This is a genomic window from Pseudomonas sp. BAY1663 (assembly GCF_000582595.1).
Taxonomy (GTDB): Bacteria; Pseudomonadota; Gammaproteobacteria; order Pseudomonadales; family Pseudomonadaceae; genus Stutzerimonas; species Stutzerimonas stutzeri_AF.
The window spans coordinates 1-51,302 of the sequence record NZ_AZSV01000025.1; the positions used below are offsets into that span (position 1 = coordinate 1).

Annotated in this window: 42 protein-coding genes and 10 pseudogenes; 30 read left to right on the top strand and 22 right to left on the bottom strand. The window is 66.0% G+C overall.

Going from position 1 to position 51,302, the window contains the following annotated elements; genetic code table 11:
• Nucleotides 1–24 precede the first annotated feature (24 nt).
• Nucleotides 25–786: a phytanoyl-CoA dioxygenase family protein gene (locus tag BAY1663_RS09435; protein WP_037039887.1), complete on the bottom strand. Its 762-nt coding sequence runs from the start codon at nt 784–786 to the stop codon at nt 25–27.
• A gap of 171 nt (nt 787–957) precedes the next feature.
• Here BAY1663_RS09435 and BAY1663_RS09440 point away from each other — a divergent pair, with 171 nt between their 5' ends.
• Nucleotides 958–1,482 (top strand): cytochrome b, encoded by a 525-nt coding sequence (locus BAY1663_RS09440; RefSeq protein WP_037039889.1) that lies wholly within the window; start codon nt 958–960, stop codon nt 1,480–1,482.
• 9 nt (nt 1,483–1,491) lie between these two features.
• Here BAY1663_RS09440 and BAY1663_RS09445 read toward each other — a convergent pair whose 3' ends face one another.
• From BAY1663_RS09445 to phhA, 3 genes are all read right to left on the bottom strand, one after another.
• Complete coding sequence (locus BAY1663_RS09445) at nt 1,492–2,688, bottom strand: amino acid aminotransferase (RefSeq protein ID WP_037039892.1); 1,197 nt, start codon at nt 2,686–2,688, stop codon at nt 1,492–1,494.
• Nucleotides 2,688–3,044 (bottom strand): 4a-hydroxytetrahydrobiopterin dehydratase, encoded by a 357-nt coding sequence (locus BAY1663_RS09450; protein WP_037039976.1) that lies wholly within the window; start codon nt 3,042–3,044, stop codon nt 2,688–2,690. Before BAY1663_RS09450 ends, BAY1663_RS09445 begins: the two co-directional genes overlap by 1 nt.
• A gap of 151 nt (nt 3,045–3,195) precedes the next feature.
• Nucleotides 3,196–3,981 carry a phenylalanine 4-monooxygenase gene (gene phhA / locus BAY1663_RS09455; RefSeq protein ID WP_037039894.1) on the bottom strand — a complete coding sequence of 262 codons (786 nt, stop codon included), beginning with the start codon at nt 3,979–3,981 and terminating at the stop codon, nt 3,196–3,198.
• Nucleotides 3,982–4,237: 256 nt separating this feature from the next.
• On the opposite strand from phhA, the pseudogene BAY1663_RS09460 reads away from it, so the two are divergent.
• Nucleotides 4,238–5,793, top strand: a pseudogene (locus BAY1663_RS09460) (sigma-54-dependent transcriptional regulator).
• A 207-nt stretch (nt 5,794–6,000) separates the two neighbouring features.
• Here BAY1663_RS09460 and BAY1663_RS09465 read toward each other — a convergent pair.
• The 3 genes and pseudogenes from BAY1663_RS09465 to BAY1663_RS22970 form a co-directional block, all read right to left on the bottom strand.
• Nucleotides 6,001–7,375, bottom strand: a pseudogene (locus BAY1663_RS09465) (L-serine ammonia-lyase).
• 286 nt (nt 7,376–7,661) lie between these two features.
• Nucleotides 7,662–8,723: an HD-GYP domain-containing protein gene (locus BAY1663_RS09470; protein WP_037039896.1), complete on the bottom strand. Its 1,062-nt coding sequence runs from the start codon at nt 8,721–8,723 to the stop codon at nt 7,662–7,664.
• A 3-nt stretch (nt 8,724–8,726) separates the two neighbouring features.
• Nucleotides 8,727–12,572, bottom strand: coding sequence for a response regulator (locus BAY1663_RS22970; protein WP_051497104.1), 3,846 nt, complete (start codon nt 12,570–12,572; stop codon nt 8,727–8,729).
• A 474-nt stretch (nt 12,573–13,046) separates the two neighbouring features.
• Here BAY1663_RS22970 and BAY1663_RS09480 point away from each other — a divergent pair, with 474 nt between their 5' ends.
• Entirely contained in the window at nt 13,047–14,045 is a 999-nt protein-coding gene (locus BAY1663_RS09480; protein ID WP_051497105.1) for a TRAP transporter substrate-binding protein, read from the top strand.
• A 102-nt stretch (nt 14,046–14,147) separates the two neighbouring features.
• Here BAY1663_RS09480 and BAY1663_RS09485 read toward each other — a convergent pair whose 3' ends face one another.
• Nucleotides 14,148–14,546: a DUF488 domain-containing protein gene (locus tag BAY1663_RS09485; RefSeq protein ID WP_037039902.1), complete on the bottom strand. Its 399-nt coding sequence runs from the start codon at nt 14,544–14,546 to the stop codon at nt 14,148–14,150.
• Nucleotides 14,547–14,761: 215 nt separating this feature from the next.
• On the opposite strand from BAY1663_RS09485, the pseudogene BAY1663_RS09490 reads away from it, so the two are divergent.
• From BAY1663_RS09490 to BAY1663_RS09500, 3 genes and pseudogenes are all read left to right on the top strand, one after another.
• A pseudogene (locus BAY1663_RS09490) lies at nt 14,762–15,114 on the top strand (hypothetical protein).
• Between the two features lie 66 nt (nt 15,115–15,180).
• Nucleotides 15,181–15,619, top strand: a pseudogene (locus BAY1663_RS09495) (CopD family copper resistance protein).
• A 182-nt stretch (nt 15,620–15,801) separates the two neighbouring features.
• Complete coding sequence (locus BAY1663_RS09500) at nt 15,802–17,052, top strand: acyl-CoA dehydrogenase family protein (RefSeq protein WP_037039903.1); 1,251 nt, start codon at nt 15,802–15,804, stop codon at nt 17,050–17,052.
• Here BAY1663_RS09500 and BAY1663_RS24440 read toward each other — a convergent pair.
• From BAY1663_RS24440 to BAY1663_RS25145, 5 genes are all read right to left on the bottom strand, one after another.
• The gene (locus BAY1663_RS24440; protein WP_164838445.1) at nt 17,030–17,185 is read right to left on the bottom strand and encodes a hypothetical protein; all 156 of its coding nucleotides are present in this window, start codon (nt 17,183–17,185) and stop codon (nt 17,030–17,032) included. The genes BAY1663_RS09500 and BAY1663_RS24440 overlap by 23 nt on opposite strands.
• Nucleotides 17,186–17,237: 52 nt before the next feature.
• Nucleotides 17,238–17,627, bottom strand: coding sequence for a hypothetical protein (locus BAY1663_RS09505; protein ID WP_037039905.1), 390 nt, complete (start codon nt 17,625–17,627; stop codon nt 17,238–17,240).
• 99 nt (nt 17,628–17,726) lie between these two features.
• Nucleotides 17,727–18,134, bottom strand: a complete 408-nt coding sequence (locus tag BAY1663_RS09510; RefSeq protein WP_037039907.1) for a hypothetical protein — start codon at nt 18,132–18,134, stop codon at nt 17,727–17,729.
• Nucleotides 18,131–18,865 (bottom strand): hypothetical protein, encoded by a 735-nt coding sequence (locus tag BAY1663_RS25140; protein WP_256206643.1) that lies wholly within the window; start codon nt 18,863–18,865, stop codon nt 18,131–18,133. Before BAY1663_RS25140 ends, BAY1663_RS09510 begins: the two co-directional genes overlap by 4 nt.
• A 4-nt stretch (nt 18,866–18,869) precedes the next feature.
• The gene (locus BAY1663_RS25145; RefSeq protein ID WP_256206644.1) at nt 18,870–19,340 is read right to left on the bottom strand and encodes a hypothetical protein; all 471 of its coding nucleotides are present in this window, start codon (nt 19,338–19,340) and stop codon (nt 18,870–18,872) included.
• A 596-nt stretch (nt 19,341–19,936) separates the two neighbouring features.
• Here BAY1663_RS25145 and nosR point away from each other — a divergent pair.
• The 13 genes and pseudogenes from nosR (at nt 19,937) to BAY1663_RS09575 (ending at nt 33,172) form a co-directional block, all read left to right on the top strand.
• A pseudogene (gene nosR / locus BAY1663_RS09525) lies at nt 19,937–22,110 on the top strand (transcriptional regulator NosR).
• Between the two features lie 67 nt (nt 22,111–22,177).
• Nucleotides 22,178–24,103, top strand: a complete 1,926-nt coding sequence (gene nosZ / locus BAY1663_RS09530; RefSeq protein ID WP_037039909.1) for a TAT-dependent nitrous-oxide reductase — start codon at nt 22,178–22,180, stop codon at nt 24,101–24,103.
• A gap of 302 nt (nt 24,104–24,405) precedes the next feature.
• A pseudogene (locus BAY1663_RS09535) lies at nt 24,406–25,239 on the top strand (NosD domain-containing protein); the annotation flags it as partial.
• Nucleotides 25,240–25,322: 83 nt separating this feature from the next.
• On the top strand, nt 25,323–25,532 hold the full coding sequence (locus BAY1663_RS25150; protein ID WP_256206645.1) for a hypothetical protein: 210 nt from the start codon (nt 25,323–25,325) through the stop codon (nt 25,530–25,532).
• A complete protein-coding gene (locus BAY1663_RS09540) occupies nt 25,529–26,455 on the top strand; it encodes an ABC transporter ATP-binding protein (protein ID WP_037039911.1) in 927 nt (308 codons plus the stop codon). Before BAY1663_RS25150 ends, BAY1663_RS09540 begins: the two co-directional genes overlap by 4 nt.
• Nucleotides 26,452–27,282 carry an ABC transporter permease gene (locus BAY1663_RS09545; RefSeq protein ID WP_037039914.1) on the top strand — a complete coding sequence of 277 codons (831 nt, stop codon included), beginning with the start codon at nt 26,452–26,454 and terminating at the stop codon, nt 27,280–27,282. Before BAY1663_RS09540 ends, BAY1663_RS09545 begins: the two co-directional genes overlap by 4 nt.
• A 23-nt stretch (nt 27,283–27,305) precedes the next feature.
• Nucleotides 27,306–27,881 carry a nitrous oxide reductase accessory protein NosL gene (locus BAY1663_RS09550; RefSeq protein WP_037039917.1) on the top strand — a complete coding sequence of 192 codons (576 nt, stop codon included), beginning with the start codon at nt 27,306–27,308 and terminating at the stop codon, nt 27,879–27,881.
• Nucleotides 27,882–27,912: 31 nt separating this feature from the next.
• The gene (gene tatA / locus BAY1663_RS09555; protein ID WP_102894803.1) at nt 27,913–28,095 is read left to right on the top strand and encodes a twin-arginine translocase TatA/TatE family subunit; all 183 of its coding nucleotides are present in this window, start codon (nt 27,913–27,915) and stop codon (nt 28,093–28,095) included.
• A 361-nt stretch (nt 28,096–28,456) separates the two neighbouring features.
• Nucleotides 28,457–29,647: an NnrS family protein gene (locus BAY1663_RS09560; RefSeq protein ID WP_037039923.1), complete on the top strand. Its 1,191-nt coding sequence runs from the start codon at nt 28,457–28,459 to the stop codon at nt 29,645–29,647.
• Nucleotides 29,648–29,765: 118 nt separating this feature from the next.
• Nucleotides 29,766–30,508, top strand: a pseudogene (locus tag BAY1663_RS09565) (SDR family NAD(P)-dependent oxidoreductase).
• A 14-nt stretch (nt 30,509–30,522) separates the two neighbouring features.
• A pseudogene (locus BAY1663_RS25895) lies at nt 30,523–31,170 on the top strand (methyl-accepting chemotaxis protein); the annotation flags it as partial.
• A 66-nt stretch (nt 31,171–31,236) separates the two neighbouring features.
• On the top strand, nt 31,237–31,632 hold the full coding sequence (locus BAY1663_RS25900; RefSeq protein ID WP_371257602.1) for a CZB domain-containing protein: 396 nt from the start codon (nt 31,237–31,239) through the stop codon (nt 31,630–31,632).
• A gap of 403 nt (nt 31,633–32,035) precedes the next feature.
• A complete protein-coding gene (locus BAY1663_RS09575) occupies nt 32,036–33,172 on the top strand; it encodes an HPP family protein (protein ID WP_037039928.1) in 1,137 nt (378 codons plus the stop codon).
• Nucleotides 33,173–33,184: 12 nt separating this feature from the next.
• Here BAY1663_RS09575 and BAY1663_RS09580 read toward each other — a convergent pair whose 3' ends face one another.
• From BAY1663_RS09580 to BAY1663_RS09610, 7 genes and pseudogenes are all read right to left on the bottom strand, one after another.
• Nucleotides 33,185–34,045 carry a LysR family transcriptional regulator gene (locus BAY1663_RS09580; protein WP_037039935.1) on the bottom strand — a complete coding sequence of 287 codons (861 nt, stop codon included), beginning with the start codon at nt 34,043–34,045 and terminating at the stop codon, nt 33,185–33,187.
• Between the two features lie 111 nt (nt 34,046–34,156).
• Nucleotides 34,157–35,679: pseudogene (locus BAY1663_RS09585) on the bottom strand (cytochrome D1 domain-containing protein).
• On the bottom strand, nt 35,670–36,506 hold the full coding sequence (gene cobA / locus BAY1663_RS09590) for a uroporphyrinogen-III C-methyltransferase (protein ID WP_037039936.1): 837 nt from the start codon (nt 36,504–36,506) through the stop codon (nt 35,670–35,672). The pseudogene BAY1663_RS09585 and the gene cobA overlap by 10 nt, the downstream one beginning before the upstream one ends.
• A 69-nt stretch (nt 36,507–36,575) precedes the next feature.
• Nucleotides 36,576–37,757: a heme d1 biosynthesis radical SAM protein NirJ gene (gene nirJ, locus BAY1663_RS09595; protein WP_037039937.1), complete on the bottom strand. Its 1,182-nt coding sequence runs from the start codon at nt 37,755–37,757 to the stop codon at nt 36,576–36,578.
• 251 nt (nt 37,758–38,008) lie between these two features.
• Nucleotides 38,009–38,257: a cytochrome C oxidase subunit IV family protein gene (locus BAY1663_RS09600; protein WP_037039940.1), complete on the bottom strand. Its 249-nt coding sequence runs from the start codon at nt 38,255–38,257 to the stop codon at nt 38,009–38,011.
• 27 nt (nt 38,258–38,284) lie between these two features.
• The gene (locus tag BAY1663_RS09605) at nt 38,285–38,872 is read right to left on the bottom strand and encodes a cytochrome c oxidase subunit 3 (protein ID WP_037039942.1); all 588 of its coding nucleotides are present in this window, start codon (nt 38,870–38,872) and stop codon (nt 38,285–38,287) included.
• Entirely contained in the window at nt 38,856–39,635 is a 780-nt protein-coding gene (locus tag BAY1663_RS09610; RefSeq protein ID WP_102894810.1) for a CbbQ/NirQ/NorQ/GpvN family protein, read from the bottom strand. Before BAY1663_RS09610 ends, BAY1663_RS09605 begins: the two co-directional genes overlap by 17 nt.
• Nucleotides 39,636–40,010: 375 nt before the next feature.
• On the opposite strand from BAY1663_RS09610, the gene nirS reads away from it, so the two are divergent.
• The 11 genes and pseudogenes from nirS to BAY1663_RS09665 all read left to right on the top strand — a co-directional run bounded on the left by nirS (nt 40,011) and on the right by BAY1663_RS09665 (nt 49,697).
• Nucleotides 40,011–41,723, top strand: a complete 1,713-nt coding sequence (gene nirS / locus BAY1663_RS09615; RefSeq protein ID WP_037039946.1) for a nitrite reductase — start codon at nt 40,011–40,013, stop codon at nt 41,721–41,723.
• A 57-nt stretch (nt 41,724–41,780) separates the two neighbouring features.
• Nucleotides 41,781–42,095 carry a c-type cytochrome gene (locus BAY1663_RS09620; protein WP_037039948.1) on the top strand — a complete coding sequence of 105 codons (315 nt, stop codon included), beginning with the start codon at nt 41,781–41,783 and terminating at the stop codon, nt 42,093–42,095.
• Nucleotides 42,096–42,111: 16 nt separating this feature from the next.
• Nucleotides 42,112–42,453, top strand: a complete 342-nt coding sequence (locus tag BAY1663_RS09625) for a cytochrome c (RefSeq protein ID WP_037039951.1) — start codon at nt 42,112–42,114, stop codon at nt 42,451–42,453.
• Nucleotides 42,450–43,625, top strand: a complete 1,176-nt coding sequence (locus tag BAY1663_RS09630; protein ID WP_037039954.1) for a cytochrome D1 domain-containing protein — start codon at nt 42,450–42,452, stop codon at nt 43,623–43,625. The genes BAY1663_RS09625 and BAY1663_RS09630 overlap by 4 nt, the downstream gene beginning before the upstream one ends.
• A gap of 1 nt (nt 43,626) precedes the next feature.
• A complete protein-coding gene (locus tag BAY1663_RS09635) occupies nt 43,627–44,085 on the top strand; it encodes an Lrp/AsnC family transcriptional regulator (RefSeq protein ID WP_037039957.1) in 459 nt (152 codons plus the stop codon).
• Nucleotides 44,082–44,597 (top strand): Lrp/AsnC family transcriptional regulator, encoded by a 516-nt coding sequence (locus BAY1663_RS09640; protein ID WP_037039960.1) that lies wholly within the window; start codon nt 44,082–44,084, stop codon nt 44,595–44,597. The genes BAY1663_RS09635 and BAY1663_RS09640 overlap by 4 nt, the downstream gene beginning before the upstream one ends.
• Nucleotides 44,590–45,033, top strand: coding sequence for an Lrp/AsnC family transcriptional regulator (locus tag BAY1663_RS09645; RefSeq protein ID WP_037039962.1), 444 nt, complete (start codon nt 44,590–44,592; stop codon nt 45,031–45,033). Before BAY1663_RS09640 ends, BAY1663_RS09645 begins: the two co-directional genes overlap by 8 nt.
• The gene (locus tag BAY1663_RS09650; RefSeq protein WP_037039964.1) at nt 45,008–45,517 is read left to right on the top strand and encodes an Lrp/AsnC family transcriptional regulator; all 510 of its coding nucleotides are present in this window, start codon (nt 45,008–45,010) and stop codon (nt 45,515–45,517) included. Before BAY1663_RS09645 ends, BAY1663_RS09650 begins: the two co-directional genes overlap by 26 nt.
• 346 nt (nt 45,518–45,863) lie before the next feature.
• A complete protein-coding gene (locus BAY1663_RS09655) occupies nt 45,864–46,304 on the top strand; it encodes a cytochrome c (RefSeq protein WP_037039967.1) in 441 nt (146 codons plus the stop codon).
• A 45-nt stretch (nt 46,305–46,349) separates the two neighbouring features.
• Complete coding sequence (locus BAY1663_RS09660) at nt 46,350–47,774, top strand: cbb3-type cytochrome c oxidase subunit I (RefSeq protein ID WP_037039969.1); 1,425 nt, start codon at nt 46,350–46,352, stop codon at nt 47,772–47,774.
• Between the two features lie 83 nt (nt 47,775–47,857).
• A pseudogene (locus tag BAY1663_RS09665) lies at nt 47,858–49,697 on the top strand (nitric oxide reductase activation protein NorD).
• Nucleotides 49,698–50,076: 379 nt separating this feature from the next.
• Here the strand turns inward: BAY1663_RS09665 and BAY1663_RS09670 are convergent.
• Together BAY1663_RS09670 and BAY1663_RS09675 are read right to left on the bottom strand one after the other, a co-directional pair.
• The gene (locus BAY1663_RS09670; RefSeq protein ID WP_037039972.1) at nt 50,077–50,268 is read right to left on the bottom strand and encodes a hypothetical protein; all 192 of its coding nucleotides are present in this window, start codon (nt 50,266–50,268) and stop codon (nt 50,077–50,079) included.
• A gap of 70 nt (nt 50,269–50,338) precedes the next feature.
• Complete coding sequence (locus BAY1663_RS09675) at nt 50,339–51,022, bottom strand: Crp/Fnr family transcriptional regulator (RefSeq protein WP_037039974.1); 684 nt, start codon at nt 51,020–51,022, stop codon at nt 50,339–50,341.
• Nucleotides 51,023–51,302 lie beyond the last annotated feature (280 nt).

Here is a 51,302-nt window from a genome sequence, read left to right on the forward strand (position 1 = left end):
GGCGCCGCTGTGCACGGTGGCGGCTCAGTCGTACTCGGCCGGCTCGTGCTCGCCGAGCAGGCGGCGCTGGCGCGGCGTAGCGGCGGCCAGCACCTCGGGCGCGAAGACGAAGTGCAGGTACGGCGAGAACTTCTGGGCGATCATCCGCCGCCCATAATGCACCTGCAGCAGGTAGCGGCTGCGGTCCTGCGTGCGGTTGCGGCTGCCGGCGTGCCAGAGGTCGCTGCGAAAGAGCAGCACGTCGCCGGCCTGGCACAGCACCGGCTCGGCCTTGTGGCCCTGCCACTGCGTTTCGCCTGGGCGCGGCTTGCGTCCGGCGCGATGGCTGCCGGGAATCACCAGGGTCGGGCAGAGCTGCGCGTCGATGCGGTCGAGGTACAGGTGCGCGGTGCAGACCTGCATCGGCAGCTCGAAAGCCGGATCGGCGAGCAGGCTTTCCGGCAGCTGCATGGCCAGGTAGTCGGCGTGCAGTTCGCCGCCGACGAAGCCCGGATGGCTGCGCCAGGCGGTCTGGCCGATCACGTGGCAGTCCTCGCCCAGGGCCGCTTCGGCCAGCTCGATCACGCCGGGCAGGTCCAGGTACGGCAACCAGAACGGCGAGCGATTGAAGACGCACTTGTAGTGATCGTCCACCAGCCCCTGGTAGTCCCAGTGGATCGGCTCCAGGTCGTCGATCGCCGCGCGCAGTTCGGCGACCCGCGTGGGCGTGATCACGCCCGGCAACAGCACGAAACCCTGCTCGTGCAGGGCTCGCAGGCGGCTCGCAGTGAGGCTGTCGGGCGACATGGCAGGCGACGTTTCCGGTTGCTCGGGTCGCTACAAGGATAGCCGTGCCGGCCATGGCCTGCGGCTCAGGCGCTGTTTTCGGTCAGCTTTGGGTAAAGGGATTTCAATCCTGCGGGCGCATTGGGGGACAATCCCCGCCCGTTCATGTTTCGCTGAAAACCGGATGTACCGATGACCCGCCCTCGTTTCACCAGGTTGCAGATCGCCTGCCACTGGCTCACCGCCGCACTGATCCTGCTGATCGTCGCGTTGCCCTACGGCAGCGAGGCATTCTTCGAAGCCCTGCTCGGCGGCAAGGGCAATGTGTTCACCCTGCACAAGTCGCTGGGCGTGCTGGTGCTGCTGCTCACCGTGCTGCGTCTGTTCGCGCGGCGCCGTGCCGTCGAGCCGTTGCCGGCCAAGCCACAGCTGGAGCGCTTCATGGTCGCGGCCGGCCACGGGGTGCTCTACCTGTTGCTGCTGGCGCTGCCGCTGTCCGGCCTGCTGTTCGGCAGCCGGCCGTTCAGCCTGTTCTGGCTGGTGGAGGTCGGCCCGCTGCCGCTGTCGTCCGATGTGCGCGGGCTGGCCAAGGATGTGCACATCCTCGGCCAGTACCTGTTGTTCACCATGCTCATCGGCCACGCCGGCGCCGCGCTGTGGCACCACTACGTGCGGCGCGACGATACCCTCAAGGGCATGCTGCCGCTGCTGCGCTGAGGCCTGCGCTCAGCCCTGCACCACGCGCGCAATGGCTTGCGCCAGCTGGTCCAGGCGCTCGGCATCCAGCCCGGCGACGTTGGCGCGGCCGGTCTCGAGCAGGTACACCGCATCCTCGGCACGCAGGCGGCGCACCTGCTCGGCGCTCAGCCCGGTGTAGGAGAACATCCCGCGCTGCCGGGCGATGTGGGCGAAGCGCTGGTCCAGGCCGTAAGGCGTCAGGGCCTCCACCAGCCCGCGGCGCAGGCTGGCGATGCGCTGGCGCATGCGCTCGACCTCGTCCTGCCAGATCTGCCGCAGCGGGTCGTCGGCGAGGATCGCCGCCACCACCGCGGCGCCATGGGCCGGCGGCGTCGACCAGAGGTTGCGCGCCAGCGAGGCGAGCTGGCTGCGCACATCCAGCAGGCGTTCGGCATTGGCGGTGATGGCCAGCAACGCGCCGGTGCGTTCGCGATACAGGCCGAAGTTCTTCGAGCAGGAGCTGGTGATCAGCATTTCCGGCAGCGTTTCGGCGAACAGCCGCACCGCCCAGGCGTCCTCTTCCAGGCCGTCGCCGAAGCCCTGGTAGGCGAAGTCGAACAGCGGCAGCAGTTCGCGCGTGCGCACCACGTCCAGCACCCGCAACCAGTCGTCCTGGCTGAGATCGAAGCCGGTGGGGTTGTGGCAGCAGGCATGCAGCAGCACGACGTCGCCCCGCGGAATCTGCTGCAGGACGGCGAGCATGCCGTCGACATCGAGGCGGTTGTCGGCACCAACATAGGGGTAGTGGTTGACCGGCAGGCGGGCGGCGGCGAAGAGGGTTTCGTGGATCGGCCAGGTCGGCTCGCTCAGCCAGATGCCGCGTCCGGGCAGGCACTTGGCGATGAACTCGCCGGCCAGACGCAGCGCCCCGGTGCCGCCGGGCGTCTGCGTGCAGCCGGCGCGGTGCTCGCTGAGGGCGATCGAGCGGCCGCCGAGCACCAGACGCAGCAACTGGGCGCCGAACTGCGGGTCGCCGTGGCCGCCGATGTAGCTCTTGGTCTGCTCGCTGTCCACCAGCCGCTGCTCGGCCAGCTTCACCGCCCGCGGGATCGGTGTCAGGCCCTGGGAATCCTTGTAGACGCCGACGCCGAGGTCGATCTTGGCCGGGTTCGGATCGCTGTTGTACAGCTCCATGAGCCCGAGGATCGGATCGCCGGGTACGCGGGAAATCTGACCGAAGTGCATTACTTGCGTCCTTCTGCCGTGCTCGCGAGCTGATCGGTGCGCGCGGCCATGATGAAGTCGTTGCGGTGCAGGCCCTTGATCGAGTGGCTCCACCAGGTGACGGTAACCTTGCCCCATTCGGTGAGCAGCCCGGGATGGTGGCCCTCGGCTTCGGCGATCTCGCCGACCGCGTTGGTGAAGGCCAGGGCGTGCCTGAAGTTCTTGAACAGGAAGACCTTCTCCAGCTCCATGTGGCCGTCGCGGGTTTCGATGTTCCAATCGGGAATCTCGCGGATCAGCGTGGCCAGTTCCTCGTCGGAGACCTTCGGCGCGTCGGCACGGCAGGCTTCGCAGTGGGCTTGGGTGAGGGCGGTCATGGTTCGGTCCTTTTGTTTGATCATTTAAACAATGTAGGGTGGAAAACCGCGCAGCGTTTTCCACGCGTCGGTTTCGGCCTGCACGTTTGGCCTGCACAGGCCGAGCGGCGGCCTCGAGCGACGCGTGGATAAGCCTTCGGCGTTATCCACCCTACGCTGCCTTGGGCGGGAATTTCGGTGCGCGCAGGCCGAGGTGCATGGCCTCGTGGACCAGCGCCATGATGTCCTGGCGAGCCAGGTCGAACAGCGCGTGCAGGTCCGGCAGGATGAAATACAGCGGCTGCAGGATGTCGATGCGGTAAGGCGTGCGCATGGCTTCCAGGGCATCGAAGGGCTGCTGCTCGGGCACCTCGGACAGGCTGTAGAGCGTCTCCTTCGGCGAGGAGAGGATGCCGCCACCATAGATGCGCCGGCCGGCCGGGGTGTCGACCAGGCCGAATTCGATGGTCATCCAGTACAGCCGCGCCAGGTAGACGCGCTCCTCCTTGCTCGCGCGCAGGCCGAGCTGGCCGTAGGTATGGGTGAACTCGGCGAACCAGGGGTTGGTCAGCAGCGGGCAGTGGCCGAAGATCTCGTGGAAGATGTCCGGCTCCTGCAGGTAGTCCAGCTCCTGCGGCGTGCGGATGAAGGTGGCCACCGGAAAGCGTTTGCTCGCCAGCAGTTCGAAGAAGGTCTGGAACGGGATCAGCGCCGGCACCCGCGCCACCTGCCAGCCGGTGCTGGCCTGCAGCACGCGGTTGATTTCGCCGAGCTGAGGGATGCGCTCATGGGGCAGGGCGAGTTGCGCGAGGCCATCGAGGTATTCCGGGCAGGCGCGACCGTCGAGCAGCTTCAGCTGCCGCTCGATCAGCGTCTGCCAGACGGCGTGTTCGGCGTCCGGATAGTGGATGTGCCCCTGCGCGTCCGGTTCGCGGGCAACGTAGTGGGTGGTTTTCATCGGTACTCCTGCGCCGCTCGGGCATCTTGTTGTTCTCGATGCCCCATTCGAACGCGAGCGCATGCCCGGGGCGAGGCCTTGCTGCGGCGTGTTGTCGCAGGCGCTCGGGCGTTTTTGTAACGAAAGCATGACGATCGCCGCAGTCATCGGATGGGCGGCCTTGTCGATCGCTGTGCATGGCAAATAATCTTGACGGAAATTTGCGGGCATCGCTGAAAAGCCCGCCGCCCCCGACAACAACAACAGGGCAGCTCCCATGCGTATCAAGATCCATTGCCAGAACCGCGTCGGCATCCTGCGCGACATGCTCAACCTGCTGGTCGACTACGGCATCAACGTCGCCCGTGGCGAGGTGGGCGGCGAGCAGGGCAACGCCGTCTACCTGCACTGCCCCAACCTGATGAACCTGCAGCTGCAGGCGCTGCGGCCGAAGATCGAGCGCTGCCGGGCGTGTTCGAACTGCGCAAGGTCAGCCTGATGCCCAGTGAACGGCATTCGCTGGAACTCAATGCCCTGCTCGGCGCGCTGGACTTCCCGGTGCTGTCGATCGACATGAGTGGCGCCATCGTCGCCGCCAACCGCGCGGCGGCGCAGCTGCTCGGCGTGCGCGTCGACGAGGTGCCGGGCATGAGCCTGTCGCGCTACGCCGAGGATTTCGACCTGCCCGAGCTGGTGCGTGCCAACAAGGCGCGGATCAACGGCCTGCGGGTGAAGATCAAGGGCGACGTGTTCCTCGCCGACATCGCCCCGCTGCAGTCCGAGCACGACGACAGCGAGGCGCTGGCCGGCGCGGTGCTCACCCTGCATCGGGCGGATCGGGTAGGGGAGCGCATCTACCAGGTGCGCAAGCAGGAGCTGCGTGGCTTCGACAGCATCTTCCAGAGCTCCAAGGTGATGGCCGCGGTGGTGCGCGAGGCGCGGCGCATGGCGCCGCTGGATGCGCCACTGCTGATCGAGGGCGAGACCGGCACCGGCAAGGAGCTGCTGGCGCGCGCCTGCCACCTGTCCAGCCCGCGCGGGCAGTCGCCGTTCATGGCGCTCAACTGCGCCGGGCTGCCGGAATCGATGGCCGAGACCGAGCTGTTCGGCTACGGCCCCGGCGCCTTCGAGGGCGCGCGGCCGGAGGGTAAGCTCGGCCTGCTGGAACTCACCGCCGGCGGCACGCTGTTTCTCGATGGCGTCGGCGAGATGAGCCCGCGGCTGCAGGCCAAGCTGCTGCGCTTCCTGCAGGATGGCGGCTTCCGCCGGGTCGGCAGCGACGAGGAGGTCTATCTCGACGTGCGGGTGATCTGCGCGACCCAGGTGGACCTCTCCGAGCTCTGCGCCGCTGGCCAGTTCCGCCAGGACCTCTATCACCGCCTCAACGTACTGTCGCTGCACATTCCGCCGCTGCGCGACTGCCTGGACGGCTTGCAGCCGCTGGCGCTGCATTTCATCGACCAGGCCAGCCGACAGATCGGCTGCGCCCTGCCGACGCTCTCGCCGCAGGCGCTGGAGCGGCTGGCCGGCTACCACTGGCCGGGCAACGTGCGCCAGCTGGAAAACACCCTGTTCCAGGCGGTTTCGCTCTGCGAGGGCGGCACCATCAAACCCGAGCACATCCGCCTGCCGGGCTACGGTGCGGCGCAGCCGCTGGGCGATTTCTCCCTGGACGGCGACCTGAGCGCCATCGTCGGGCGCTTCGAGAAGGCGGTGCTGGAAGGCCTCTACGCGCAGTACCCCAGCAGCCGCCTGCTGGGCAAGCGCCTCGGCGTGTCGCATACCACCATCGCCAACAAGTTGCGCGAGCACGGCATCGGCAGGGAGGGGTAAGTGGCGCGCGCTGGAGGTCCGCTCGGGCCTCGGTGCGGTGTTGGGCTTCGCCGCTGCGCGGCTCAGGCTGCGCGCCCTGTCCCAACCTACGATCGGCATCGGCCGTAGGTTGGGTTGAGCGCAGCGAAGCCCAACGAGTGCGGGGCGTCTGACGAACCGGGTTCCCACGAACCAGGCGTTCCGGTCCGGTTCGTGGGATGAATCACTTCAGCATTCGATGATGTTCACCGCCAGCCCGCCGCGGGCAGTCTCCTTGTATTTACTCTTCATGTCGGCGCCGGTCTGGCGCATGGTGCGGATCACCTTGTCCAGCGAGATGAAATGCCGGCCGTCGCCGCGCAGGGCCATGCGCGCGGCGTTGATCGCCTTCACCGCACCCATGGCGTTGCGCTCGATGCAGGGCACCTGGACCAGCCCGCCGACCGGGTCGCAGGTCAGCCCGAGGTTGTGTTCCATGCCGATCTCGGCGGCGTTCTCCACCTGTTGCGGGGTGCCGCCGAGCACCTCGCAGAGCGCGCCGGCGGCCATCGAGCAGCTACGCCGACCTCGCCCTGGCAGCCGACCTCGCGCCGGAGATCGAGGCGTTCTCCTTGTAGAGAATGCCGATCGCCGCGGCGGTGAGCAGGAAGCGCACCACACCGTCCTCGCTGGCGCCCGGCACGAAGCGCACGTAGTAGTGCAGCAGCGCCGGGACGATGCCGGCGGCGCCGTTGGTCGGCGCGGTGACCACGCGCCCGCCGCTGGCGTTTTCCTCGTTCACCGCCAAGGCGTAGAGGTTGACCCAGTCCAACACGTTGAGCGTGTCGCACAGGTTGGCCTCGGGGTGTTCGCTGAGCTGGCGGTACAGGCCCGCGGCGCGACGGCGGACCTTGAGCCCGCCGGGCATCACGCCTTCGGTGCGACAGCCGGCGGCCACGCATTCCTGCATCACCCGCCAGATCTCCAGCAGCCCGGCGCGGGTCTGCGCCTGCGGGCGCCAGGCGGCTTCGTTGGCCAGCATCAGCTGGCTGATGCTCAGGCCATGCGCCGTGCAGTGGCCGAGCAGCTCGGCGGCGCTGTGGAACGGGTAGGGCAGCGCGGTGGCGTCCTCGACGATGCGGTCGCTGCCGGCGGCCTGCTCGTCGACGACGAAACCGCCGCCCACCGAGTAGTACTCCCGGCTGCGCAGTTGCAGGCCGGCGGCATCGAAGGCGCGGAAGATCATGCCATTGGGATGGTAGGGCAGCGCCTTGCGGATGAAGGCCAGCTGTTCGGCGACGTCGAAGCGGATGGCCTTTTCGCCGAGCAGGCGCAGCTCGGCGCTTTCGCGGATCGCCGCCAGGCGTGCCGGAATCGCCGTGGTCTCCACCGACTCGGGTTGTTCGCCCTCCAGCCCGAGCAGCACCGCCTTGTCGCTGCCATGGCCCTTGCCAGTGGCGCCGAGCGAACCGTACAGCTCGACCTTGACGCTGGCGGTGGTCTCCAGCAAGCGGTCGCGGCGCAGGCCCTCGGCGAAGCGCCGCGCCGCGCGCATCGGCCCGACCGTATGCGAGCTGGAGGGGCCGATGCCGATCTTGAACAGGTCGAAAACGCTGAGGGACATGGGCGGCTCCGGTGGCGTGATTGCCGGGATACTCCTAGCCTAGACCGCGTGGCCCGTCGATAGTGACAGAGCGGGGGCCGTTGGGGGAGCGGCCGGGGATTGGCGGCGAGGCCGTTGCGCACGGCGGTGGCCGTCTGCTCGGCCTGGTCGATGGCGACCTTCGATCTGCCTGGAGCCGATGGCGTCTTCCCCTGAGGCCGTGCAGCCTGGTGGAAAACGCTTCGCGGTTTTCCACCCTACGCGCTCCTCCGAGATTCGACGTGGTCCCACCCTACGGGGGAAGCCCCTACGCCAGGTCGGTATCCAGCAGGGCGCCATGGCGGTCGGCGTATTTCTCGCGGATGTGCAGGATGTCCGGCAGCGCCTGTCGGAATGGCTCGATCAGCGCCGGATCGAAATGCCTGCCGGCCTGCTGCTCGATGTAGTCCAGTGCATCCTCCACCGCCCAGGCCTTCTTGTAGGGGCGTTCCGAGGTGAGCGCGTCGAACACGTCGGCGATGGCGATGACGCGCGCCATCAGCGGAATCTCCTCGCCGCGCAGGCCGCGCGGATAGCCGCTGCCGTCCCACTTCTCGTGGTGGCAGAGGGCGATGGTACGGGCCGCTTGCAGCAGCTCGTCGCAGTGGTCGCCGATGATGTCCGCGCCCATCTGCGCGTGCTGGCGCATGATCGCCCATTCCTCGGCGTCCAGCCTGCCCTGCTTGAGCAGGATGTGGTCCGGCACGCCGATCTTGCCGACGTCGTGCATCGGCGCGGCGTTGAACAGCATTTCGGTGAAGTTATCGCCGAAGCCCGCCGCCTGGCTGAGCAGACGCGAGAAATGGCTCATGCGGATGATGTGGTTGCCGGTCTCGTTGTCGCGGAATTCCGCGGCGCGGCCGAGGCGGCGGATGATCTGCAGGCGGCTGTTGTTCAGCTCGGCGGTGCGCAGGTTGACCAGGCGCGTCAGCTCGCGGGTCTGGTCGTAGAGCGCCAGGTGGGTCTGTACCCGAGCCAGCACCAGGTGCGGGCTGATGGGCTTGGTGAGGTAGTCCACCGCGCCCAGTTGCAGGCCCTTGCGCTCGTCCTCGATCTCGCTCATGCCGGTGATGAAGATGACCGGGATGGCGCGGGTGTCCGGATTGCGCTTGAGCCGCTCGCAGATCTGGAAACCGTCCAGCCCCGGCAGCATCACGTCCAGCAGGATCAGGTCCGGCGGGTCCTCGGAGAAGGCGATGCGCAGCGCCTTCTCGCCGTCGAGGGCGACCCGGGTGCGGTAGAAGGGCGCGAGTACTCTGGTGAGCAGGTCGATGTTCTGCGGCTGATCGTCGACCACGAGGATGGTGCTGGGCTGTTCGGTTCCGGTCACGGTCTATCCCTGTCTGTGTGGTTGCGCCGAGGCGACGTGCGCGTCGCGGTTTCCTGTCATTTCGTGGGTGAGTTCCGCCACCAGTGCCAGGGCTTCGTCGAACGCGTAGCGCGCGACCAGCCCGTTCAGTTCATCGGCCGTCGCCCTGCGCTGCATGACCCTCAATTGCTCGACGATGCCCGGCGCCTCGCGCAGTGCGGCGGCATCGTCGGCGCGCAGCAGCGTGGCCAGTCGATCCAGCTTGCCGAGCAGCAGTTGCCGCTCGCCCGCGACCTGCTCCGACGGCTCCTCCCGCACGGGTGGCGGCAGCGCATGATGGATGTCCTCCAGCAGTCGCTCGAGCGTCTGTTCGAGCGCGGCGACGGCCGTGGGGGCGGGGGCGTGCTGCGGCTGGCGGAGCTGCTGCTCCAGGGCGGCAGCCTGCTCGGCCAGCTGCGCGGCGCCGATGGTTGCGGCGAGCCCCTTGAGCGTGTGGGCGATGCGCGCGGCGCTGGCGCGATCGTCCCCGGCGAGTGCCTGGCGGATGCGCTCGACGCTGTCGGCCTGGGTTTCGCCGAAGCGGCGGATCAGGTGCTGCAGCAGTGCCGCGTCGCCGGCCAGGCGGTCGAGGGCCTGCGCCTGTTGCGACAGAGCGGGAATCGCCGGCAGCAAGGCGACGTTCGCCGGCGGCTCGGCGGTCGCGGGGGGCGGTGGCGCCTGGCGCGGCGTGATCCACTGGCGCAGGGTGATGAACAGCCGCTGCACGTCGATCGGTTTGGCGATGTGGGCGTTCATGCCGGCGGCCAGGCAGCTTTCCTTGTCACCGGCCATGGCGTTGGCGGTCATCGCCAGCACCGGCAGGTCGAGCAGGCCGAGCTGCTGGCGAATCCGCCGGGTCGCCTCGAAGCCGTCCATCACCGGCATCTGGCAATCCATCAGGACGCCGTCGTAGTCGCCGTGCAGCAGCATTTCCAGGGCCTGCGCGCCGTGCTCGGCGACATCCACGTGGATGTCGGCCTGGTCGAGGATGTCCACCGCCATTTCCTGGTTGACCGGGTTGTCCTCGACCAACAGCAGGTGCGCGCCGCGCAGCGCTTCGCGGGCCTGGCGGTACTCGCTCGCCAGCAGGTTGCGCTGGGGCTGGCGCGCGGCCTGTTTGCCGAAGGCGTTGAGGATGGTGTTGAGCAGCATCGAGGGGGTCACCGGCTTGATCAGGACCGCCTCGATCGGCAGGTCGCCCAGGCTCGCCAGCAATTCGTCGCGGCTGTAGGCGGTGGCCATGACGAACAGCGGCGTCTCGGCCACCTGGCTGGCGCGGATGTGGCGCACGGCTTCGACGCCGCCCATGCCGGGCATCAGCCAGTCCATGATCACCAGGCGATAGGGGCGGCCCTGCTGCTGGGCGCGCAGCAGTTCGTCGATGGCGTCTTCGCCGCGGCTGAGGGTGGCCACCTCGAAGCCCAGCGAGCCGAGCATGGCGGTGAAGATCTGCCGTGCGCTGGCGTTGTCGTCCACCACCAGGATGCGCATGCCCCTTACGTCCTCGTCGCACACCGGCAGTTCGCGCTGTTCCTGCTGCAGGCCGAAGCGCGCACTGAACCAGAAGGTACTGCCGGCGCCGGGCGTCGATTCGACGCCGATCTCGCCGTGCATCATTTCCACCAGGCGCTTGCTGATGGTCAGCCCCAGGCCGGTGCCGCCATGGCGCCGTGAGGTGGATGAGTCAGCCTGGGTGAAGGCCTGGAACAGCTTGCGGCGGTCGTCCTCGCCGATACCGATGCCGGTGTCGCTGACCTCGAAGCGCAGGCCGACGTCCTCTTCGCCGAACGCCTCGACGCGGATGGCGACCTTGACCTCGCCGTGCTCGGTGAACTTGATGGCATTGCTGAGCAGGTTGAGCAGCACCTGGCCGAGCCGCAGCTGGTCGCCGACCAGCGCGGTGGGCACGTCGGTGGCGATGTCGAAGAGCAGCTCCAGGCCCTTGTCCTGGGTGTTGATCACCGAGAGGTCGGCGAGGTTGTGCATGACCTCGTCGAGCTGGAAGTGCGCCTGTTCGAAGGCGAGCTTGCCGGCCTCGATCTTGGAGAAATCGAGGATGTCGTTGATGATGCCCAGCAGCCCCTGGGCGGCGCCGTGGACCTTCTCGATGTAGTTGCGCTGGCCGGGGGTGAGGTCGGATTGCAGCGCCAGGTGCGACATGCCGATGATGACGTTCATCGGCGTGCGGATCTCGTGGCTCATGTTCGCCAGGAAGTCCGACTTCATCCGCGCCGCCTCCTCGGCCAGCCGGCGGGCTTCGCCGATGACGCGTTCCGATTCCTTCTGCGCGCCGATGTCGATCAGGGTGCCGACCAGCCCGCTGATGCGCTGCTCGCTGTCGGTGAAGCTGGCCAGGGAATAGATCACCGGATGCACGTGGTCGTCGGCCAGCGGGATCTCCGCCTCGAGGGTGAGCGTGCCGCCCTGGCGCAGCAACTCCTGGTTGCGCTCCTGGAAAAAGTCCCGCTTGTCCGCCGGCAGCCTGATCAGGTCCTGCACGGTCTTGCCGAGCAGGTCGTCCTCGCGTAACGCGAAGGCGTCGAGAAACGCCTGGTTGAAGCCCAGGTAGCGGCCTTGCGCATCCTTGAAGAACACCGGGTAGGGCAGGGTATTGAGCAGCACGCGCTTGAAGTTGAGCTGATCGGCGATGGTCTGCTCGTAGGCCATGCGCTGGCTGACGTCGCGCAGCACGGCGCAGAGGCAGATCCCCTGTTCGTCCAGGTAGGGCATGCGCGTCATGCTCATTTCCAGCGGCAGTTCGCGGCCGGACTTGGTCTGGCCGATGTAGCTGCCGGCGCGGCTGCCCACCGCGAGGGTGCCGCCGCGCTGCAGGAATGCCTCGCGCATCAGCGCGTGTTTGGTGCGAAAGCGCGCAGGCACCAGCAGGTCGGCGTCGAGGCCGAGCAGCTCGCCGGGCTGGTAGCCGAACGTCTCATGCATCCTCGGATTGGCCATGAGGATGATGCCGCGGTCATCCACCACCACCATGGGGTCTGGCGACGCCTCGATGATGTGGCGGTACCAGGATTCGGTGCTCCTGAGCTTCAGGCGCTGGCTTTCCAGTTCTGCCATGGTGTTCTGGTAGTCCTGGAGCGCCCGCGAGAGGTTGCCCAGCTCGTTGTTCTCGGCCTGGCTGAAGTCCAGCCCGCGCTCGCCCTGCGCCAGGCGGTGGGTCTTGCGGGTCAGGTCCTCCAGCGGATCGAGCACCTTGCGCTTGTACAGGTGGAAGAGCGTGACCAGCACCAGCAGGAGGGTCAGTGCCATGGCCAGCAGGGCCGCCAGCATGGCGTGCTGCACCTTGCGGTTGAGCTGCTCGAGGACGGCGGGCATGCGGTTGCGCATGTTCTGGGTGATATCGGCGATCAGCTCGTTGAGCGCCATCTTGTGCGCGCGGTAGCGCGTGCCGTAGATCGTGTCCAGCGCGGTGGTGCCGTCGCCGCCTTCGGCGAAGGCGAATACGGCGGCCTCCATGGCCGTCAGCCTGGCCGAGGCTTGCCGCGCCTGCTCCAGCAGCGCTCGCTCGCTCTCGAGGACCGGATGCTGGTGCAGCGCGGCGAGCAACGGCTCGCGCCCGCCGAACCGTTCGATGGCTTGCCGATAGGCTTCCAGGTAACGCGGCTGGCGCGTGTAGGCGTAGCCTTCGGTGGTATCGGTCAAAGCTTCGTTGGCGCGCTGGAAGCGGTTCAGCATCTCGCTGGCCAGCTGGATTTCCAGCAAGCCGTCGCGACGCTCCTGTGCCAGGGCGAATGCCAGCAGCACGCTGATGCAGGCTATGCCCAGCAGGCCCATCACCAGCAGGGAAACGAGATTGCTGAGCTTTCGAAGCTTCACCGAGGAGGCCGCCTTTTGGATTCAGAAGGGTGGTTGAGCGAGCAGCGAGGCCCGTTGTTTCGATGATAGCCACTAGCCAGTCTAGAAGGGCTTTTCACACCTGCACAGGTCATATGCGACTAATGTTGCGCGAGCTGTGACAGAGCCTTGCGCGGCGGTCTGTTTTGGTGTTGCGAGGCCTTGCGCGGGCTGTTCGCGCAAACGTGAACCAGTCCGCAAGTGCAGGCTGGCCATGTGGGCGCATGCTTGTCGCGGCGTTGTGTATGTCGAACACTTCGCCTCACCTGCGGGCGCGGCCGATGCTCGGTTCGCACGCAGGGCATTCCAATAAAGGCAGCCGGTGGACACCGCCGTGAATGAGCTGCCTCCGATGGGCCGCTGCCCGCAGCGCAACGGCTTCATCCATTCATTTCACTGACAGAATCGAGCGGCGCTCACGAGGTGCCCAGCTCGACGCATTGCATTGGGGGCTCTATGTTCAGGTCTTGCGTTACCGCAGCGCTCGCGGCGCTGTATCTTCTGGTTGCTCCGGCCATGGCCGCCGATGGCGAGCCGGTGGTCATCAAGTTCGCCCACGTGGTGGCGGATGACACACCCAAGGGCAAGGGCGCCCTGCTGCTGAAGAAGCTGGTTGAGGAGCGCCTGGCCGGCAAGGTCCGGGTCGAGGTGTACCCGAACTCGACGCTGGTCGGCGACGCCGAGGAAATGCAGGCGCTGTTCGACAACAAGGTGCAGCTGCTGGCGCCGTCGATGTCCAAGTTCGCGCCCTACACGAAGAAGCTGCAGGTGTTCGACCTGCCCTTCCTGTTCGACGATGCCGAGGCGCTGCAGCGCTTCCAGAAGCGCGAAACCGCGCGCCAGCTGCTGCGTTCGATGGCCGACTATGGCGTCTACGGCCTGGCCTACTGGAACAACGGCCTGAAGCAGCTTTCCGCCACCACGGCGCTGCGCACGCCGCAGGACGCCAGCGGCCTGGCGTTCCGTATCCAGCCCTCGCCGGTGCTCGAGGCGCAGTTCGCCGCGGTCGGCGCCAAGTCGGTGGTGCTGCCGTTCGCCAAGGTCTACGAGTCGCTCAAGGGCGGCGTGGTGCAGGGCGCCGAGAATCCCTGGTCGAACATCCTCAGCCAGAACATGCACAGCGTTCAGCCCTATATCACCGAGAGCAACCACGGCGTGCTGGACTACATGCTGATCACCAACAACGAGTTCTGGTTGAGCATGCCGTTCGCCCTGCGCTCCGAGCTGGAAGGCATCATTCTCGAAGTGACCCAGGCGGTGAACCGCGAGGCCGCCGCCGTGAACCAGCGCGATCGCGAACGCATTCTCGCCAGCGGCCGCAGCCAGCTGATCACCCTGACGGCGGAAGAGCGCCAGCTGTGGCGCGACAAGATGCTGCCGGTCTGGAACGCCTACGAGGCGGACATCGGCGCCGACGTGATCCGCGCGGCGATGACGGTCAACCGCCGGCGCTGAGGCCTTCGCGGCCCGAAGCACTCATCGCGATCCGCCGGCGCCGGCTTGCTGGCGATGCTTCTGCCTGGGCGCCGGACCATCCACCAGGGGTTCGGCACCGCCCTACGCTTGCCGGCCGGCATAACAGGCCGGCGAGCTGGGGCGATCCAACCGGTCCAGCTCTTCCTCCAGCCATTCGGCGAGCACTTGCGCGTTGTTGTGCTGTTCGTCGCGGGCGGCATAGATCAACGTCAGCGTGCCACGCTCGGCCGGCTCCAGCAGCGGCCACCAGTGTTCGGGGTGGGCCGCCAGTTCCGTGCGATAACGCTGGCGGAACTCGGCGAAGGCCAGGCTGCCGCCCTTGAAGGCGCGCCGCAGTTCGGTCGAGGGCGCCAGCGCCGGTAGCCAGGCGTCCAGCGGCAGGTTTTCCTTGCGGCAGTTGCGTGGCCAGAGCCGGTCCACCAGTACCCGTCTGCCGTCGCTTGCCGCCGCGGCCTGGTAGGCGCGTTTGCACTGGATCATGGGTTCGTTCTCTGTGCAGTGGGCTTGCAGCCAGCTTAGGCGAAGCAGGGCTATCTTGTGGGTATTTAATACCGTTATGTGTTGTGATTATTACCTTTACTGATTGGGTTCTAATGACCGTGAATTTTCCATCTTATTGATTTATAAGGTCTAAATAGTCGGCACGTTTCCTGAAAAGAATGACTGCGACAATCATTCATTCAAGAGGGCAACACATGAAAAAGTCGACGGTTCTGTTTGCGGCAGCGGCAATTCTGGCAAGCAACCTGGCCAGTGCGGACGAAATTCTCGAAGTGCACGAAGATCGCGCGGTGGGCGGCGGCTTCGGCGGGCTCAGCGGCTTCATGCTCGGCGCGGCGGCGGGCGGGCCGATAGGCGCGCTGGTCGGTGGCGGCGTCGGTTACCTGATGGGGCAGGGCGTGCAGAGTGCCACCGGCTGGAGCAGACCCTCTACGTGGTGAAGAAGGATGACGGCAGCACCTCGCGCATCCGTACCTCGGACGGTCGCTTCCTGCAGGGCGAGCATATCGAGCGTGACGGCGCACGGATCACCGCTGCTGCGAAGTAGCGGCCGTGCAGGTAGTCTTGCCTGCGCCCGCGTACGAAACGGCAACGGACCCTAACGGAGGCCCTGATGAGTTATTCCCTGCTGCATGTGCTGCATCTGCTGGCGGCGATCTTCTTCATCGGTACGCTGTTCTTCGAGGTGATGATCCTCGGGCGTATCCGGCGGCAGCTCGGCGAGCAGACCATGCTGGCGGTGGATCGGGCCGTGGGCGCCGCTCGCGGGTGGTGCTGCACTGGGTGGTGCTGTTCGTCTACGGCGCCGGCATCGGGCTGGCCTGGTATCACCGCCAGGCACTGGCCGATCCCTTGGCCAGCAGCTTCGCCACGCTGCTTTCGCTGAAGATCCTGCTGGCGATCGGCGTGTTCGTCAGCTTCGGCCTGGTGGCGATCCTGCTGCGCCGCGGGAGCATGACGCCGGCACGCTACCGGGCGCTCCACTGGGCGATCTTCGCCAGATGATCGGCATCGTGCTGCTGGCCAAGGGGATGTTCTACCTGCACTGGTAGGGCGGGTGTATCCCGCCGCACCGTCCTAGCAGGTCCTTCGCGGGCGGTGATGATTTCGGTCAAGAATGACCGCGCTTTTCGTGGTGCTGATGGCGGGCGATTCAGCCGCCGCACGCTCGTTGCGTTCGCCGCCACGGCGTCTATGGTGGCTGCATCATTCCCCGGATCAGCAGAGGTTCCGCATGAATTTCGCCTACAGTCCGCGCGTGGAAGCGCTGCGCCAGCAACTGCGTGCCTTCATGGAGCAGTACATCGTGCCGCGTATCGGCGCCTGGCATGCCGAGGTCGGCGCCGGCCGCTATCCGATCTCGTTCATGGAGGACCTCAAGGCCCTGGCCCGTTCCGAGGGGCTGTGGAACCTGTTCCTGCCGTCGTTGCGCGAGGACGAGCCGGGCATGGGCCTGAGCAACCTGGAATACGCGCCGCTGGCGGAGATCATGGGCCGCGTGCACTGGGCCTCCGAGGTGTTCAACTGCAACGCGCCGGATACCGGCAACATGGAGCTGCTGCACCTGTTCGCCACGCCGGAACAGCGCCAGCGCTGGCTGAAGCCGCTGCTCGAAGGCGAGATCCGCTCGGCCTTCGCCATGACCGAACCGGACGTGCCGTCGTCCGACGCCACCAACATCCAGACGCTGATCCAGCGCGACGGCGATGACTACGTGATCAACGGCCGCAAATGGTTCATCACCAACGCCTCGCATCCCAACTGCAAGCTGCTGATCGTGATGGGCAAGACCGACCCGCAGGCCGACACCCACCACCAGCAGAGCATGATCCTGGTGCCGTTCGACACGCCCGGCGTCGAGCTGCTGCGCAACATCCCGGTGATGAACCACATCGCCCCGGAAGGCCATAGCGAGCTGCTGCTGCGCAACGTGCGGGTGCCGGCGAGCAACCTGCTGGGCCGGGAAGGCGACGGCTTCATGATGGCCCAGGCGCGCCTCGGGCCGGGGCGCATCCACCACTGCATGCGCTCGATCGGCATGGCCGAACTGGCGCTGGAGCTGATGGTCGAGCGTTGCCAGGAGCGCAAGGCGTTCGGCAAGTACCTGCAGCAGTATTCCAACATTGGCGACTGGATCGCCGAATCGCGCATCGAGATCGAGCAGGCGCGCCTGTTGGTGCTCAAGACCGCCTGGATGATCGACGAGGTCGGCGCCAAGGCCGCGCGCAAGGAGATCGCCATGATCAAGGCGCTGGTGCCGCGCATGCACACCCGCGTGGTGGACCGCGCCATCCAGGTCTACGGCGCCATGGGCCTGACCCCGGACACGCCGCTGGCAGACATGTGGACCGGCGGCCGTGCGCTGCGCTTCGCCGATGGGCCGGACCAGGTGCACCTGCGCAGCATCGCCAGGATGGAGCTCAAGGCCAGCGAAGCCAGCCGCGGCGCGACCGCGGCCTACCTCACCCCGCCGGGCCGGCACTGAGCGGGTCGGCGCCTGGCTCCGGCCGTGCGGCCAGGACAGCTTCGCCGCTGAAGACGTAGCGGTTGCCGCCGGCGCGCTTGGCTCGGTTGCCAGTCTCCAGCCCATCCGCCGCCAGCCACGCCAGAAGTTGCATGGCGACCGCCCTGCCCGAAGGCAGGGCGGCCTCTTGCTCAGGAGATATTCGTTCAGCCTTTCGTGAGCTTGAGCAGGCCAACCGCTAGAAATAGCCAAGCAGCACCAATCCCCAAGAGCCAAGATGACCAAAGCATCCGGGGTTTAAGATGAGTCGGAAAATTCTCTATTTCATCAGGCTCCAACTCACCACGGCGCAGGTAGAAACCCGAAAGCAGTACGGTGCCTGTTATGGCATTGACCTGCATATAGCGCGCAATGAATCCAGGGCCAGCCCATATATTCAACTGGTTTCGAATATGGCGGCTGTTCGGGAAAGCTGCTTTCATTTCGTCTAGGTCGTGATAAACCATATAGACCGTGATGGCTTGCCCAATGGCCCCGATTACAAAGGGTGCCAGCATAAAAGCGAATGCCCACCAGGATGTCCAGAAGGCAGTCATGGTCTAGTTTGCTCGTACAAGAATTCCCCCGTCCACTCCCCACCAGCAAACCGAATCTTCTGGAATTTGGACTCCATGGTGCAGCAAACCTCCAGGGCTTTAATTGACGCCACTGAGTTTGAGCAGGCCAATCGACAGGAACAGCCAGGCCATACCGACAAATCCCAGCCAGGTAGACACGGCCATTAGACGCCGCAGAGAGGGGGGGAAATTTCTGACATCGTCGGCATCGAGTACCCCTTTGCGGACATTGAACGCCGAAAAGAACAAGGCCCCGCTGAGCGTACCAACCAAGTAGAAACGTGAAGCCAGGCTTGTTGTTCCCAAAATGTCCTGCTGCCTGGCCCAGGCGCTGTTCGAAAGCGCCAAAAGCATGGTGTCGAAGTGGCGGCTACAGGCGATAAAGACGCCAATCGCTACACCAGACAGAGCGATCACGAAGGGGGCCAAAAGGAATGCAATCTGCAAATCCAGAGGCCAAGTTTCAAACCAAGTGCTGAAATTCATTGCTGGCTCCGTTCATAGATCTTTTCCCCGGCCAGTTCTCCAGCCCATCCGCCGCCAGTTCCACCCGCAACTGAAGCGCCGCCAACCACGACCAGGCCGCAAACAATGCCGCCGATACCGCCGGAGCCGAGGCCAATGGCTGCACAAACAGAAGTGGCAGCAAGTTCCCCAACCAATACCCCCGCAGCCCCACCACCTATCCCACCGGCAAAACCACCCGTCTCGGTGAAGCGGATTTTCTGGCAGGCCTGGGTTTCCCCTGCCCGGCATACCTCTTGGACCTTCAAAGTAGAGGCCGTACCGCCCAAGGCAAAGCCAATATAACCACCGTACTTGAGATATTTGGCTGCCTTGGCAATCTCGTCCATATGGGTGGCGTAGCCGGGTATCTGTCCGGGACCTCCACCTTTGCTCCAGTGGTGGACCAGGCTGCGAGTGGAGATGCCGAGATCGCGGCGTAATGTCGAATAGTCGCCTAGCCCCAGCTGTTTGCCGAGGAAGGTCGCTTTCAACTGGGCGTCGAGCTGGCGGTACAGTTGCTGGCGTGAGGCGAAGAACCGTGGGCTCTGCAGGTGGCCATGCGTGGCGAACTCGCGTTGATGCAGGAATTCGAGGTCGTGCAGGGTGCCCGTGATCTGTTTCAGGCCCGTTTCCAGGACATCCTTGCCTATCCCCAGTGACTGGCTGGCGCCGTTCACCATCAAGGCGATTTCGGCCTGATGCGCTGCCATGAAGTCAGCCTCGCCTTCGCTTAGCGGCTCTAAGGCGGTGCGCCACCTTCGTGGCCGCATCCATCAGCTCGGCCTCTTCGCGCAGGCAGGCAGAGGGATTGAGCAGGTTACCGAGGACGAATATTTCCCCAGCCTTGAAACCTTGGGCGAAGGTGGGATTCAGTGCCTTGATGCGGTTGGTCAGGTGTGAGTGAGGTTGGTCGGCGAATAGCCTGGCGAGCACTTGTTCGCCGGACATGCTGCGCGGCACGAGGTAGAAGCCAGGCGGCAGGGGCTCGGGGAGCTTGAGCATGTCGGGTGGCGGCCAGTCCGTCAGCTCGGGTATGACCTCGGCTTTCTCCTCCCAGGCGGCGAAGGAGGCACCGCCGTTACCGGGCTTGCTCTTCGGCAACTCGGCCTGCTGGCTCCAGCCCCGATCAATCTCCCAACTGGAGTCCCGGTAGCCGATGCTGCCTGCCTTCCAGTCGGTATCCAAGTCCCCGCTCCTAGCGAACGGGTAGGTTGGGTCTTTAAGGTTATCCGTCCCCATGAACACTTCCCTATGCTGTCAAGTCCGGGCAGGAGTGTACTGTTTCAAGGGCACGATCAATTGGCCTCTGTTCACGAAACTTGTGCTAGAGCAGCAGCATGTCGGGCGCATGAAGGAAGCCTGTGTGCTGCTCGCCGGGACCAGCCTGGAGGTTCAGGCTATCGGTCAGGAGGTGGGGTTCACCAGCGGGGGCCAACTTCGCCACCGCGTTCAAGGAGCGCTTCGGTGTGTCACCGAGCCAGTTTCGCCAGACCTGCCTGGCGAAGGATGTCGGCGAGCCCGCATAAGGTGGCATCGGCACGGCGCTGACCGTGGCGCTTGTCTCCACGAGTCGCCGCAGGTCGTGGCGCTTCCGTTTTCGCCACGATGGCCTACGCTCATTCATGGCACGGCGCACCGATTTGGGGCGTTTCATTGATGTAGGGCAATGGTCCGGCTGGTTCGGGCGTGGTTCGGGGGTGACCTTGATTGAAGTCAAGGGGGCTTGCCGAGAGGCTCACCTACCATTGCGCCGCAATCGAGCAATGGAAGTAGGTAACCTGATGAAGCCCCAGCTTTCTATCGCCGGCGCGTTGTTCTCATGGGGGAAGGCCCTCGTCATTCTCCTGGCCATGATGGTTGCGGTGCTGCCAGCGCAGGCCACGGTGTACGAGGCCGAGCAGCAGCGTATCGAGCAATTCTTCCCCGATGCCCAGAGCATCTCCGAGCCCGAGGGCGACTACCAGGTCCGCACCCTGCGCAAGGGTGACGAGGTCCTCGGCTATGCCTTCCAGACCATCAACGTCACCAACATTCCGGCCTACTCCGGCAAGCCGATCAACCTGCAGGTGCTGCTCGATCCGCAAGGGGCGATCAAGGACGCCTACATGCTCGAGCACCACGAGCCGATCGTGCTGATCGGTATCCCCGAGCAGAAGGTCCACGACTTCAATGCGCATTACGCCGGCATCAAGGTCGATCAGCGCGTGGTGGTCGGCCACTCCAGCGACAGCAATGCGGTGACCATCGATGCGGTGACCGGCGCGACCGTCACGGTGATGGTGATCAACGAGATCGTCATGCGCGCCGCGCATACCGTGGCCGTGGACCTGGGACTGATCGAGGCCGGCGCCAACGCGCGGCCGAAGATCGCGCTGGTGCGCGAAGATGTCTTCCAACCGAGCAACTGGACCGAGCTCACCGGCAACGGTGCGATCCGCCGCCTGCACCTGACCCGCGGGCAGATCGACGAGGCGTTCAAGGGCACCGAGGCCGAGGGTATCGACGAGGCCTCGCCGGAGACAGCCGATGAAACCTTCATCGACCTCTACGCCACCTATCTGAATGTGCCCACCATTGGCCGTAACCTGCTGGGCGAACGTCAGTATGCCGAGCTGATGGCCGGTCTCAAGCCGGGCGAACACGCCTTCGCCGTGCTGGCCAACGGGGAATACTCCTTCAAGGGCTCGGGCTACGTGCGTGGCGGCATCTTCGATCGGGTGCAGCTGCGCCAGTTCGGCGACATCATCAGCTTCCGCGACCTGGACTTCATCCGCCTGTCCGACGTCTATGCCGAAGGCATGCCGGACTTCTACGAGATGGCGATCTTCATCGCCCGCGACCACGTGGCGTTCGATCCGGGGTCGCCCTGGAACCTGGAGCTGCTGGTGCGTCGCCAGATCGGTCCAGTGACGAGCATCTTCACCAGCTTCGAGATGCCCTACCTGATGCCTGAAGCTACGTCGAGCGTCCGCCGCTGACAGCCGAGGAACTGGCCGCCATCGAGGAAGCCAATCGGCCGATGTGGCTGAACATCTGGTACCAGAAGAGCTTCCAGATCGGCGTGATCGTCGCGGCGCTGCTGCTGCTGACGATGATCCTCTTCCTGCAGGACAAGTTCACCGAGAAGCCGCACTTCCTGCACTGGCTGCGCCGCGGCTACCTGCTGTTCACCGTGCTGTTCATCGGCTGGTACATGCTGGGGCAACTGTCGGTGGTCAACGTGCTGACTTTCGTCCATGCGCTGTTCCAGGACTTCCGCTGGGAGCTGTTCCTCTCCGACCCGGTGATCTTCATCATCTGGACCTTCACCGCGGCGACCATCCTGCTCTGGGGCCGTGGCGTGTTCTGCGGCTGGCTGTGTCCGTTCGGCGCGCTGCAGGAGCTGATCAACGAAGCCGCGCGCAAGCTGAAGATCCCGCAGTACGAACTGCCCTTCGCGGTGCACGAGCGGCTCTGGGCGATCAAGTACATCATCCTGCTGGTGCTGTTCGGCCTCTCCCTGGAGTCGATGATGCTGGCCGAGAAGGCGGCCGAGGTGGAGCCGTTCAAGACCGCGGTCATGCTCAAGTTCGACCGCCAGTGGTGGTTCGTCGCCTACGCGGTGTTCCTGCTGGTGATCAACATCTTCACCCGCAAGGTGTACTGCCGCTACGTCTGCCCGCTGGGCGCGGCGCTGGCGATCCCGACCAAGCTGCGCCTGTTCGACTGGCTCAAGCGGCGCAAGGAGTGCGGCACCCCCTGCCAGCTGTGCGCCAAGGAGTGCGAGATCCAGGCGATCCACCCCGACGGTCACATCAACGCCAACGAATGCCACTACTGTCTCGATTGCCAGATGACTTACCACAACGACCACAAGTGCCCGCCGCTGGTGAACAAGCAAAAGCGCAAGAAGCGCGACAAGAAGGCGCCGACATCCGCTGACCTGATTCCCGTAGTGCAAGTGGTGGAACCCTGAGCGGCCGCCGGCGGCGAGGCGCTCGATCGATCGTGTTTGAAGAGATGTCCCAAAGGAGCGAAACCCCATGAGTGACAAGAGCAAGAGCAATCCCGAGGTGCTGGAGAAGGGCGGCCTCAGCCGTCGCGGCTTCCTGGGCGCCAGCGCGGTAACCGGAGCGGCGGTTGCCGCCACGGCGCTGGGCAGTTCGGTGATGACCCGCGAATCCTGGGCGGCTGCGGCCAAGAGTGCCCATGAGAAGGCGATGGCCAAGGTGCATGTTGCACCGGGTGAGCTGGATGACTACTACGGCTTCTGGAGCGGCGGCCACCAGGGTGAAGTCCGTGTGCTGGGCATTCCATCGATGCGCGAGATCATGCGCATCCCGGTATTCAACGTGGATTCGGCTACCGGCTGGGGGCTGACCAATGAGAGCCGGCATATTTTGGGTGACAGCGCCAAGTATCTGAACGGCGACTGCCACCATCCTCACCTGTCCATGACCGACGGCAAGTACGATGGCAAGTACCTGTTCATCAACGACAAGGCCAACACGCGTATCGCACGTATCCGTCTGGATATCATGAAGTGCGACAAGATCACCACCATCCCCAACGTCCAGGCCATTCATGGCCTGCGCCTGCAGAAGGTGCCGTACACCAAGTATGTCTTCGGCAACGGCGAGTTCTTCATCCCGCATCCGAACGATGGCACCAGCTTCGATATGCAGGCGGAGAACTGCTACACCATGTACAGCGCGGTAGATGCCGAGAGCATGGAAGTGGCCTGGCAGGTGATCGTCGACGGCAATCTCGACAACACCGATATGGACTACACCGGGCGCTTCGCTGCTTCCACTTGCTACAACTCGGAAAAGGGCACCGACCTCGGCACCACCATGCGCAACGAGCGCGACTGGGTGGTGGTGTTCGACATCCCGGCCGTCGAGGCGGAGATCAAAGCTGGCCGCTTCATCACCCTGGGCGACTCCAAGGTCCCGGTGGTCGATGGGCGCAAGAAGGACGGTAAGGACAGCCGCGTCACTCGCTATATTCCGGTGCCGAAGAACCCGCACGGCTGCAACACCTCGCCGGATGGCAAGTACTTCATCGCCAACGGCAAGCTGTCGCCGACCTGCTCGGTGATCGCTATCGACAAGCTGCCCGACCTGTTCGCCGACAAGATCACAGACCCGCGCGAGTGCGTTGTCGCCGAGCCGGAACTGGGCCTTGGCCCGCTGCATACCACCTATGACGGCCGCGGCAACGCCTACACCACGCTGTTCATCGACAGCCAGGTGGTCAAGTGGAACGTCGAAGAGGCCATCCGCGCCTATAAAGGCGAGAAGGTCAACTACATCAAGCAGAAGCTCGACGTGCACTTCCAGCCGGGTCACAACCATGCCTCGCTGACCGAGACTTCGGAGGCCGATGGCCAGTGGCTGATGGTGCTCTCCAAGTTCTCCAAGGACCGTTACCTGCCGTGCGGCCCGCTGCATCCGGAGAACGACCAACTGATCGACATCTCCGGCGACGAGATGATTCTGGTCCACGACGGCCCCACCTTCGCCGAGCCGCATGACTGCATCATGGCCCGTCGCGACCAGATCAAGCCGAAGAAGGTCTGGGAGCGCAACGACCCGTTCTTCGCCCCGACCGTGGAGCGGGCGAAGAAGGACGGCATCAACCTGGAGACCGACAACAAGGTCATTCGCGACGGCAACAAGGTACGCGTGTACATGACCTCTTCGGCGCCGACCTTCGGCATCAATGAGTTCACGGTCAAGCAGGGCGACGAAGTCACCGTGACCATCACCAACATCGACCAGATCGAGGACCTGACCCACGGCTTCGTCATGGTCAACCATGGTGTGTGCATGGAGATCAGCCCGCAGCAAACCTCGTCGATCACCTTCACGGCCGACAAGCCCGGTGTCTGGTGGTACTACTGCAGCTGGTTCTGCCATGCGCTGCACATGGAAATGATGGGGCGCATGCTGGTCGAGCCGGCCTGACCTTGTCTCCGGCTCCGGCGAGATGCTGGGGCCGGTTTCTCCCCTGTTGCATGCGGCTCCGGCATCTCGCCGGAGCCATCCGGATGCAGGCTCCGAACTGCCCGGAAAAGGACAGTACCGTGATCGCACTTCAGGCAATCAAGCACATTCGCCGACAGGCCCCCTGGATGCTACTGCTCCTGGCAGGAGCTGCCCTGGCGGAGCCTCGGCCGATTACCGAACTGCCGCTCGAGTCGGCGGGTGACGGCCAGTGGCTGCTTCCGGCCGGGGAATATCGTGGCCAGTTCATTATCGACCAACCCATGCATCTGCGCTGCGCGGCCGGCGCCATGCTCGACGGGCAAGGGCAGGGCAACCTCGTCACTCTCGGTGCCCCTGGAGTCACCTTCGAAGGCTGCACCCTGCGTAATTGGGGGCGCGATCTGACGGCCATGGATGCCGCCATATTCATCCAACCGAAAGCCACCGGGGCGGTTGTACGTGACAACCATCTGCAGGGGCCGGGCTTCGGCATCTGGCTCGACAATGTCAGTAGCGCGCAGGTGCTTGGCAATCATATTCAGGGTGACCCGAGCATCCGTACCCAGGACCGCGGCAACGGCGTCCATGTGTATCTCTCGAAGGATGCCCTGATCGGTGGCAACTATGTCCAGCATACCCGCGATGGCATCTACATCGACGCCTCCACCTATTGCGCCATCGAGGACAACGTGTTCGAGGAGGTGCGCTATGCCGTGCACTTCATGTGGACCAACAATACCCGTGTGGTCGGCAATCTCACCCGCCGCACCCGCACTGGCTATGCCCTGATGCAAAGCCGCAGCCTGACGGTGACCGGCAACCGCTCCGAGCATGACCAGAACTACGGCATCCTGATGAACTACATCACCTACTCGACCATCCGCGACAACTTCGTCAGCGACGTGCAGCGCGGCGATACCGAAGGTGACAGCATGATCAGCGGCGGCGAGGGCAAGGCGCTGTTCATCTACAATTCGTTGTTCAACACCATCGAACACAACCATTTAGCCCGCAGCGGCCTGGGCATCCATCTCACTGCCGGATCGGAGGACAATCGCATCTCCGGCAACGCTTCATCGGCAACCAGCAACAGGTCAAGTACGTCGCCACCCGCAACCAGGAATGGTCGGTGGACGGTCGCGGTAACTACTGGAGCGACTACCTGGGCTGGGACCGCAACGACGATGGCCTCGGCGACGTGGCCTACGAGCCCAACGACAACGTCGACCGCCTGCTCTGGCTGTACCCGCAGGTACGCCTGCTGATGAACAGCCCGAGCATCGAGGTGCTGCGCTGGGTACAGCGGGCCTTTCCGGTGCTCAAGTCGCCCGGGGTGCAGGACAGCCATCCATTGATGAAGCTGCCGACCGAAAGTCTCCTAATCGAAAACCAGGAACCAACGTCATGAACGCCGTCGAGATCCAGGGCGTAAGCCAGCGTTACGGCAGCATGACCGTGCTGCACGATTTGAATCTGAACCTCGGCGAGGGAGAAGTGCTGGGGCTGTTCGGCCACAACGGCGCCGGCAAGACCACCAGCATGAAGCTGATCCTCGGCCTGCTCGCGCCGAGCGTGGGGCAGGTGCGGGTGCTCGGCCGCGCGCCGAACGATCCGCAGGTGCGCCGCCAGCTCGGCTACCTGCCGGAGAACGTCACCTTCTATCCGCAACTCACCGGCCGCGAGACCCTGCGCCATTTCGCCCGCCTCAAGGGCGCCGCAGTGAGCCAGGTGGACGAGCTGCTTGAGCAGGTCGGCCTGGCGCACGCCGCCGACCGCCGGGTGAAGACCTATTCCAAGGGCATGCGCCAGCGCCTCGGCCTGGCCCAGGCGCTGCTCGGCGAGCCGCGGCTGCTGTTGCTCGACGAACCGACGGTGGGTTTGGACCCCATCGCCACCCAGGACCTCTACCTGCTGATCGACCGCCTGCGCCAGCGCGGCACCAGCATCATCCTCTGCTCCCACGTGCTGCCGGGGGTCGAGGCGCACATCAACCGCGCGGCGATCCTCGCCAAGGGCCGCCTGCAGGCGGTGGGCAGCCTGACGCAGCTGCGCGCCGAGGCCGGCCTGCCGGTGCGTATCCGTGCCAGCGGCATCAGCGAGCGGGATAGCTGGCTGCGCCGCTGGAACGACGCCGGCCACAGCGCGCGTGGGCTCAGCGAGTCGAGCATCGAAGTGGTGGCGGTCAACGGCCACAAGCTGGTGTTGCTGCGCCAGCTGCTCGGCGAGGGCGCGCCGGAGGACATCGAGATCCACCAGCCCTCGCTGGAGGACCTGTACCGCTACTACATGGAGCGCGCCGGCGACGTGCGCGCCCAGGAGGGCAGAGCATGAACCAGGTGTGGAACATCGCCCGCAAGGAACTCAGCGACGGCCTGCGCAACCGCTGGCTGCTCGCCATCAGCCTGCTGTTCGCCGTGCTCGCGGTGGGCATCGCCTGGCTCGGCGCCGCGGCGTCCGGCCAGCTGGGGTTCACCTCGATCCCGGCGACCATCGCCAGCCTGGCCAGCCTGGCCACCTTCCTGATGCCGCTGATCGCGCTGCTGCTGGCCTACGATGCCATCGTCGGCGAGGACGAGGGCGGCACGCTGATGCTGCTGCTGACCTATCCGCTGGGGCGCGGGCAGATCCTGCTGGGCAAGTTCGTCGGCCATGGGCTGATCCTCGCCCTGGCGGTGCTGATCGGCTTCGGCTGCGCCGCGCTGGCGATCGCCGTGCTGGTCGAGGACATCGAGCTGGGTCTGCTGCTCTGGGCCTTCGGCCGCTTCATGCTGTCCTCGACGCTGCTCGGCTGGGTGTTCCTCGCCCTGGCCTACGTGCTCAGTGGCAAGGTCAACGAGAAGTCCAGCGCCGCCGGGCTGGCGCTCGGCGTGTGGTTCCTCTTCGTGCTGGTCTTCGACCTGGTGCTGCTGGCGCTGCTGGTGCTCAGCGAAGGCAAGTTCAACCCCGAGCTGCTGCCCTGGCTGCTGCTGCTCAACCCCACCGACATCTACCGGCTGATCAACCTGTCCGGCTTCGAAGGCAGCGGCAGCGCCATGGGCGTGCTGTCGCTGGGCAGCGACCTGCCGGTGCCCGGCGCCGTGCTCTGGCTGTGCCTGCTGGCCTGGGCCGGGGTGTCGCTGCTGCTGGCCTACCGGATTTTCCGGCGGCGCCTGGCGTGATGTGCATTCTCAAGGAGACGAATATGACTCGGCTGTACCACACTGGCGTCCGCGCGCTGCTCGTTCTGATGCTGGGCCTGGGCCTCGCGGCCTGCGGCGAAAAGGAAGAAGTCCAGCAGCGGCTCGACCCGGTGGCCTTCCACGACAGCGACGAATGCCACGTGTGCGGCATGATCATCAGCGATTTCCCCGGGCCCAAGGGCCAGGCGGTGGAGAAGGGCGGCGTGAAGAAGTTCTGTTCCACCGCCGAGATGCTCGGCTGGTGGCTGCAGCCGGAAAACCGCCGGCTCGATGCCAAGCTGTACGTCCACGACATGGGGCGCAGCGTGTGGGAGCATCCGAACGACGAGCACCTGATCGATGCGACCAGCGCCTACTATGTCGTCGGCACTTCGCTCAAGAGCGCCATGGGCGCCACCCTCGCCAGTTTCGCCGAGGAGAAGGACGCCAAGGCGCTCGCCAGCCTGCATGGGGGGCGCGTGCTGCGCTTCGCGGAGATCGACCAGACGCTGCTGCAGGAAGCGGCGCGCATGCAGCATGGCGACATGCACGGCCATATGCCGGCCGCTGCGCACAATCAGGATCACGCGGGTCACTGACCCGCCGTTCAACACACCGAGGTAAGCAAAAATGATGGGCATCAGCGTCTGGCAACTTCTGATCATTCTCCTGATCGTCGTCATGCTGTTCGGCACCAAGCGCCTGCGTGGCCTGGGTTCGGACCTGGGCAGCGCGATCAGCGGCTTTCGCAAGTCGATGAACGACGGCGAAACCACGGCTCAGACCGATACGGTCAAGCAGGAGTTGAAGTAGGGCGGCTTGTATCCCGCTCCATGGGAAAGCCTTCACCCCGAGGCCGGGCCTTGCGCAAAAGCGGCCCGGCCCGTACCGAACCGCTAGGCGGCGCGCTCTGCCCGTAACTGCGGGAGCATCCTCCAGCGCCGAGCTTCCACGGGAGCCGAAAGCGATCGTGCTGCACTGCACTGGTGCAGCCGCCCTCCGGGCACTTCCGACCGATTGTCACTTCTCACCTGTCTCGAAAAAAAGCTGATTGCAATCAAGTCTGCGCAGGGCTCCTAACCTGTAAAAAGTAGCCAGCGCCCCCAGTCCGGAGGGCGCGGCTGCGCCGGCATGCCGGGCATGCGGCAGCGAAGAGAGTTCTGGGAGGCCTTCCGTGCACGTTATCGATCGGCGAAAAGCCCTGAGTATCCCGCCCGTCTGGCGGCTCGCGTTTCGCCCCTTCTTCCTCGCCGGCAGCGTCTATGCGTTGCTCGCGATCCCCCTCTGGGTTGCGGCCTGGACCGGTCTGTGGCCGGGCCTGCAGCCCACCGGCGGCTGGCTCGCCTGGCACCGGCACGAGATGCTGTTCGGCTTCGCCATGGCCATCGTCGCCGGCTTTCTGCTGACTGCGGTGCAGACCTGGACCGGCCAGGCGGCACCCTCCGGCCATCGCCTGATGGGCCTTGCGCTGGTCTGGCTGGCGGCCCGGCTGGGCTGGCTGTTCGGCTTGCCGGCCGGCTGGCTGGCGCCGCTGGACCTGCTGTTCCTGCTGGCGCTCGCCGGGATGATGGCGCGGATGCTCTGGGCCGTCCGGCAGAAACGCAACTACCCCATCGTGGTGGTGCTGTCGCTGATGCTCGGTGCCGACGCGCTGATGCTGGTCGGCCTGCTGCAGGGCGACGACGGCCTGCAGCGCCAGGGCGTGCTGGCCGGCTTGTGGCTGGTGGCGGCGCTGATGGCACTGATCGGTGGCCGGGTGATCCCGTTCTTCACCCAGCGCGGGTTGGGCAAGGTCGAGGCGATCAAACCCTGGGTCTGGCTGGATATCGCACTGCTGGTCGGGACCGGCGTGATCGCCGTGCTGCATGCCGTGGGCCTGGCGTTGCAGGCGCAGCCGCTGCTGGGCGTGCTGTTCCTCGCCATCGGCGCGGGCCATCTGCTGCGGCTGGCGCGCTGGTACGACAAGGGCATCTGGAACGTCCCGCTGCTGTGGTCGCTGCACGTGGCGATGCTCTGGCTGGTGGTGGCGGCCTTCGGCCTGGCGCTGTGGCATATCGGCCTGCTGGCGCAGTCCAGCCCCGCGCTGCATGCGCTGACCGTCGGCTCGATGAGCGGCCTGATCCTGGCGATGATCGCCCGCGTCACGCTCGGCCACACTGGCCGGCCGTTGCAGCTGCCGTCGGGCATCGTCGCGGCCTTCATCCTGCTCAACCTCGGCACCGCGGCACGGGTGTTCGTCTCGGTGGCCTGGCCGGTCGGCGGCCTCTGGCTGGCGGCGGGTTGCTGGGCGCTGGCCTTCGCCCTGTACGCCTGGCGCTACGCGCCGATGCTGGTCGCGCCCCGCGTGGATGGGCATCCGGGCTGAGCGGATCGAGCAAACCGGCGGGCGCCCGGCGCGCCCGTCCATTTACGTCCCACTTCAATACCGCTGCCTCATCCGGGGCAGCCTGCGACTCGGCGTGCGTCGAGCATCGGAGATGATGATGAAAAGCGAGTTTCAGGATCGTCTGGCAGTGGTTACCGGCGCCAGTTCGGGTATCGGTCTGGCGCTATGCGCGGCGCTGCTGCAGCGGGGCGCGCGGGTGCTGGCGATGTCGCGCAGCCTCGGTGGCCTCGAACCCTTGATGGAAACCCACCCCGAGCAGCTGTACTGGCTGGCCGGCGACGTCACCTCGGCCGACGACCTGCGCCAGCTCTGCCGGCGCGCGGCCGAGCTGGGGCCGGTGCACTACGTGGTGCCCAATGCCGGCATCGCGGAACTGGCCGATGGCCTGGACATGGCGGCGTTCGACCGGCAGTGGCGGGTCAATGGCGCCGGTGCCTGAATACCTTCGCGGCGCTGCGCAACGAGCTGGCCAAACCCGCCTCGGTGGTATTCGTCGGCACCTTCCTGATCCGTTCGAGCTTTCCCGGCCTGGCGGCGTACATCGCCAGCAAGGCGGCGCTGGCGGCCCAGGCACGGACCCTGGCGGTCGAGTTCGCGCCGCTGGACGTGCGCATCAACATGGTCTCGCCCGGGCCGACCGCCACCGCCATCTGGGGCACGCTGGGGCTGAGCGACGATCAGCTCGAAGGCGTTGCCGAAGGCGTCACCCAACGGCTGCTGCCGGGGCACTTCCTCGAGTCCGCGGCGGTCGCCAACGTCATCCTGTTCCAGCTGTCGCAAGGCGCTCGCGGCGTCTACGGCCAGGACTGGGTGGTGGACAACGGCTATACCGTGAGCTGAAGCGGGGGTGAGGCATGTGGTTCCAATGGAAAAGCACGGCGCGCCGGCTGCAGCGCGAGCAGGCTGAACTGCAGGCCGCCAACGCCGCGCAGGCGGCACGCGTCGCGGCGCTGGAGCAGGCGTTGGCCACGGCCGAGGAGGCCAACCGGCGCAGCCAGCGACAGCTCGACTACTACCGCGGGGTGTCCGGCAACCTGATCCGCTTCAGCACTTCGGTGACGCATCTGGGCGATTCGTTCGAATACCTCACCGGGCAGTTGGGCGAGAACCGCGCGCGGGCCGAGCAGGTGGCGGTCGCGGCGCTGAGCAACCAGAAGCACTTCGGCGAGCTGCAGGGCAAGGCCGCGGAAATGGAGAGCGGCCTGGCGCAGGCCTCGCTCAAGGTCGATACCCTGGCCGCGCGGTCCAAGGAGATCAACGGCATCGTCGACCTCATCAGCGGCATTGCCAGCCAGACCAACCTCCTGGCGCTGAACGCGGCGATCGAGGCGGCGCGCGCCGGCGAGGCCGGGCGTGGCTTCGCGGTGGTCGCCGGGGAGATCCGCAGCCTGGCGGAAAAGACCGCCCTGGCCACCGACGACATCGTGCGCAAGATCGGCGAGGTGCAGGACGAGATCCAGCACGTGCACGCCTACATCCAGCTGCAGGGCACTCATGCCCAGGGTTTCAGCCGCACCACCGAGGCGGCGGTGGATGCCATGCGCAACCTGCACCGGCTGGCCGGCAGCATGCGCAGCGGCATCGAGCGGTCGTCCCTGCGGGCCGGTGTCGAGCTGGCCAACCTCGACGAGTTGTCGCTGAAATTCGTGGTCTACAATCACCTGCTGGGCAACGACCGGCAGGCCGTCGTGCAATTGCCTGGCGAGCGCGAATGCCGGTTCGGGCGCTGGTACTACGGCGAAGGCAATCGCGAGGTCCAGGGGCTGGATCATTTCCGCGAGATCGAGCGGCCGCACACCACGGTGCACGAGCAGGGCCAGGCGGCGCTGAAGGCGTTCAGCGCGGACGCCCTGGAGGTGGCGCTCGGGCATCTCGGGCGGATGGAGGAGGCCAACCTGGAGGTGATGCGCATCGTCACCGCGGTGATCGAGCAGTACGAGCGGGCCGCTAGCGCGGCAGCGTAGGGCGAGGATTAACCCGCCGATTCGGAATCGCCCTGGGCGCCGTCCGCGCTCAGGCTATAACGTGAAGCTCGAAAAGCATCGCCCCGAGGGCGGGCCTCCCACAGAAGCAGCCAGCGCAGACCGAACCCTGTGGGGCGCGCGCCCTCGCGGCGATTGCAGGCCGAAGGCTGCCTATAAACTCGTTTGAAATCACTTTATTTGCTGTATTCCAGCAAAACTATTCGTTAGAGATTATTCAAGACCCCGCCGACAATGCCCGGACGTCCTGTCGTGTGGCAATCTGCCGCAACGGTGCATGCGAATCACGCGGGGCGTCTGTTTATGTAATGCTCCTCTGGTCCAGGGATGGACGTTTGCGGGGGTCGCATTGCTTGCCTTCCGCTGCACCGATCAAGCAGGACACATGCACGACAACCTCATCGACTGGTTCCGCTCCTTCGTTCCCGCTCCGCTCAACGCCCCACCGAAAGAATGGATACGCGCCGCCATCGGCATCGCCATCGTCATGCTGCTGACGCTCTGCAGTGGCTTCGGGCTGTTCGGCGTGAACCTGACGCTGCAGCTCATCGCCCCGGCCGGCGCCTCGGCGGTGCTGGTGTTCGCCGCTTCGTCGAGCCCGTTCGCGCAACCCTGGTCGGTACTCGGCGGCAATCTGGTCGCCACCCTGATCGGCATCAGCCTGGGCCTCGGCGGCCTGCCGCCGATGGTCGCGACGGCACTGTGCGTCTGCCTGGTGCTGGGCTGCCTGTTCGGTCTGCGCTGCCTGCATCCGCCGGGCGTGGCGCTGGCGCTGGTGGCGGTGGTGGGCAGCCCGGAGATCCATCGGCTGGGCTACGGCTTGCTCTACCCGGTGGCGTTCAACTCGTTGCTGCTGCTGGCCGTGGCCTTGCTCTACAACAACCTGACCCGCCATGCCTACCCGAAACCGCGGTTGCCGCGGGAGAACCTGCACCACACCCGCGACCCCCTGCCGGGCGAGCGTATGAGTTTCAGCCCCGACGACCTCGACCGTGCGCTGCGCGATTTCGGCGAGTATGTCGACGTGACCCGGGACGACCTGGAGCGGCTGCTCAAACAGACCGAGAAGCATGCGCTGCGCCGCAGCATGGGCGAGATCACCGCGGCGGACATCATGTCCCGCGATCTGCACTGGCACACGCCGGACACCTTCATCGGCGAGGCCTGGCAGACGCTGCAGCGTCACCGCCTGCGCTGCCTGCCGGTGGTGGGCAGGGGCCGCGAGCTGGTCGGTATCGTCACCCTGGTGGACCTGCTCAAGCATTTCCATCCGCGCCCGGGGCGGCTGAGCTTCGGCCAGCTGCGCTTCCTGCGTGGCACCAAGCTGCGCGCCATCATGAGTGCGCCGGTGATTTCGGTGACGGCCGACACGCACATGGTCGAGCTGGTCTACCTGCTCTCCGACCGCGGTCTGCACTGCCTGCCGGTGGTCGACCAGCAGGGGCTGCTGGTGGGCATGATCACCCAGACCGATCTGATCGCCGCGCTGTATCGCAACTGGCTCAAGCACCTGCCGGACTGAGCCGGGCGCGCGTCAGAGCTCGTAGTACCAGCGCGACCAGTCGTATTCGTCGCGCGCCACTTCGCGCAGCAGCTCCACCGCTGTGAGCAGCGCCGGCGATTCGCTGGCGCGGGCATGCACCAGATAGACCGGATAGCTGAATTCCGGCGCCTGCTCGACGCGCTTGAGGATGCCTTCGTCCAGATAACGTTGCACCACCCGGGTACGGAAGTAGCCGCGCCCGCCGCATTGCAGCAGGTACTGCAGCGCCAGCGGGCCGAGGCTGAAGCTGAGGGCGGCCCGGCGATGCTCGGGGAGCGCCTGGTCGTGCTGCTTGCGGAAGGTCGGGCCCCAGTCGACGTAGAGGTAAGGGGCCGGCTCGCGGCTGTGTACCACCTGGATCAGCTTTTCCTCCAGCAACTGCTCCACCTGCAGGCCGGGCAGGTATTCCGGCTGGTGCACCAGCGCGGCATCCAGCACGCCGAGGTCGAGCTTGTGCTGCAGCTCGCTGTCGCTGGCCACCTCGTTGCGCAGGGCATGGCCCGGCAGCTCCTGGCGCAGCCGCTGCACCCAGGCCAGCATCAACGGATTGCACAGGCTCACCTCGGAGCCGAGGGTGAGCAGTTCGCCATAGCCGCGCGGCAGCGGCAGGTCGCGCCGCGCCGCTTCCCAGGTCTGTACCAGCTGGTGGGCATAGGCGACGAAGCGCTCGCCGTCGGCCGTCAGCCGGGCGCCGGCGCGGTTGCGCACGAACAGCCGGCAGCCGAGCTGGTTCTCCAGGTTCTGCACCCGTGCGGTGACGGCGGTCTGGGTGACGTGCAGGCGCTCGGCGGTGGCGATGAAGCTGCCGCTGCGGATGATCTCGAGAAAGGTGCGGGCGAGATCGATATCCATGGGCGGGCCTTCAGTGCAATGAAAATGATTTGACCGGCAATTGTATGACGGTTGCGCTGCGCCTGGCTGCAGTGCTCGGCAACCAGGCGTGCGACGAAAGGGCAACAGCCCCTAGTGCGAAGTGCCTTCGGCGAACTCGATCTTGTTGCCGACGTTGTACTTGCCGGACGGCTTGTTCATCGGGATGCGCTTGATCTCCTCCAGGGTGTTGGCGTCGTAGACGATCAGCGCGCCCTCGGTATCCCAGACGCTGAGCAGGGCATAGCGGCCGTCGTTGGTGAACTCGACGTGGGCGGCGTTCTTGCCGGGCATCGGCCGCAAGGTGTGGGCGACTTCCAGGGTCTGTTTGTCGATCAGGTGCACGGCGTCGTTGTTCGGCCCGAAGAACACGTCGGTCCAGGCGTAGGGCGAGTTCTGCTGGCTGCGCATGAAGAACCCCGGGCCTTCGGTGGGAATCTCCTTGATCAGTTTCCAGGTTTCCAGGTCGAGCACCGAGATCAGCCCCTGGCTGACGTTCGGCGTGGCGAACACCCACTTGCCGCCGCGCTTCCAGTAGATGCCCGAGCCAGGTGCGGCATGCCCGGCAGCGGGATGTCGGTGACCGCCTGGCCGCTGTCGAGGTCGATCACCTGGCCGCCGTGGGCCTGGCGCGAGGTGGCCAGCAGGTGGCTGTAGTCGGGGGTGAAGGAGAAGTCGTCGAGGAAGTCGCGCGCCTTGATCCGCCGTGGCTCGAAGGTCGGCTCGCCGGCATAGGACAGTTCCCAGGCTTCTTTCACGTCCTTCAGCGCGACCACGAAACTGTCGCGCGGCGGCGCGGTGTACACGGCGCTGACCCGCGACGGCGTGCCGTCCTCGCCCATGGCGGGGATGTGCTTGACCAGCGACAGGTCGCGGGCATCGAGCAGCACCAGGTTGCCCGGCAGGTAGTTGCCCACCAGCACCCAGCGCCCGTCGTTGCTCACCGCCAGGTTGCGGGTGTTCAGCCCGGCGCGCACTTCGGCGACCTTGGTCAGGTTGTGCAGGTCGTACTGGCTGATCCAGCCGTCACGCGAGGCGAAATAGACGAAGCGCCCGTCCGGCGAGAACTTCGGTCCGCCATGCAGGGCGAAGTGCGACTGGAAGCGGGTCAGCGGCTCGAAGCGGTCGCCGTCGAGGATGGTCACATGATGATCGCCGGCTTCCACCACGACGAACAGGTTCAGCGGATCGGCGCCGTGCTGCGGCGTCGCCGGCAGCTTGGCCAGGTCGGCGAGCAGGCGGTGGCTGGCGCGGATGTCCGCGTCGCTCCAGCTCGGCGGAGTGGCGGGTGGCTGGTAGAGGTAGTTCACCAGGCTGGCGATCTGCGTCTCGTCCAGCACGTCGGCGTAGGCGGCCATCTGGCTGGCCGGGCGGCCTTCGCGGATCACCTTGTGGGCCTCGGCGGGCTTGATCCGGCTGAGGCTCTCCGGCAGCAGCGCCGGGCCGGCACCGCCGAGACGGTTGGCGCCGTGGCAGCTCTGGCAGTGCTGTTCGTACAGCGCCTGGGCATTCGCCGGGAGGTCGGCCGCGGCGGCCTGGGGGATGGCCAGGTCGAGGGCGACGAAGGTGGCGGCCGGCAGCGCGGCGGCCAGCAGCAGGGCAGACATCAGTTGCATAGGGCCTCCGCTACCGGCAGCGGGTCGCCGTGCAGGCGCGCCGGATGCTCGACCTGGCGCTCGGCGAACAGCCCGACCACCCGACCGATCACGGTCAGGGTCGGCGGGGTGAGCTGCTGCTCGTCGGCCATGCTCGGCAGTTGCCGCAGCGTGCAGCGCACCACCTGCTGGTTCGGGCGGGTGCCGTTGCCGATCAGGGCCGCCGGCGTGTCCACCGGCAGGCCGGCAGCGATCAGGTTGCGCGAAATTTCACCGAGGCTGGCCAGGCCCATGTAGAACACCAGGGTCTGGCCGCCCTTGGCCAGCGCCTCCCACGGCAGGTGCAGTTCGCCGTTGGCCTGCAGGTGGCCGGTGATGAACTGGCAGGAGTGGGCCAGGTCGCGGTGGGTCAGCGGGATGCCGGCGTAGGCGCTGCAGCCGGCGGCGGCGGTGATGCCGGGCACCACCTGGCAGCCGATGCCGCGCTGCAAGAGGAATTCGAGCTCCTCGGCGCCGCGGCCGAAGATGAACGGGTCACCGCCCTTGAGGCGTACCACGCGCTTGTCCTGCCGGGCCAGGGTGGCCAGCAGCTGGTTGATCTCCGGTTGCGGCAGGCTGTGGTAGCCGCTGGTCTTGCCGACGTAGTGGCGGCTGCAGCTCGCCGGCAGCAGGGCCATCAGGTCGTCGCTGACCAGGCGGTCGTAGACCACGGCGTCGGCCTGTTGCAGCAGACTCCAGGCGCGCAGGGTGAGCAGGCCGGGGTCTCCCGGGCCGGCGCCGACCAGAGCGACTTCGCCGGGGGCGAACGTGGCGCTCAGCGAAGCGGGAAGTGTGAGTGGCTGGTCCATGCGGTGCTCCTGAATTCTCATCGGGCTTACGGAGTGCTTGCTGCGGCACGTGGCGGCCGCTTTGATCGATCAGATGGCGATGCTGGGGATGCGCACGGGTGTCGGCAGGCCGATCTCCTCGTCGGAGAGGTAGCAGCCGGGGTCTTCGCCCCAGAGATTGCCTTCGGCCCAGGCGCGGGTGCGGGTGTTGCCGTTGCAGATCGGCAGCCAGCGGCATTCGGCGCAGCGTCCGCCGACGGCGCGCGGGTGCTGGCGCAGTTGCTCGAGCAGCGGCGCGGGAGCCTCCAGCCAGATGTCGCGGAAGCGCTGGCGGCGCACGTTGCCGACGGTGTGCTGCCACCAGTAAGTGTCCGGATGCACGTCGCCGATGTTGTCGATGTTGGCGATGCCGCTGCCCGAGGCGTTGCCGCCCCAGGCGCGCAGCAACTGCTCCAGGCGCTCGCGGTGTTCGGGCAGGCGCTCCTCGACCCACTGCAGCAGGAGGATGGCGTCGGCGTCGTTGTTGCCGCTGACGAAATCGGTCTCGCGGCCGTGCTGCACGTCGTCCCAGGCCTGCTCGAACAGCTGGCGCATGGCGTCGCGGGTCATCTGGTGGTGGGCGTCGGCCTTGCGGCTGCGCTTGCCGCGGCCGCTGTAGTTGAGGTGCGAGAGGTAGAACTTCTGCACGTCGTGCTCGCGCATCAGCGCCAGGATGGCCGGCAGTTGCGGGTAGTTGTTCTGCGTCAGGGTGGTGCGCAGGCCGACGCGGATGTCGTGCTGGCGGCACAGATCGATGGCGTGCATGGAGGCGGCGAAGCTGCCCTTGAGCTGGCGCCATTCGTCGTGCACCGCTTCCAGCCCGTCGATGCTGATGCCGACGTAGTCGAAGCGCGCCGCGGCGATGCGTGCGATGTTGCTTTCGTCGATCAGCGTGCCGTTGGTCGACAGGGCGACGAAGAAGCCCTTGTCGCGGGCGTAGTCGGCGAGCTGGAAGATGTCGTCGCGCAGCAGCGGTTCGCCGCCGGAGAGGATCAGCACGCGTACGCCGGCCTCCTGCAGTTCGTCGATCACCTTCAGCGCTTCGGCGGTATCCAGCTCGTCGCGGAACTCGCTGTCGGCGGAGGTGGCGTAGCAGTGCTTGCAGGTCAGGTTGCAGCGCCGCAGCAGGTTCCAGATCACCACCGGTGGTCGGGTGCCGCTGGCGCTGCGGGCACCGAGCACGGGCAGGGTCGGCCGGGCCAGGGCGCGCAGGTAATGGCTGATTCTCAACATGAGCGTCTCTCCTCATGACGCGCCAAAAACGGGGCGTGACGCGTGATTCGATGGCTGCAGAATCTCCGACGGCGCGCTCGCCATCCTTGATCGGAAACAACAAATGGGTGCGTAGGCGCTGGACCGCGGTGGGCGATCTTGGCCATGCGGTCCGGCATGGCCTGCGTAGGGTGGATCACGCCTCACCGATCCACCTTGCGCTTGATCGCCGTTGGTGGACTGAAGCCCACCCTATGGACTGCGTTGTGACGCTAGCGCAGCGCCAGCAGCACGCCGGCGGCCATCGCCAGCGGCCAGCCGAGCAGCAGCAGGCGCCACAGTCGCGGCGCGTGGCGCAATTCCATGAAGCCCTCGGTGATCAGCCAGGCCTTGCCCAGCGCGGCGAGCAGTACGGCGCCGGCTAGCAGCAGGGTCGAGCCGGCGCTGCCCAGCAGCACGGTGGAGATCGACAGTATGGCCAGCCCCAACCAGCAGGCGACCAGGGTCTTGGTAGCGGACATCACTTGCCTCGTCGTCAACGGCCCTGATCAGTTCAGTACGTAGACCAGGGGGAACAGCAGCACCCAGACCAGATCGACCATGTGCCAGTAGAGCACCCCGGATTCCAGCCCGCTGTGCTCCTCCGGCCGGTAGGCGCGGCGGCGGCAGCGCTCGGCCAGCCAGGCGAGGATCACCATGCCCAGCAGCACGTGGAGGAAGTGGAAGCCGGTGAGGATCCAGTACAGGGTGAAGAAGGTGTTGTGCTCGATATCCAGCCCGAGCCCGGCCAGGTGCCCGTACTCGTTGAGCTTGAGCACCACGTAGATGCAGGCCGACGCCAGCGCGACGAGCAGCAGCAACGCCGCGCGCCCCTGCTTGGCCTTGCGCACCTGCTCCACCGCCAGCGCGGCGAGCAGGCCGGAGGTCAGCAGGCTGAGGGTCAGCGCCAGGCCGATGGAGCTGTCCAGCGCCGCACGGCTCTCGCCGAACAGCTGCGGATGGAACATCTGCGTGAATGCGAAGGCCAGGATCAGGATGGCGAACACGCTCAACTCGGCGAGAATGAAGAACCACATCGCCAGGTCGCCCGGCAAGCGCCGGCCGGGGGCGGCGAGTATTTCAGCCGAAGTGGACATCGACCACATCCATCAGTGCGGTAACGGTCTGCGGGTCGTCCGACAGCGGCTCGGCGAGGCAGGCCAGGCAGGCCTGCCGCGGCGTCATGCCGGAGCGGATCATCCGCGCGGTGAAGATCAGCAGGCGGGTCGAGGCGACTTCCTCCAGGTCGTGCTGCTCCAGCCGGCGCAAGGCCTGGCCGAGCTTGACCACCTGCGCCGCGAGCCCGGCATCCACCTGCGCCTCGTTGGCGACGATGCGCTCCTCCTCGGCGGCCGGCGGGTAGTCGAAGCGCATCGCCACGAAACGCTGGCGGGTGCTCGGCTTCATGCCCTTGAGCAGGTTCTGGTAGCCGGGGTTGTAGGACACCACCAGCATGAAGCCCGGCGGCGCCTTGAGCGCTTCGCCGGTGCGCTCGATGAACAGCTCGCGCCGGTCGTCGGCCAGCGGGTGCAGCACCACGGCGGTGTCCTGGCGTGCCTCGACCACTTCGTCCAGGTAGCAGATGCCGCCTTCGCGCACCGCGCGGGTCAGCGGCCCGTCCTGCCACCAGGTGCCCTGGGCGCCGATCAGGTGACGGCCGACCAGGTCGGCGGCGGAAAGGTCGTCGTGACAGGCCACGGTATACAGCGGCAGGTTCAGGCGATGTGCCATGTGCTGCACGAAGCGGGTCTTGCCACAGCCGGTCGGGCCCTTGATCAGCACCGGCATGCCGTGGCGCCAGGCCTGCTCGAACAGCACCTCCTCGTTGCCCAGCGGCTGATAGAAGGGCGCGTCCGGCATGCCAGCGGCAGTTGGGATTTCAGGCGCATTCACAGGCAATACCTCACTGCGGCAGTTGGTTAAGCATCTGTCGCCAAGCTACCGGTCGCGGCGTTCCCAGCTCAAGCCATCCGCCGGCAAAGCTTGATTGCGATCAAGTCCCGGCGGAATTGGCGGCCAGGCGGCGCTCGCCTTGCGTTGGCGTGTGCCACGTTCGGCCGGCTGCCCCGCGACAAGGCGTCACGCTTGTGGGGTCTCGGGGGTTCTCTTGATTGTCGTCAAGCGCTTGACGATTTGGCCTCTCCTAGGATGCAGGCGCACCAATCAAGCACCGGGAATTGCCGCACCGCCGTCACTTAGCAGGAATCGCATGAAGCGATTCAGAGGAGAAACAGTATGCGCAAACCACTACTGGCCGGACTTGTAGCCGGCTTTTCGTTGCTCGCACTGGGCGTCGCCCAGGCGCAGAACAATCCGGAAGACAAAGCCGAGGCCGCCTACAAGGGCCAGGCCTCGACCATCGACCCTGCCAGCGCCCAGGTCGTGCGTTCTCCCGGCGCCCCCGATCTGAACGCCGTCGAATTCGAGCAGGCCAAGGAAATCTACTTCCAGCGCTGCGCCGGCTGCCACGGCGTGCTGCGCAAGGGCGCGACCGGCAAGCCGCTGACCCCGGACATCACCCAGGAGCGTGGCCAGGCCTACCTGGAAGCGCTGATCACCTACGGCTCGCCCGCCGGCATGCCGAACTGGGGCACCTCCAATTCGCTGACCAAAGATCAGATCACGCTGATGGCCAAGTACATCCAGCACACGCCGCCGACTCCGCCGGAGTGGGGCATGGCCGAGATGAAGAACTCCTGGAAGGTCCTGGTCAAGCCGGAAGATCGTCCGAAGAAGCAGATGAACAATCTGGATCTGGCGAACCTGTTCTCCGTCACCCTGCGTGACGACGGCAAGATCGCGCTGATCGACGGCGGCAGCAAGAAGATCGTCAAGACCATCGACACCGGCTACGCCGTGCACATCTCGCGCATGTCCGCCTCCGGCCGCTACCTGCTGGTGATCGGTCGCGACGCCAAGATCGACATGATCGACCTGTGGGCCAAGGAGCCGACCAAGGTCGCCGAGATCAAGGTGGGTATCGAGGCGCGCTCGGTGGAGACCTCCAAGTACAAGGGCTACGAGGACAAGTACGTGATCGCCGGCGACTACTGGCCGCCGCAGTTCACCATCATGGATGGCGAGACCCTGCAACCGCTGCAGATCGTCTCCACCCGCGGCATGACCGTGGACAAGCAGGAGTACCACCCGGAACCGCGCGTGGCGGCGATCATCGCCTCGCACGAGCACCCCGAGTTCATCGTCAACGTCAAGGAAACCGGCAAGATCCTGCTGGTCAACTACAAGGACATCGACAACCTCACCACCACCAGCATCAACGCCGCGCCGTTCCTGCACGACGGTGGCTGGGACAGCACGCACCGCTACTTCATGACGGCGGCCAACAACTCCAACAAAGTGGCGGTGGTCGACTCCAAGGAACGCAAGCTGAGCGCGCTGGTTGAAGTCGGCAAGATCCCGCACCCGGGACGTGGCGCCAACTTCACGCACCCCAAATACGGTCCGGTCTGGGCGACCAGCCACCTCGGCGACGAGAGCATTTCGCTGATCGGTACCGATCCGAAGAACCACCCGCAATACGCCTGGAAACACGTCGACAGCCTCAAGGGCCAGGGCGGTGGTTCGCTGTTCATCAAGACCCATCCGAAGTCCAAGCACCTGTACCTGGATACCACCTTCCACCCGGATGCCAATGTCAGCCAGTCGGCCGCGGTATTCGACATCGACAACCTGGAGGCCGGTTTCAAGGTGCTGCCGATCGGCGAGTGGGCCGGCCTGAAGGACGGTGCCAAGCGTGTCGTGCAGCCTGAGTACAACGAAGCCGGCGACGAGGTGTGGTTCTCGGTGTGGAGCGGTCAGGAGGATGAATCGGCCATCGTGGTGGTCGATGACAAGACCCTGAAGCTCAAAACAGTGATCAAGGACAAAAGGTTGATTACCCCAACCGGTAAATTTAACGTCCACAACACTCAGTATGACGTGTACTGAGTTAACCAGGGGGCGGGCCTCAAGATCCGCCCCCGCTTTAGCCTTGAGGAAGTACTCATGAAGAAAGTTCTGCTCCCATTGCTCGCCCTTGGCGGCGCGCTGGCCCTGCAGCCGGCGTTCGCACAGGACGGCGAAGCGCTGTTCAAGAGCAAGCCCTGCGCTGCGTGCCATAGCATCGACGCCAAGCTGGTCGGCCCGGCTTTCAAGGAAGTCGCCGCCAAGTACGCAGGCCAGGACGGCGCCGCCGACCTGCTCGCCGGGCACATCAAGAACGGCAGCCAGGGCGTCTGGGGTCCGATCCCGATGCCGCCAAACCCTGTCACCGAAGAAGAAGCCAAGATCCTCGCCGAGTGGGTTCTTAGCCAGAAGTAATACCCTGGAGGACGTCATGATCCAGTCCCGCCATGCAGTATCGCGTCTGGGGCTCGCCCTGGCGTCCTTCCTCCTGATTCCCGCTGCCCTGGCCGCGGCGCCCACGCCCGAGCGCCAGGTTCAGCTCGACCATCTGCTCCTGCAGGACTGTGGCTCTTGCCACGGCCTGCGCATGACCGGCGGCCTCGGGCCGGCGCTGACCCGCGAAGCGCTTGCCGGCAAACCCCGCGACAGCCTGATCGCCACCGTCACCCACGGCCGCCCCGGCACCGCCATGCCCGGCTGGAAGGCCCTGCTGGACGAGGCGGACATCGCCTGGCTGGTCGACCGTCTACTCGAAGGATATCCCAAGCCATGATTCGTCCTTTTCTGCTGCTGGCCGCGGCCGCCTTGCTCACGGCCTGCGCGCAACACCCGCTGCGCGGCACGGGCGACCTCGGCGTGGTGGTGGAGCGCGCCACCGGCAGCGTGCAGATCATCGAGAGCAGCAGCCAGAGCCGCATCGCCCGCGTCGAAGGGCTGGGCGACCTGTCCCACGCCTCGGTGGTGTTTTCCCGCGATGAGCGCTATGCCTACGTATTCGGCCGCGACGGCGGACTGACCAAGGTCGACCTGCTGCGCCAGCGCATCGACCGGCGCGTGGTGCAGGGCGGCAACAGCATCGGCGGCGCGATCAGCCAGGACGGCACGCTGATCGCCGTCGGCAACTACGAGCCGGGCGGGGTCAAGGTCTTCGACGCCAGCACCCTGGCACTGGTCGCCGACATCCCCGCCACGCCGCTGGCCGACGGCAGCCGCAACTCGCGGGTGGTCGGCGTGATCGATGCGCCCGGTCGGCGCTTCATCTACAGCCTGTTCGATACCAATGAAACCTGGCTGCTGGACTTCAGCCAGGGCAACACGCCGCAGATCACCCGTTTCGACGACATCGGCAAGCAACCCTACGACGCGCTGCTGACCCCGGAGGGCCGCTACTACATCGCCGGGCTGTTCGGCGAGGACGGCATGGGCAAGATCGACCTGTGGCATCCGGAGCGCGGCGTCGAGCGCATTCTCGATGGCTACGGCCGCGGCCAGGAAAAACTGCCGGTGTACAAGATGCCCCACCTGGAGGGCTGGACCGTCGCCGGCAACCAGACCTTCGTCCCGGCCATCGGCCAGCATCGCGTGCTGGTGATGGATTCGCAGAGCTGGAAGCAGACCGACGCCATCGACGTCGCCGGCCAGCCGGTGTTCGTCATGGCCCGCCCCGATGCACGGCAGATCTGGGTCAACTTCGCCCATCCGGACAACCACCGGGTCCAGGTCATCGACAGCGAGACCCGCCAGATCATCGCCGACCTGGAGCCGGGGCCGGCGGTACTGCACATGGAGTTCACCGCGCGCGGCGACCAGCTGTGGCTGTCGGTTCGCGACGGCAACGAGGTGCAGGTGTGGGACCCCTATCGCCTGGAGCTGATCAAGCGCCTGCCGGCCGAGAGCCCGAGCGGCATCTTCTTCAGCAGCCGTGCCCACGAGACGGGGTTGTGACATGCACATCGACAGCCTCAGCCGCCGCCTGATCGACCGTTACCAGCACGGCATGCCGCTGTGCGCCGCGCCTTACCGCGCGATGGCCGAGGAGCTGGGCTGCAGCGAGGCCGAGGTGCTCGCTTGCCTCGAGCGGCTGCAGGACGGCGGCGGTCTCTCGCGTGTCGGGCCGGTATTCGAGCACAGCCGCGCCGGCGCCAGTACCCTGGTCGCGCTGGCCGTGCCGCAGGCGCGGCTGGAGCAGGTCGCCGCGCGCATCAACGCCTACCCCGAGGTCAACCACAACTACCTGCGCGAGCATCGCTACAACCTCTGGTTCGTGCTGACCGGGCCCGATCGCCCGCACATCGACCGCCTGCTCGCCGAGATCGAGGCCGATACCGGGCTGGTGCCGCTCGATCTGCCGATGCTGCACGCCTACCGCATCGACCTGGGCTTTCCACTGGGAGAACCATCATGAACGCCGGCCTGAACGAGTTGCAGGCGATGCACCTGCGGCGCCTGCTCGAAGGCGGCCTGCCGCTGGATGCGCGCCCCTATCGACGGCTCGCCGAGCAGGTCGGCGCCAGCGAGGCGCAGGTCCTCGAGCAGATCCAGCGCTGGCAGGACGAGGGCCTGTTCCGGCGCGTCGGCCTGGTGCTCAAGCACCGTGCCCTGGGTTTTCGGGCCAATGCCATGCTGGTGCTGGACATCCCCGACGCGCAGGTCGACGAGGTGGGCCGCCGGCTCGGCCAGGCCGCCGGCGTCAACCTCTGCTACCAGCGGCCGCGGCGCCTGCCGCAATGGCCGTACAACCTGTTCTGCATGGTCCATGGGCGCGAACGCGAGCAGGTCTGCCAGCTGATCGCGGCGCTGCTCGCCGCCAACGGCCTCGACGAAGTGCCGCATCAACTGCTGTTCAGCACGCGCGCCTTCAAGCAATGCGGCGGCCGCTATGCCCCGCCGCCGGCCAGGGAGGTTGCCAATGGATGAATTCGACCGGCAACTGATCAATCGTCTGCAGCACGGCCTGCCGCTGGTTCGCCACCCCTGGCAGGCACTGGCTGAGGAACTGGGCAGCACCTCCGAGGCGTTGCGCGCGCGGGTGCAGGCGCTGCTGGACGACGGCGTGCTGACCCGCTTCGGGCCGATGTTCGATATCGAGCGCCTGGGCGGTGCCTTCACCCTCGCGGCGCTGGCGGTGCCCGAGGCGCGCTTCGACGAGGTCGCCGCGCAACTCGCGGCGATGCCGGAGGTGGCGCACAACTATCGCCGTGAACACCCCTGGAACATGTGGTTCGTGCTCGGTTGCGCGACCCCGCAGGGCATCGCCGAAACCGTGGCGCGCATCGAGGCGCAGACCGGGCTCGTGGTGCTCAACCTGCCGAAGGAGGAAACCTATCATGTCGGATTGCATTTCCCCGTCTGACCGGGCCCTGGCGCAACGCCTGGTGGCGCTCACCGAAGCCGGCCTGCCGCTGGTCGAGGACCCCTGGGCCTGGCTCGCCGGCGAACTCGATCTCCCGGTGGACGAGACCCTGGCGCTGCTGCAGCGGCTGCAGGCCGCCGGTGCGATTCGCCGCATCGCCGCCGTGCCCAACCACTACCGCCTGGGCTACCGGCACAACGGCATGACCGTATGGGACGTCGACGATGCCGAGATCGAGCGCCTCGGCGCGCTGATCGGCGCGCAGCCCTTCGTCAGCCACTGCTATCGCCGGCCGCGCCGCGAGGGCTGGCCGTACAACCTGTTCGCCATGGTCCACGGCCGCGACGCGGCGGCCATCGAGGCCTACCGCAACCAGATCCGCGCCTTGCTCGGCAAGGCCTGTCGCGGTGACGAGATGCTGGTTTCCAGCCGCATCCTGAAAAAGACCGGCCTGCGCGTCGGCACCCTGCAGCGCAGCGCCTGAGAAAGCCGCTGGTGGGGGGCGTAGGTTGGGTTGAGCGCAGCGAAGCCCAACACGCGACCGCCCAGGCGCTGCCTCCGCATGGCGCTGGGCTTCGACGCGAATGCCTCGCCTGTCTTTCGCGGCACGTACATGGCGACGGGCGATGGCTGGGCCTCGACGCTTTGCGCCGCAACCCCACCTACGCGCACCGGGCGGACATTGCCCCCGATGCTCTGCCGCACCGCATACCACCCTTTGAGGCTCCGGAAAGCCCGACTGCCACGTTCAGGTTTTTCTTGATTGCCATCAAGCAGGTTTCGATAGCCTCCTTCTTAAACTGGCCACGCCAAGCCATGAGGAGGCGACCATGTCCGAGACCTTCACCAAAGGGATGGCCAGGAATATCTACTTCGGAGGAAGCGTGTTCTTCTTCCTGGTATTCCTCGGCCTGACCTACCACACAGAGCAGACCTTCCCCGAGCGATCGAACGATTCGGAAATGACCGAAGCGGTAGTGCGCGGCAAGGCGGTCTGGGAAAACAACAACTGCATCGGCTGCCACAGCCTGCTCGGCGAGGGCGCCTATTTCGCGCCGGAGCTGGGCAACGTATTCGTCCGTCGCGGCGGCGAGGAGGCCTTCAAGCCCTTCCTGCACGCCTGGATGAAGGCTCAGCCCCTCGGGGCGCCAGGTCGCCGGGCGATGCCGCAATTCAATCTGACCGAGCAGCAAGTTGACGATATGGCGGAGTTCCTCAAGTGGACTTCGAAGATCGATACCAACAACTGGCCGCCGAACAAGGAGGGTTGAGTGTGATGGGCGTCTTTGTTTTCCAATCCATAGGAGGGCCACGAGATGGGCATCATTAACCCGCATCTCAAATTCCAATCGCAGGCCGTCGCCAAGCCCTATTTCGTGTTTGCGCTGATGCTGTTCGTCGGGCAGATCCTGTTCGGCCTGATCATGGGCCTGCAATACGTGGTCGGCGATTTCCTGTTCCCGCTGCTGCCCTTCAACGTGGCGCGGATGGTTCATACCAACCTGCTGATCGTCTGGTTGCTGTTCGGCTTCATGGGCGCGGCCTACTACCTCATTCCCGAGGAAGCGGACCGCGAGCTGCATAGCCCGAAACTGGCGCTGATCCTGTTCTGGGTGTTCGCCGCCGCCGGCGTGCTGACCATCCTCGGCTACCTGTTCGTGCCTTACGCCGGGCTGGCCGCGATGACCGGCAACGACCTGCTGCCGACCATGGGACGCGAGTTCCTCGAGCAGCCGACGATCACCAAGATCGGTATCGTGGTGGTGGCCCTGGGCTTCCTCTACAACATCGGCATGACCATGCTCAAGGGTCGCAAGACCGTGGTCAGCACGGTGATGATGACCGGTCTGATCGGCCTCGCGGTGTTCTTCCTGTTCTCCTTCTACAACCCGGAGAACCTGGCGCGCGACAAGTATTACTGGTGGTTCGTCGTGCACCTGTGGGTGGAAGGCGTGTGGGAACTGATCATGGGTTCGATGCTGGCCTTCGTCCTGATCAAGATCACCGGCGTGGACCGCGAAGTGGTCGAGAAGTGGCTGTACGTGATCATCGCCATGGCCCTGATCACCGGCATCATCGGTACCGGCCACCACTTCTTCTGGATCGGCGCGCCGACCGTGTGGCTGTGGCTGGGTTCGATCTTCTCCGCCATGGAACCGCTGCCGTTCTTCGCCATGGTGCTGTTCGCCCTGAACATGGTGAACCGTCGTCGTCGCGAGCATCCGAACAAGGCCGCTTCGCTGTGGGCCATCGGCACCACCGTGACCGCGTTCCTCGGCGCTGGCGTGTGGGGCTTCCTGCACACCCTGGCACCGGTGAACTACTACACCCACGGTTCGCAGATCACCGCCGCGCATGGCCACCTGGCCTTCTACGGCGCCTACGCGATGATCGTGATGACCATGATCAGCTACGCCATGCCGCGCCTGCGTGGCCTGGGTGAAGCGCCGGATGCACAGGCGCAGCGGGTCGAGATCTGGGGCTTCTGGCTGATGACCATCTCCATGGTCGCCATCACCCTGTTCCTCACCGCCGCGGGCGTGGTCCAGGTCTGGCTGCAGCGCATTCCCGCCGATGGTGCCGCCATGTCGTTCATGAATACCGCCGACCAGCTGGCCATCTTCTTCTGGCTGCGCCTGATCGCCGGGGTGTTCTTCCTGATCGGCCTGGGTTGCTACCTGTACAGCTTCCGCCAGCGCGGTCGTGTGACGGTCGCAGCGGCAGCCGCCAGCGCAGCCTGAGACGGCGCGCAATGAGAACCGACGGCCCGGCTGGTACTAGCGGGCCGTCGTGCTTTTTCCCCGCCTGCACGGAGTAACCCGCCATGGCCTTTACCATCGAAGTGGAAGAGTGGGTCGGCAGCGTCTGGCACCGCTTCATCACCCGCCGCGCCAGCCCCGATTTCCCCGAGGCGCGGGTCGAGCTGGAAAGCATGCAACGGCCGCTGTCGCTGCTGTTCCGCGCCATGGGCGGGGCCAGCGGCGTCGCTGTCGAAGCCGCCAGCGCGCGGGATCTGCTGCTGCGGCGCAACCTGCTGCAACAGGTCGCCGGCACCTGCAAGCAGTTGCCGGTGGCCTGGTGCGACCGCAACAACCTGCGGCTTCCGCAAAGCCTCGCGGTGTACCCCGAGGTGGCGCTGAACCAGGATCTGTATCGCTGGCTGGCGCTGCTCGCGGCGCAGGCGGGCGAGATGCGCCATTGGGCGCGTGACAACCAGCGCTGGACCCTGGCGCTGCTCGAACGCTTTCCGGCCATGTGGCCACGCTACCAGCGGTTGGTCGAGGCGCACCTGCAACTGCGCCCGGACCCGAGCCAGCTGCCCAAGGCCGAGGCCGCGCTGGAAGCGGCGCTATGCCAGGCCCTGCGCGAGCCGGGCAGCGTCGACCGGTTCCCGCGCAGCGAGCGCGCGCCCTGGCCGCTGCCGCTGTGGCTGTATCCGGCGGAAAACCTCGGTGAACCGCAGGCCGCGGATCGTGGCGAGGACGGCGAGGGCAATCTGGAAACCCCGCCCGGTGGCGAGTCGCGCCAGCGCAAGCGCGCCCGGCGAGTCGAGGAAAGCACCAGCAAGGGCGGCCTGCTGCTGTTCCGCCTGGAGAACCTGTTCAGCTGGTCCGAACACATCGAACTGGATCGCTGCGGCGACGATACCGAGGACCTCGATGCCGCCCGCGTCGCCGAGGACCTCGACGAACTGGCGCTGTCGCGCCAGCGCATGCGCCAGGGCGGCGGACTCAAGCTGGACCTGGACCTGCCTGCGGCGGATTTCGACGACGTGCCGCTGGGCGAGGGCATCAAGCTGCCCGAGTGGGACTACCGCAAGCAGTGCCTGCAACCCGATTTCGTCAACCTGCAGCTGATGCTGCCGCGCGGCTCCGAGGCCAAGCCGCTGCCGCTGCACCTGTCGCCGCTGGCGCGGCGCCTGCGCCGGCAGTTCGAGCACCTGCGCAACGATCGCCAGTGGCTGCGCCAGCAACCCCAGGGGTCGGAACTGGACATGCAGGCCTGGCTGGATTTCCACGTCGAGCGGCAGAACGGCCAGTGCGCCGAGCGCGGGCTGTTCATGGAACAGCGGCAGAACCGCCGCGACCTGGCCTGTCTGCTGCTGGCCGACCTGTCGATGTCCACCGACGCGCACCTGGACAACGAGCACCGGGTGATCGACGTGGTCACCGACAGCTGCTGCTGTTCGGCGAGGCGCTGTCGGCGGTGGGTGATCCGTTCGCCCTCTACGGCTTCTCCTCGCTGCGCCGCCAGCAGGTGCGCATGCAGGAGCTGAAAAGCTTCCGCCAGCCTACGGCGACGAGACCCGCGGACGCATCCAGGCGCTCAAGCCCGGCTACTACACCCGCATGGGCGCGGCTATCCGCCACGCCACCGAACTGCTCGGTGCCTGCAAGCAGCGGCGCAAGCTGCTGCTGCTGGTCACCGATGGCAAGCCCAACGATCTGGATCTGTACGAGGGCCGCTACGGCGTCGAGGACACCCGCCAGGCGGTGATGGAGGCGCGCAAGCAGGGCCTGCTGCCGTTCTGCATCACCATCGACCGCGAGGCCGGCGACTACCTGCCGTACATGTTCGGTGCCAACGGCTACACCCTGATCAAGGAGCCGCAGCAACTGCCGTTCCGCCTGCCGCAGCTGTACAAGCAACTGACCCAGTCGTAGGGTGGATGTCGCCTTTTACATCCACCGCGATGCCGCTCGGTGGATGGCCACCCCGTGGATCGGTGGAGCGTGATCCACCTACGGTGGCCGCGAGGCATTGCGGGGCAGGTAGGGTGGATGTCGCTTTTTACATCCACCGTGGTGCCGCTCGGTGGATCGGCGGAGCGTGATCCACCCTACGGTGGCCGCGAGATATTGCGGGGCAGGTAGGGTGGATGTCGCTTTTTACATCCACCATGGCGTGGCCCGGTGGATCGATGAAGCGTGATCCACCCTACGGTGGCCGCGAGGTATTGCGGGGCAGGTAGGGTGGATGTCGCCTTTTACATCCACCGCGATGCCGCTCGGTGGATCGATGAAGCGTGATCCACCCTACGGGTCAGAACAGATACCGCGGCAACCAGATGATCATCACGGCGCAGAACAGCGCGAGGCCGATGCAGAACCACAGGAAACGCCGCTGGCGGCGCTCCGGGGCGCTGTCGGCCCGTTCGGGCAAGGGCATGCCGCAGTTGTCGCATTCGGCTTGCCGCGGCGGGTTGTCTTGCTGGCAGTAAAGGCACTTGGCCATGGACGGTCGCTCCTCCTGACCGATAAAGCCTGGCATGGCCCGAAAGCCGCAGGCTTTGATGACGATCAACTCACTCGAACTGCTCGAGGCGCTGGCGGTCGAGGATGGTGATCTGCCGGCCTTCCTGGGTGATGATCCCTTCGTCGATCAGCCGGCGGATGATCCGCGAGAAGGTCTCCGGCTGGATCGACAGGTGCCCGGCGACCAGTTGCTTGGCCATCGGCAGTTCGAAGCTGTTGCTGCCGTCCTTGACCCGCGCCAGTTGCGTCAGCAGATAGCGCACCACGCGGTGGGTGGCGTTCTTCAGCGACAGCGTCTCGATCTCGTTGATGCGCTGGTGCAGGCGCACGCAGAGCTTGCCGAGCAGGGCGAAGGACAGCCGCTGGTTGGCCTCCAGCAGGCGCATGTAGGCGGCGTTGGAGAAGCGGTAGACCTGCGATGGGCACACCGCCTGCGCCGAGGCGACGTAGTTGGGCGTGTCCATCAGCATCATGGCTTCGGCGAAGGTCTGGCGGTTGCCGATGACCTCGAAGACCTTTTCCTGGCCGTCCGGGGTCAGGCGGTAGACTTTCACCGCGCCGGAAATGACGAAGTAGAAGCTGTGCGCCGGTTCGCCCTGGTGGAACAGGTTGTCGCCCTTGTCCAGGTTGAGCAACTGGCTGGAATTGAGCAGTTCCTCCATCTGTTCCTCGTTCAATGGCTCGAACAGGTGATGGCTGCGGAGAATCTGGTGGTGTACGCGGTGAAGCACCATGCAAGGCGTCCTGTTTCTAGTTGAGCGATGACGACACAGCCTAGCGCATATGCCATCGGGAAAGCAGGCCAGACCGTGATGACGATCAAGGGCTGGCGAGCGGGCTCATTCGTTCTATTTAGTGGAGGCGGGCGCCGAAACCGTCGCGCCAGAGCGGTTCGTCGAACAGCTGCGGATAGTGCTCGAGCGCGCTGGCGATGCGCGCGAGGGCCTGCTCGCGCCGGCCGGCTTCAGGCAGCGTCGCCGCGCCTGCAGCAGCTCGGCCAGCAGCCCGTGCAGG

Bases quoted from the DNA above. Each gene is read 5' to 3' on its own strand.
- BAY1663_RS09675 (WP_037039974.1), bottom strand. From the start codon at position 51,022: ATGGTGCTTCACCGCGTACACCACCAGATTCTCCGCAGCCATCACCTG.
- BAY1663_RS09650 (WP_037039964.1), top strand. From the start codon at position 45,008: ATGTCGGATTGCATTTCCCCGTCTGACCGGGCCCTGGCGCAACGCCTG.
- BAY1663_RS09600 (WP_037039940.1), bottom strand. From the start codon at position 38,257: ATGTCCGCTACCAAGACCCTGGTCGCCTGCTGGTTGGGGCTGGCCATA.
- BAY1663_RS09575 (WP_037039928.1), top strand. From the start codon at position 32,036: ATGCACGACAACCTCATCGACTGGTTCCGCTCCTTCGTTCCCGCTCCG.
- nirS (WP_037039946.1), top strand. From the start codon at position 40,011: ATGCGCAAACCACTACTGGCCGGACTTGTAGCCGGCTTTTCGTTGCTC.
- BAY1663_RS09505 (WP_037039905.1), bottom strand. From the start codon at position 17,627: ATGACTGCCTTCTGGACATCCTGGTGGGCATTCGCTTTTATGCTGGCA.
- BAY1663_RS09480 (WP_051497105.1), top strand. From the start codon at position 13,047: ATGTTCAGGTCTTGCGTTACCGCAGCGCTCGCGGCGCTGTATCTTCTG.
- BAY1663_RS09440 (WP_037039889.1), top strand. From the start codon at position 958: ATGACCCGCCCTCGTTTCACCAGGTTGCAGATCGCCTGCCACTGGCTC.
- BAY1663_RS09545 (WP_037039914.1), top strand. From the start codon at position 26,452: ATGAACCAGGTGTGGAACATCGCCCGCAAGGAACTCAGCGACGGCCTG.
- BAY1663_RS25140 (WP_256206643.1), bottom strand. From the start codon at position 18,865: ATGGCAGCGCATCAGGCCGAAATCGCCTTGATGGTGAACGGCGCCAGC.
- BAY1663_RS09435 (WP_037039887.1), bottom strand. From the start codon at position 786: ATGTCGCCCGACAGCCTCACTGCGAGCCGCCTGCGAGCCCTGCACGAG.
- BAY1663_RS09610 (WP_102894810.1), bottom strand. From the start codon at position 39,635: ATGCCGGACGCGCCCTTCTATCAGCCGCTGGGCAACGAGGAGGTGCTG.
- BAY1663_RS09445 (WP_037039892.1), bottom strand. From the start codon at position 2,688: ATGCACTTCGGTCAGATTTCCCGCGTACCCGGCGATCCGATCCTCGGG.
- BAY1663_RS09605 (WP_037039942.1), bottom strand. From the start codon at position 38,872: ATGTCCACTTCGGCTGAAATACTCGCCGCCCCCGGCCGGCGCTTGCCG.
- nirJ (WP_037039937.1), bottom strand. From the start codon at position 37,757: ATGTTGAGAATCAGCCATTACCTGCGCGCCCTGGCCCGGCCGACCCTG.
- BAY1663_RS09655 (WP_037039967.1), top strand. From the start codon at position 45,864: ATGTCCGAGACCTTCACCAAAGGGATGGCCAGGAATATCTACTTCGGA.
- BAY1663_RS09625 (WP_037039951.1), top strand. From the start codon at position 42,112: ATGATCCAGTCCCGCCATGCAGTATCGCGTCTGGGGCTCGCCCTGGCG.
- cobA (WP_037039936.1), bottom strand. From the start codon at position 36,506: ATGGACCAGCCACTCACACTTCCCGCTTCGCTGAGCGCCACGTTCGCC.
- BAY1663_RS24440 (WP_164838445.1), bottom strand. From the start codon at position 17,185: ATGCAACTTCTGGCGTGGCTGGCGGCGGATGGGCTGGAGACTGGCAAC.
- BAY1663_RS09640 (WP_037039960.1), top strand. From the start codon at position 44,082: ATGAACGCCGGCCTGAACGAGTTGCAGGCGATGCACCTGCGGCGCCTG.
- BAY1663_RS09580 (WP_037039935.1), bottom strand. From the start codon at position 34,045: ATGGATATCGATCTCGCCCGCACCTTTCTCGAGATCATCCGCAGCGGC.
- BAY1663_RS09500 (WP_037039903.1), top strand. From the start codon at position 15,802: ATGAATTTCGCCTACAGTCCGCGCGTGGAAGCGCTGCGCCAGCAACTG.
- BAY1663_RS09620 (WP_037039948.1), top strand. From the start codon at position 41,781: ATGAAGAAAGTTCTGCTCCCATTGCTCGCCCTTGGCGGCGCGCTGGCC.
- BAY1663_RS09635 (WP_037039957.1), top strand. From the start codon at position 43,627: ATGCACATCGACAGCCTCAGCCGCCGCCTGATCGACCGTTACCAGCAC.
- BAY1663_RS09450 (WP_037039976.1), bottom strand. From the start codon at position 3,044: ATGACCGCCCTCACCCAAGCCCACTGCGAAGCCTGCCGTGCCGACGCG.
- BAY1663_RS09540 (WP_037039911.1), top strand. From the start codon at position 25,529: ATGAACGCCGTCGAGATCCAGGGCGTAAGCCAGCGTTACGGCAGCATG.
- BAY1663_RS09645 (WP_037039962.1), top strand. From the start codon at position 44,590: ATGGATGAATTCGACCGGCAACTGATCAATCGTCTGCAGCACGGCCTG.
- BAY1663_RS09550 (WP_037039917.1), top strand. From the start codon at position 27,306: ATGACTCGGCTGTACCACACTGGCGTCCGCGCGCTGCTCGTTCTGATG.
- phhA (WP_037039894.1), bottom strand. From the start codon at position 3,981: ATGAAAACCACCCACTACGTTGCCCGCGAACCGGACGCGCAGGGGCAC.
- tatA (WP_102894803.1), top strand. From the start codon at position 27,913: ATGATGGGCATCAGCGTCTGGCAACTTCTGATCATTCTCCTGATCGTC.
- BAY1663_RS09670 (WP_037039972.1), bottom strand. From the start codon at position 50,268: ATGGCCAAGTGCCTTTACTGCCAGCAAGACAACCCGCCGCGGCAAGCC.
- BAY1663_RS25900 (WP_371257602.1), top strand. From the start codon at position 31,237: ATGCGCAGCGGCATCGAGCGGTCGTCCCTGCGGGCCGGTGTCGAGCTG.
- nosZ (WP_037039909.1), top strand. From the start codon at position 22,178: ATGAGTGACAAGAGCAAGAGCAATCCCGAGGTGCTGGAGAAGGGCGGC.
- BAY1663_RS09660 (WP_037039969.1), top strand. From the start codon at position 46,350: ATGGGCATCATTAACCCGCATCTCAAATTCCAATCGCAGGCCGTCGCC.
- BAY1663_RS09630 (WP_037039954.1), top strand. From the start codon at position 42,450: ATGATTCGTCCTTTTCTGCTGCTGGCCGCGGCCGCCTTGCTCACGGCC.
- BAY1663_RS09510 (WP_037039907.1), bottom strand. From the start codon at position 18,134: ATGAATTTCAGCACTTGGTTTGAAACTTGGCCTCTGGATTTGCAGATT.
- BAY1663_RS09485 (WP_037039902.1), bottom strand. From the start codon at position 14,546: ATGATCCAGTGCAAACGCGCCTACCAGGCCGCGGCGGCAAGCGACGGC.